Here is a 57,671-nt window from a genome sequence, read left to right on the forward strand (position 1 = left end):
CAATTCCAACAGCAATATAGATCATCATTTCACCTCAACTTCAAGTATACAAAAAATTAGAGCACTATCCAAAAAGAGCAGGAGAAATCAGTTAATTATGATAATTTGATGTCATCTATGTTAGAAAGCTTGTTAATCTATTTATTTATTCTTAGAATAAAATTATAACAATTCTTGAAGGGATGGGAATAAATGTTTAGAAAAAGGACCGTTCTTTATACTCTGTTAGTATCGATATTTTTCATTACGGCCTGTTCTAATAAGAATGATGAAAGTATTGTGGATCAGAATAAAAAACATCCAATGCCAATGGGAGAAGAAACAGCCGGTGCAGATGTTTTACCAAAGTTTTTGGCAAATACATCAGAAACAGTTCAAACCATTTATCAAGCAGCAGCCTCACACAAGGAATTATTAGAGCATATGCCATGCTATTGCGGTTGTGGAGAAATGGGTCATCAAAATAACTATGACTGTTTTATACAAGAAAATAAACAGAATGGAGCAGTTGTTTGGGATGAACATGGGGTAAATTGTGATGTATGCTTAGAAATTGCTGCACAATCTGTTGTAGATTTTAATAAAGGAAAAACGATAAAAGAAATTCGGAAAGAGATTGACGAAAAATACAAAGAAGGTTATGCAAAACCAACACCAACACCTAATATCTAAAAGGGTGCCTCAAATGTTTCTAACATTTATGAGGCACCCTCAAGCATTTCGGAGAAATTTTCCTATATAACTTATTGTTTTCTTGTTACTTCGACATAGGATATATGCTGATCATCAATTTCTTTTACCTTAAAACAATATCCATCAGCTTCAATAACATCATCTTTTTTTACATTATATTTTTGCGTAAGGATCCAGCCGCCGATTGTATCTACTTCTTCTTCATTAAGATTGATACCTAATAGATCATTAACATCGCCAATTCGAACTTTTGCAGCAAAAAGATAGTGGTCTTTTGCGATTTTTCGGACTTCTGATATTTCATCTGTATCGAATTCATCACGGATTTCTCCGACAATTTCTTCTAAGATATCTTCAATGGTGACCAATCCTGCAGTGCCGCCATATTCATCGATTAAAATGGCCATATGTGTTCGCTCTTTTTGTAATCGAACTAATAAATCATGAATAGGAATACTCTCAATTACACGAATGATTGGTTTAACGAATCGATCAATTGGAATATTTTCAGTGATTATTTCTTTATTAATCCAAGCGGTTATCAACTCTTTTATATTAATTACCCCAATAATGTTGTCTTTGTCACCATCCATCACTGGGTAACGAGTATATCTTTCAATATTCACTGTGTCTAATACATCCTGGATAGTAGAATCTGATGAGATACACACAATTTCAGGACGAGGCACCATTATTTCCTTTGCGATTCGTTCATCAAATTCGAAAATATTATTAACATATTTAAACTCGGATTGATTAATTTCGCCTTTTCGATAACTCTCAGAAAGAATTAAACGCAACTCCTCCTCGGAGTGTGCTTGTTCATGCTCTGATGCTGGCTTTAGGCCAAACAATCCAGTAATAAAACGAGCAGAGCCATTTAACGCCCAAATAAACGGAAACATAATTCTATAAAACCAAATAAGCGGTTTTGAAACTAATAGTGTGATGGTTTCAGCTTTCTGTATAGCAAGTGTCTTTGGTGCAAGCTCTCCGACTACTACATGCAAAAAAGTAATAATCAGAAATGTAATAATTACAGAGACTGTATAGGAAACCGAACTCGGCATATTCCACTGATGAAAGATCTTTTCGATTAATTTACCAACAGTAGGTTCACCTAACCAACCAATTCCAAGTGCAGTTACAGTTATACCAAGCTGACATGCAGACAAATATTCATCTAAACTACTAATTACTCTTCTTGCTGAGACAGCATTCTTATTACCATCTTGTATAAGCTGATCAATTTTTGTTGATCGTACCTTTACAACAGCGAACTCTGCCGCAACAAAAAAAGCAGTTAATGCAATTAAAATCATCAAAACTATTAAGTTTACTATGTCCAATTATTTTCTCCACAAACGTGGAGGTTCACCTCCGAAAATTTCAATTTTTATAATGTTTCCATTATAATATACCATTTTTTAAATGAAAAAAGTTTAACTTTAGATGTATAAAAATCGAATTTTGTAGTTTTTTTAATATTACATAATAAAAGATCATTTTAAAATTATTCATTTTTTCTTGTAAAAATTGTCTAATTAAGGTATAAAAGAAAAAATATATAATAATTTCAGATAAGTATGAATTGAAAGAGGGATAAAATGAAAAATATTCAAATTAGGTTAGCTACTGATAAAGAAGGAAGTTGTATTATTGATTTGCTAAAAGAGACAGCCCTATGGATTAAAAATAAAGGAATTGACCAATGGACATATTTATTAGATGGAGGAGAAGACGAGGAGATCATTCAATGTATCGTCAATAAAGAGACTTATGTAGTAATTAACGATGAAGAAATAATGGCTACCTTTACGCTGTATTTGGACCAAAATGATTGGGATAAACATATTTGGGGAGAAGTGCCACCAGATTCAATCTATTTACATAGGCTAGCAGTAAAACCGAAATATATGAAAAATGGAATTAGTAAAGAAATTTTTAATTGGATTAATAATAACATTCAAACAGATAAGAAATATTTAAAGCTAGATTGTGTATGCGGGAACGAAAAATTAAATCAATTTTATCAAAATAGTGGTTTTGAATTTTTGGGTGTGTCAAATGAGCATAGTAAATATCAAAAATTATTATAAATGGCTTTGTTAATTTAACCGGGAGGAATAAAGATGGCGGATTTTAAAAGATACGATGATTTATTTTCATTTAAAAAAGATACTTTCCCATACCTGGAAAAAAATGAAGTGGTAAATAATTTAATTATGGGATTACTTAAAAATGGTGAAAATGTACAACCAACCTTAATGGCAACTCTAATAAAAGAAAAAGAAATTATATTAGTGCTATTACAAACTGATCCTGAAAGAAATATTATTCTATCACATACAAATCAAGTGATAGATAAAGAGCTAGAGACTATTACTCATCATTTAATTGAAGAATTGAAGGAAGCTCCTGGATTAGAAGGGGATCGAAATCTTGTGTTAAAACTAGGTGAAAAACTATCCACTTCATGTGGAATTCAATTTGAAATCCGAATGAAGCAAAAAATCTATAAGCTGGAAAAAGTGAAAAAAGCTCCAATAGGTGTTGGTGCATTAAGAAAAGTTAATTTAACTGATTTGCCAATCATTAGTGAGTGGGTATATCAATTTTGTGTAGATGTAAATGAACCAATAACAGTAGAAGATGCAAGGAAAAAAGCAGAAGAAGTAATTAATAGACAAAGATTATATGCATGGGAAATAGATGGGAAAATGGTTTCTATGGCTAATGCAACAAGGCCCACACAAAATAACATAACCATTAGTTTAGTTTATACGCCTGCAGATGAAAGAAAAAAGGGTTATGCTTCAAATTGTGTTTCTGCTCTAAGTCAATTCATGCTAGATCAAGGTTATAAAACTACTAGTCTATATACAGATTTGGATAACCCTACCTCTAATAAAATTTATATGGAAATAGGTTATGAAGAAGTAGCAGAATCTATTGTTATTCGGAAACATTAAAACTTATATAGAACCTAAAAAGGAAAGTGAACAGTTTAAAGTTCACTTTCCTTTTCCAGCTGTCTAGTAATCCAATGAAATATTAAATGATATACATCTATCTTATTTTTTTCGTTCAGCATTTCATGTCTTCCATCTGTGAAAAATTTCGATTCTATGTTTTCTAATCCGTTCCTTTTATATTGCTGAATGACTTTTTGAACTCCCTTTGAGTAACCGCCTACCGGATCTTCGGTACCACTGAAAATAAATATTGGAAGTTCTTTTGGAATATTTTGAATCAGCCGGTTATCATGAATCATTTCTAAACCTTTTAAAAGATCATAAAAATATCCAGCGCTGCACACAAAGCCGCAAAGTGGATCATTCATATATTTTTCAACTTCATCGGGGTCACTGGAAAGCCAGTCAAATTCTGTTTTTAGGTTAGAAAAATGTTTATTATATGATCCAAATGAAAGTCGATTCAGTAAAGGACTAGGTGTTTTTAACCCGTGTTTTCGAATTTCTCGTTTCGCAATCTGCTTACCTAACTTTCCTGTTAAACCCGGATTCCCACCGGTACCAGATATGATAACACCAGTAATTGATTCACCATACCTTTGAATATATCTTCTCGCTAAAAAAGAGCCCATGCTGTGCCCTAATAAAATAATAGGAACATCTTTATATTCTTTTTGAATGAGCAAGTTAACAGCATAGAGGTCGTCAACGGCTCGCTCAAAGCCTTCCTGTTCAGAAAAAAATCCAAATAATCCAGCTTTTTCCCCTGTACGCCCATGTCCTCTATGGTCGTTTCCATAAACAAAGATATTATGCTGGACTAAAAATTTTGCGAAATCATCATATCTTTCAATATGCTCAGCCATTCCATGTGAAAGTTGAACAATGGCATTAGGCTGTTCGTTCAGGTTTTCCCACTTCTTCACAAATACCTCAACTTGATCATCCATTTTCAAAAAGGTAGATGTTACCTCCATTAAATTACCTCCCTCGACCAATAAAATACCATGTTTAAAAGGTTAATATAATTATTGCATATATTTAGGAAAAAAAGCATCATAAACAATATGCTATTGAAATTTGTAATATTTAGGTGTATTTGTATTATTTTAAGAAAAATAACAGGTTATCCTATTTTAATATTAGTTATGGTAAAATAATAAATAAATTCTATTTCAAAAATTCATATTAGTTAGACTCGAGAAATAAATATATTTTCAAATATTGATGGGAGAGTTTCAAGTGTGTGTATTAAGTATTAGACAACTAGAAAAACGAATTGGAAATACCACTATATTTCCTCAAATCGATTTATCCATTCATAATGGTGAAGCAGTAGCCATTCAATGTAATGTTGAGGTAAGTGCTCACCTTATTCAAATATTAATAGGAGAATCATCCCCTTCGGGCGGTGAAATTTTATTTTTAAAAGAAAAATACGATTCTTATAAAAGTTTATGTAAAAAGGTAGGAATTGTATTACTTAATGAAGGGGTATATGATCGCTTAACACCCTTTGAGTATTTAACTTTTTATAAAAGGCTTTATGAGGCGGATACTGATGTGAATCAGTTGCTAAATAGAATAGGGTTAAACAAGAGGGGAAGAATTGACAAATTATCATTCTCTGAAAAAAAACGACTGCAAATTGGGCGTGCAATAATTCATAATCCAGATCTGTTAATTATTGAGGAACCGATTCAAAACGTGGATATTGAAAGCCATTATATTATCCAAAATTTGATTTCAGATTTTACTGATCAGGGAAAAGCTGTACTCATTACAACGAGTAATCTAGAGAATGCAATAATGATGACGAATGAAGTGTACATACTAAATTCAGATGGAATAAAAAAGCTAGATGTAGTCGATGAAACAGTGAGTCAAAACGAAGAAGAAATGAATCTTCTTAGTGTGGAGGAGGTCTCCGTTTCTCAAGACGAGGAAGACGTTGCAAATGAAGAAATTCCAATGAGTTCTACACCATTTCGGTTTGAAAAAATTCCTGCTAAAGTGAATGACAAAATCATCTTGTTGGATCCTACTGAGATTGATTACATCGAAAGTAATGATGGGGTATCAAATTTACATGTGAAGGGTGAGATATTTCCATGTACTTATCCATTAAACCAGCTTTTTGATCGGCTTTATCCATTTGGCTTTTTCCGTTGTCATCGTTCCTATATTGTAAATCTGCAAAAGGTAAGGGAAGTCATTACTTGGACAAGAAATAGCTATAGTTTAGTTTTGGACGATGCAAAGAAAAGTTCGGTTCCTTTGTCTAAAGGTAAATTAAATGAGCTAAAAGAAATCATCGGAATTTGAAAGAAAATCGATCGGCTTTTTTAGGATGAATTACGCTCCATTCATCGAAAAAAATACTCCATTCACCATGAATTATACTCTTTTCACCTTGATATTACTGCGTTTTCCTTATTGTGCTGCTAAACTAAGGTCAAGCAAGTAAATGAATGGTGAGAGGGAGTAGAAAAATGGAAAATGTCATTGAAGTGAAACAATTAGTGAAGTCATTTGGAAACAAAATGGCACTTAAAAATGTAACATTCAATATAAATAAAGGTGAAACGTTCGGATTTTTAGGACCAAGTGGATCGGGGAAAACGACGACAATTAAAATATTAACTTCACAATTAAATCATACTGCTGGTGAGGTTAGTGTTTTTGGTAATCCTTTAAAAAAACTAAAGGATCCTTCCTATATGAAGAGAATTGGAATTTTGACGGATAATAGCGGATTATATGAACGTCTTACAATATATGATAATTTAGCATTCTTTTGCAAGTTGTATGATGTCAATGAGAAGCAAATTGACGAGGTTCTTGAATCTGTAAATCTATTAAAAGACAAAAACACAGTTGTCCAAAAGCTGTCTAAAGGAATGAAGCAAAGGGTAACATTAGCTCGTGCAATCATACATAAACCTGATTTATTATTTTTAGATGAGCCTACATCTGCTCTTGATCCAGTGAATACAAAGCATATTCATGATGGGTTAAAAAAATTAAATCAACAAGGCACGACGATCTTTTTAACCACACATGATATGCAAGAAGCAGAGGATCTTTGTGATCGTGTAGCCTTTTTACATCAAGGGGAGATTAAATTGCTTGATACACCTCAAAACCTACGATTAAAATATAGCGATTCATCTATTAAGCTTTTATTAAAAGGAGATCGCGAGGTTATCGTTCAAAAAGATGAAGAAGGCGCGGACAAGATTTATCAATATATGAAAAATAATGAAGTAATTTCAATTCATTCAAATGAACCAACACTTGGAGATATATTTGTACAATTAACGGGGAGGGCATTATCATGACATTTTCATTAAAAAGAGTACAGGCAATTTTTATTAAAGATTGGAAGGATTTATTAAAGAATTCGTATATTCTTTTCACAATGGCTCTTCCATTAGCTCTCGCTGCATGGCTCGGCCGTGTCGGTACCGATAATGATCTTTTTCACTCCATGCCGATTAGTTTAGCTTTAGTGATTGCAGGCTGCTTCGTACAAGCTGCAATGGTAGCGGAAGAAAAAGAAAAGAATACGTTAAGGGGTTTATTACTATCGCCTGCAAATACGATGGAAATTTTGGTTGGAAAGAGTGCATTAACATCAGCAGTAACAGTTGTAGTCATTATTGGTTCAATTTTTCTTAGCGAATTCAAAGTTGTATCGATACCGATGTTTTCATTGCTTATTCTATTAAACTTAATTATTTTTGTATCAATCGGAACGATTCTTGGTTTATTATCAAGAACGGTAATGGAAACATCAATTATTGGAATGCCAGTTATTCTGATTTTTGGGATGGGTTCAATGGTAAACTCATTAATCGATAATAAAACCATTCAAACAATTTTAACTTACTTGCCTAGCGAACAATTTAGTAAAGCTTGGCTAGAGTTAAGTAAGGGTGGGGGAATAGGCAGTATTGGTGAACACTTACTTATCTTAATTATTTGGTGTCTTGTTTCATTGGTACTCACTGTTATCATTTATGGGAAACGTCGATTTGATTAATGCTGGAATTTTTGTAAAGGGTACACATTACATAGAAATTCTTTTTGATGAACCTTGGAAAGCAAGAAAGGGGAAGAACCCCCTTTCTTGCTGAAAATGCTTTTTTATTTACCTAGTCATTGGTTTAAATTCAATTTCATAAAACGGAAAGCCTTCTTCCTCTTCTGGAATAGGAGTATATCCAAGCTTAGTATAGAAGCTTGATGAGGTAGGATTTGCATTCCAAGTAAACCAATTAGAGCCGTTTTCTTTAGCCCATGATTTAATTGTTTCGAAGATTGCTGTAGCTACACCTTGATTTCTATACTCCGAAAGTACAAATAAATCATGAAATCTTGTTGTCTTTGTTCCAGCTCTTAAGTGATACCCATAATCCTGTGCCCATCCGTAACCTGCAATCCTATCATCAACTAGAGCAATTGGAAGTAAATAATTTGTGCTTTCAATAACTGAATGAAATCTTATTTCAGCCTGCTCTTTACTGTCAGTTGCCCCTCTTTTTTCAAGGAGGCTCCAAACTTGCTCCCAATCATTAGAAGAAGCTAGCTTTATCATGACATTTTTTGTGTTCATGCTAATTCTCCTTAAATTTAATATAGTAATAGATTACAAAGGTAGCGCCATAAGGATCGTAGGTAATGAATGCCCAAAAAATTCTGCGGTATATTCTTTTGCTACTTTAAAACCTTTAGATTCATAAAAAGCTTTCCCAATTTTATTATCTTTTTCTACTTCGACAAGAAGTCGATCTATTCCATTTAATTGTGTTATTCCATGTTGTAATAACTTTGAACCGACGCCGCCTTTTTGAAATTGCGGGAGAAGGTAAATAGCTGCTAATACTGCAGATTTATTTTCTACATCGATGTTTGAAAAACTAGCGAACCCAGCTACTTTTTCGTTCACTTCTGCAACAAGAAATATTGTATTTTGCAGTCTGTATTCCAATGATTGTTCAGAATACGCATTTTTAAGAAAATCCTCCTGGACGTCAGCATGAATAATTCCTTCGTAAGTTTGATTCCAAGAAATTTTAGCAACTTGTTGAATATCAGGAATATCTTCATGTATAGCCTTTCTAATAGAAATCGTTTCGATCATTTCCATCACCTCTTTAGTAAAAAATTCGACATATGTTTACTATTTCCCTTTATTGAAATTTATGGTGGAAAGCAGGAGGTTAGGGATCGCGTGGAGAAAGAATTAGTAAATAAAGTAACTAACAGGTGATGTGTATGAACAGCGAGCATATAAGAATTACTGAGGAAGCTATTAAATATATGCGAAATCATTTATCAGAAGATCTAACATCAGAACAACTAGCATCTAGTGTTGGATATAGTACTTATCATTTTATAAGGATTTTTAAAGATGTTACAGGAATTTCACCGAGACATTATCTTTCAGCCTTACGAATTGAAGCAGGAAAGGATCATTTAAGCCATTCACCTTCATCTATATTAAAAATATTATTATCGATAGGATTTCAAAGCATAGGGTCTTTTAGTACTCGATTTAAGCAGTTTGTCGGACAATCACCAAGAGATTTCCGGCAAAAGATGAATACTTTACACCAACACTTTATTCAATATCAAACGAAAGAGATTAGTCCTTTTGTAGAAAAAAATCAAACACCCAGTATTTCATTTAATATTAAAACACCTTCCAGTTTTAAAGGAATCATATTTGCAGGCTTGTTTCCACGTCCAATACCTGATCAAAGACCAGTAGTTGGAACTGCCTTTAATCATCAAAAAAAGATGTGTACGTTTTCGAATGTTCCTAAAGGTGATTATTATTTATTGATAGCTGGAATTCCTTGGAATTCAAATCCATTAAAATGTTTTTCTAGCGATCGTTTATTACGTGGGAAGTATGAAAGGGTAATACAAATGAAAGAAAGTACAAACGAGCATGTCACTATTCAATTACGGGAACCGTTACCATACGATCCACCTATTGTTATTAATTTACCATTACTATTATTTGAAAAAAATAGAGCAAACTAAGAGAACTTTTTGTTTCAAGTTTAATTTATAGTATAAATAAATAAGGGAGGAGATAAATATGCTAAATCAAGTTGGAGTACTAAGCATTCAAGTTCATAATATGGAAAAGTCAGTGGATTTTTATACAAATGTACTAGGATTTGAAATTTCAAAGAGGTACGGTGAAAATATTGTTACATTAAAACAGGAGGCATTCACTATTGTTTTAGAAACGGCAGAAGAAGTACATACAAATCCAAAACAATATGTCTTGCCAGGAATAATATCCGAAAATTTAGATGGTGATATTGTAAACCTTAAATCAAAAGGTGTAAAAATGGTGTTTGATGAACCACGACCATGTCCGCCGGGCCGCTATACAATAATAGAGGATCCAACAGGAAATCAACTTGAGTTAATTGAGTTTTCAAAGTAAGTAGGTGTTTCTGGTGATCTATGAAATGACAGTCCAAGTGCGTGTTACTAACAAAGAAGAAGGACAAAAATGGTATGAAACATTATTAAATAAAAAACCCGATTTTATTCCACATGAAGGGTTTGCAGAATGGGAGCTAATTCCAGGATGTTGGCTTCAAGTAGCAGAAGGTGTCCCGACAAAAGGAAGCGGACCCATTCGTTTAGGTGTTACCAATATTGAAGCAGAACGTGATAGATTAATAAAAGAGTTAAAAATTGATTGCTTTGAAATCTATTCAAGAAAAGAAGTTCCGGTTAAATGGGGCACTTTTACAGACCCTTGGGGAAATCGTCTTGGATTGTTTGAATATTTGAGTGAAGACGAAAGAGAAGAACGTATTAAAACAGTCTTAAATAGTTTTGGAAAATAAAGACCTTCCTTTGAAGGTCTTTATTTTCGTTGTAAAAGAAGCTAGTGTATCCACAAATGTAATAAATTCAAATCACATATCTTCGGAATGAATCTCTTTAATCAGTCTAGCTGGATTTCCGCCAACTACCACATTATCTGGAACATCCTTCGTAACAACTGATCCAGAGGCAACTACAACATTATTTCCAATTGTTACTCCTGGATTAATGACAGAGCGACCCCCGATCCACACATTGTTGCCGATAGTGACTGGTTTTCCGTATTCAAGTCCGCTGTTTCTTTCTGTAGGATCGAGAGGGTGGGTAGCGGTATAAATATGTACACCTGGTGCAAGCATGCAATTATCTCCAATATGAACTGGACAAACATCCAAAAAGACGCAATCAAAGTTGGCATAGAAGTTGTTACCAACATGAATATTATAGCCATAATCACATTTAAAGGAAGGTTCAATATAAATAGAGTTTCCAATGGTACCAAATAAATCTTTTAAAATTGCTGTTCGTTTTTCTAATTCAGTTTCAAGTGTAAGATTAAACTCTCGTGTCATTTTTCTTGCAGCGAGTCTATCCTCCACAAGTTCTGAATCTGAAGCAACATATAATTCACCTAAAATCATTTTTTCCTTTTCTGTTCTCAAAATTAACTCCCCTTTCAATTATTGAGGTTTTTCAAAAGCTAGTTTAATAGCGAATCCGACAAGAACCGCTCCAGTAATCCCTTGAATGAATTTTTGTGTCTTAGGTTTTTTCATAAAAACACTAATTCTATTAATTAATAAAATATAAAACACGAACCAAAGAGCAGTTAGGATTGTATAAGTGATTCCCATGGTAAGAAATTGGCTCATCGAATTCGCGTGAGGATTTAAAAATTGTGGTAAAAAGGTTAGAAAAAATACTGCAACTTTAGGATTTAAAAGATTAGTTAGGAAGCCTTGGCGAAAACAGGAATGGTGGCCTTTTGTAGGAAGATCTTTATCAGTTTCACTGTCAATATCTTTTCTTAATGATAGCAAAGTTTTTACACCTAAATAAATTAAATATATGGCACCTATATATTTAATGATGGAAAATAATAATGCAGACTTAACGATTATAGCTGACAATCCTAAAATTACTGCAAGAGTATGGATACATAATGCACAGCAAGTTCCCAATAAAGTCTGGATACCGCCTAATCGACCAAGTGATAAAGTATTCCTGGTGGTAATTGCAGTGTCAGGACCGGGTAAGATAATCAAACATATCGACATAAAAGCAAACACAAAAAAGTTTGACATTTAAATTCCACCTTTCCACATAGAATCTATTCAGAATATTTTAACATGGAATTTATCATAAGGGGACATTGAATCCGTTATTGTTATTAAATGTCACTAATGTAAGGGCTAAGTGGACACTGAGTACGTTATTTACGAAAAAAGGCAGAGAAATCACTGTTTTTTTATAAAATAGCGGAACCATTGTCCGCAAACTTAAGGAATGATCCCATTATGACACAAATAGCGGAACTAGTGTCCTCAAAGCACAGATACTAATTAATATGCTATTTCACTACTTCACCACAGTAACTGAACTATTTATCCTATTTAAACCAGCCTTTTTTCATAAACCAAATCGACATACCTGCACCAATTAAGAACATAATGAAGAGGACAATGAAATAGCCGAATTTCCAATGTAATTCTGGCATTATGTCAAAATTCATGCCGTATATACCAGCAATCATTGTTAATGGCATGAATATCGTAGTAATGACTGTCAGTACCTTCATTACCCGATTGGTTTGATGAGCATTTAAAGATAAATAACTATCACGGATATCCGCTGTGAGTTCTCGATTTGCCTCAATCATACTTGCTAATTTCAACAGATGGTCTTGTATGTCTGTAAAATAGGCGGATCTACTTTGAATACCATGTAAACGATGAGAATTTAACATACGATATAGTAAATCACTCATCGGTGTAATGGTTTGTCGCATAGACAGTAAATCATGTCTTGTATCAAACAAACTTTCTAATAATTCTTCCATCGATTCCGCTTTTGAATTATCCTCTATTTCATTAAGACGATCTTCTAATTTATATATAATAGGAAAATAATTGTCCACAATTTTATCCATTACTTGATATAAGATTAAATAGGAGTCCCATTCCTCAGATAAATCGTTATTTTCAACAAGAGACCAAACATCATTGATTTCTTTTGATTCATGATGGTGAAAAGTAACAATATAATTTTCACCTAAAAAAATATTAATTTCTTCTTTTAATAATTCATTTGGATGAAGGCTATGGATGACAAAAAAAGTATGATCATCATAATAATCCAATTTTGGTCTTTGTAATTTGTATATACAATCCTCAATAGCTAACGGATGAAATTTTAAAGGGTTTCGGAGGTTTAAAATTTCTTCATCGGTTGGATGGTCAAAATCAATCCAATACCAAAGGTAATTCGAAGAGATTAATTCATCAATAGGAACATCTTTTACAAGCTTATTTTCAAGAGTTATTGCCAAAGTATGTATCATTTTTTATCCCTCATAAAATAGTAAACATGGTCCCATAATATAATTCCATGCTTTTAAGTTGTGTATAACCGAATTTTTGTTAAAATTCATTATACTCCTAAATAGTATCATACAAAATAATACAGGTGACAATTTCTTGTCACCAATTTTTAAAAAGGTAAGAAAGTATAACATTTACTATGGACATTAGACATGAAAAGTGTTTGCTGTGTCTAGCTCCAGCGCCTATCGGCTAGCGTATTTCTCCGTCTTCTCCCTACGATAAGTCAACATCGACTCGTCCCTCGCCGTGTTTCCTTTATCTCAGTCGAAGACTACGAAATCCGTACGCTAGAGCTGCGGCGCTTACGCTTTTCTTGTAATATCACTTCTTTACAACTGGCAACCTTACATGGCTAGGATATTCCCTTGAATGGTAAACTGTTTGTTGTGCAACTGCAAAATCAGTATCTGCAGCAGGATCATTTCCAGTATTATGATTCGGAAATATAGCATTTTTTGCACCTGAAGTTATTGCAACTCGAATACGATGTCCTTTTTTAAATAAATGAGCAATTTTAGACATTTTGATTTCGTAACTTTCGATGCGATCCGGTTCAAGTAACTTTGGTTTTTCGTACGAATTTCTATATCTTGCCCGAATGATTCCATCAGATAATCGAATAGAATCTCCAGCTTCGTTCACATCGGTCAGGCGGACGAGCCAATCGGTATCCTTAGCAGAACTTGCCGCATAAATTACAGCAAGTATATCACCAGCAATTTCTAAGTCTTCTTCTAATGGCTGAGAAGTATAGACTAATACATCATTTCGCATTTCAACATCACGGTAGTTTTCTGGAACACTGCACTCATTTTCTGAAACATCAATTAAGTATGGAGCAGGGTTTTTGGGATCGAAAACATAATGATCACTCGTTTCGATAAGAGAAGGTTTATTTTCTAGCACACCATCCCCTAAACTTGTTTGGGCATTCCCATTACTATGCAAATAAAGGTTAGTAAATGATGCATTTTCAGGAGGCCAACAGTCTGCTTTCTTCCACTCATTTGCACCAACAGTATAGAATTCAACTGTGGATTCTTTTTCAACGCCATTTTCAATCCCTTTTAAAAAACGGTCATACCAACGCTGACATAATAAATCAAGATCATAGCGAATTGCATTTAATCCGAATTGGACATTGTGTATTTCTCTCGTAGCATTTGAGTTGTGATACCAAGGCCCGAGGATTAATCGTTGGTTCGCGCGTCTGTGCTGTTGGTTTAATTCCCATGCTTCCGTAGTACCGTTTCCATCATCATCATACCAACCAGAAATATACAATGCCGGCACATTAATCTTCTGACCGAATCGAGTCCAATCAAATGAAGCCCAAAATTCATCATAATCAGGATGCTCCATCCACTCATCCCAAAATGGAATCTCGCTACCCAGGGCTTTTTGGGGGATATCCTTTATCGGACGTACATTTAAAACCTCATCCCAATCATCACGATTCATTGCATCCCGGTTAGTTCGTTGTTTAGCCATCATAAAAATCCATGCCATTAAACCTGAAGAATATATCCCTTTTTGTCGAGGAATATCCCCAAACGGACTTCCAGCTGTAACAATACTAATAATTGCTTTTAAGTGAGGGTTCCCGCTAGCAGCGGCAGCCCATTGCACAAATCCACTGTAGGAAGAACCAATCATCCCAACATTTCCATCAGACCAACCTTGAGTGGCAATCCAATTTAATGTATCATCCCCATCATTGATTTCATGATACATTGGCAGCCACTCACCCTCAGAATCCTCACGCCCTCTCACGTCCTGAGAGATAACAGCAAACCCTCTTTGGACAAAACGGAGCTTATTAAGCCCGTATTTCATTCTTCCATATGGTGTTCGTATTAATACGGCGGGGATACGTTTATTTTGGGGTAAATCCTTAGGCAGCCAAACCTCTGTAGCTAATTTCACACCATCCCGCATCATCACATCAATTTTACCTAAATGATTGACATCATATTCTGCCGGAGAAAGGAGATCATCCTTCCATATGCCGATAGGAGTTAGATGCTCAAAACCTTGTTCGACCATAACCGCACTTTCTACTCCTTCATGATAAAGAAAAGCAACGATACGGTCTTGATCAACAACTAGGTCGATCGGTTGTTTTCCGTTGGACATGACATAAATCCAAGTAGAGTCTGAAACCTTTTGATATCTTTGAAAATGCTCACCTGATTTCAATTGGACGCTTTTCTGTTCTGTCCATTTAAAATTTTTCCCTTCATGAAGAATGTTATTTATTCGATCCAATGAAAAAACACATGAATCGATGTTTTTATTTACATATTGAATTTCTGTTCTATCCCCAATTATTATTTTTGCATGTAAAATACCTGAGCAATAATATAAAAATTCCAATCTTCTTCCTCCTTTTTTATGCAATTAAATATATTTTCTCGATTCCCCTATACTACTCCTTTAAAAAATAAAATATTAATAACATTCCTAATATTAAATGGTGAAATTTACGATATAATAAAAATATCTATAGAATTGGAAAGTGATACCATGAGGGGGAGGTCAATCTGAAATCGATTATTGGAATAACGCCCAATGTTGACTTTGATTGGAAACATACATTGGCTAATGACTATATGCAAGCTGTCATTCAAGCAGGGGGAATACCTGTCATATTACCTATGGGAATGGAAGAAGATATCGAAGAAATTACTAATAGAATTGATGGACTGATTTTGTCTGGAGGCGGTGATATTGATCCAACATTATTTGGTGAAGAACCCCACCCAAAACTAGGATCAATTTCACCTGGAAGAGATAATTATGAAATTAAAATAATACAAAAAATGCTTCAATTAAATAAGCCGATCTTAGCAATTTGTCGAGGTATACAAATACTGAATATAGCTGTCGGCGGTAATATGTTTCAGGATATTTATAGCCAGATAGAATCGCCATTAATCCAGCATTCACAGAATGCTGTTAGGTACCACCCATCACACTACGTGTATGTTGAAAAAAATAGCATGCTATCTGAAATAACAGGATGTACAGATTTTAAAGTAAATTCCTTTCATCATCAAGCTGTAAGGAATGTTGTGGAGCCACTAAAGGTGGTTGCACGTTCATCGGATGGAGTAATTGAAGCGGTTGAGAGTTCTGTACACAGATTTGTACTAGGAGTACAATGGCATCCTGAACCATTGGCTGTGCACGGGGACCATATCTCTCAAAAAATCTTTCAACGTTTCATACAATCTAGTTTATGAGGTGAAAAAATGGAAATTATTGATCTACATTGTGATGCATTAATGAAATTAGCGGATGGGAAGGGCAAAATTAGCTTTGCTGACTCATCAGATCTAGATACGAATAAAACACGCCTTCAAAAAGGTGATGTTAAAGTTCAGTGCTTTGCTATCTTTATCGAACCTGAAATTAAATCTGATCAGAAATTTCAAGCAGCATTAGACCAAATATATTATTTTAAAAATGAAGTACTTGGAAAAAATCATGAAATGAAGCAGATTACGAGCTGGAATGATTTTGATCATTTAAAGGAAAATGAAATAGGTGCGATGTTAACACTGGAGGGTGTTGATGCCATCGGAAATGATTTGCAAAAATTGAGTATTTTACATGAATTAGGCGTTCTTTCTGTAGGATTAACTTGGAATAATGCCAATCTAGCTGCAGATGGAGCTGGCGAACCTCGTGGAGCAGGTTTAACTACATTTGGTAAAGAAATTGTTCAATTTAATAATCGACATCAAATTCTAACCGATGTTTCCCATTTATGTGAAAAGGCATTTTGGGATGTGATGGATATAGCTGACTATCCTATTGCAAGCCATTCTAATGCAAAAGAATTATGTAATCATGTAAGGAATCTAACAAATCAACAAGCAAGAGCTATGTTTGACAAAGGCGGTTTAATTCATGTCGTATTTAACCCACCATTTATTAAGGAAAGTGGCAAAGCTTCCATCTCCGATCTAATTAAACATATTGACCATTTTTGTGCATTAGGCGGTGTGGATCAAATCGGATTTGGCTCTGATTTCGATGGTATTTCAAAGAAAGTGTTGAAACTAGAAGATTCATCTATGTATCAAAATTTGGTGAATGAACTATTAAAATACTATTCAGAGGATCAGGTAAGGGGTTTTGCTTATCAAAATTTCCTACAAGCCCGTCCTAATTATAGAGTGTAAGAGAATATTCTTCTATTTATGGCAATCGGTTATCATCTGATTGCCATATTTTTATTTTTGATATTTATAAAACTCCGAAAAAATAATTTTGATATAGTTTCCAATATATAGTATTGAAAATTTAGACTAATTAATATAATCTAAATATATCAACTTTTTATTTCAGAGGATGATTTTTACAAAGGAGGAATGTTAAATCATCAGTCATATGATTGATGATACGGCATTATTACGAAAAAGAGAGTGTGATGAAAATGGGGAAATACATATTTAAAAGATTCATGGCCATGTTAGTTACTATTTGGGTCATTACGACATTAACCTTTTTTTTAATGCATTCCATTCCTGGCTCCCCTTTCAACCAGGAACGTAATACAAGTGAAAGCGTTCGCAAGAATTTAGAAGCACATTATCATTTGGATAAACCACTATATGAACAATATTTTACTTACTTAAAATCTATTGCACAATTTGATTTTGGACCTTCAATTAAGAAGCCGTCACAAACAGTAAATGATATGCTGGGACGAGGGTTTCCAGTATCTTTTGAGTTAGGAATTACCGCTTTAATTATTGCCATTGCATCCGGGATTACTTTAGGTGTATTAGCAGCCTTAAAACATAATGGTGTAATTGATTACATAGCAATGACCATCGCAGTACTAGGAATATCAATCCCTAACTTTGTAATGGCAACATTATTAATCCAGCAATTCGCAGTTAACTGGCACCTATTACCTGCCGCTACATGGGCAAGCACAAAACATATGATTCTCCCTACCGCTGCTCTTGCTACTGGTCCTATGGCGATCATTGCCCGCTTAACACGATCGAATATGTTAGAAGTATTAACTCAGGATTATATTAAAATGGCAAGGGCTAAAGGGCTATCCCCGGTAAAAATTATAATTAAGCATGCATTGAGGAATGCATTAATGCCAGTCGTCACAATTTTAGGTACCTTAACTGCAGGCATTCTAACAGGAAGCTTTGTTATTGAAAAAATATTTGCCATTCCAGGAATGGGTAAATACTTTGTAGACAGCATCAATTCTCGTGACTATCCAGTTATTATGGGGACCACTGTGTTTTACAGCGTATTTCTTATCATTATGTTATTTGTCGTTGACTTAGCTTATGGGGTGCTAGATCCGCGAATTAAGCTACATAAAAAGGAGTGAACTCACGTGGACGCTTTAAAACAGGAGGAGCATCAATTTAATTCAGACGTACCTAATGAATGGTTCGTTCCATTGAATAAGGAAAAAGGGATAGCAGAAGCTGTTGTGCGTCCAAGTATTTCTTATTGGAAAGATGTTTGGATAAGGCTATTTAAAAACAAGCTTGCCATGCTTGGCTTAATTATATTAGTGATCCTTATTCTTATGGCAATATTTGGGCCTATTCTCTCATCGCAGAGTGACACAAGACTAAACTTTAAGAATCAAAACCTTCCACCTTCATCTTCACATTGGTTTGGGACAGACAATTTAGGTCGCGATATTTTTGCGAGAACTTGGGATGGTGCTAGAATTTCCCTATTTGTAGGTATTATGGCTGCCCTTATTGATTTTTTAATAGGAGTTATTTATGGCGGTATTGCCGGTTACAAAGGTGGTAAAATTGATAACCTCATGATGCGGATAGTGGAAGTGTTGTACGGTCTGCCATACTTACTTGTTGTTATTCTATTAATGGTTGTTATGGGACCCGGATTGAAAACCATCATTGTTGCCTTAACGGTAACAGGATGGGTCGGAATGGCCCGAATTGTCCGTGGGCAGGTATTGCAAATAAAAAATTATGAATATGTTTTAGCATCAAAAACATTTGGAACAAAAACGTCAAGAATTATTCGAAAAAGTCTATTACCAAATACTATGGGAACGATCATCGTCCAAATGACTTTAACTGTACCAAGTGCGATTTTCGCAGAGGCCTTTCTAAGCTTTATTGGCTTAGGGATAGCTCCTCCATTTGCAAGCTGGGGAGTAATGGCTAATGATGGATTGCCGGCGATAACATCTGGATACTGGTGGACATTATTCTTTCCTGCATTTTTTATATCACTAACTATGTTTGCTTTTAATGTTCTAGGTGATGGCTTACAGGATGCCCTTGATCCGAAGTTAAGGAGGTAATATCGATGGAAAACGTCTTAGAAATTCAGAATCTTCACGTTTCTTTCACAACCTATGGAGGGATTGTGAAAGCGGTAAGAGGGGTTCATTTAGAACTAAAAAAAGGTGAGACATTGGCTATTGTTGGTGAATCTGGATGTGGCAAAAGTGTCACATCACAAAGTATTATTCGCCTTATACCAAAAACATCAGGAAAAATAACAGACGGCTCGATTCTTTTTAAGGGGAAGGATTTAACAAAAATCACTGAAAAGGAAATACGATCGATTCGAGGATCGGAAATCTCTATGATTTTTCAAGATCCAATGACCGCTTTGAACCCTACTTTAACAGTAGGTGATCAATTGATCGAAGCGATAAAACAACATAAAGAAGTTACAAAAACAGAAGCGAAAAAAAGAGTCATAAATATACTCAATCTTGTTGGAATATCCAATCCGGAAGAACGATTAAAACAGTATCCACACCAATTTAGCGGTGGGATGAGGCAGAGAATTGTAATTGCAATGGCACTTATTTGTGATCCAGAGATTATTATTGCTGATGAACCAACAACCGCATTAGATGTAACGATTCAGGCTCAAATATTTGAATTATTTAAAGAAATTCAGAAAAAAACCGGTGTTTCTATTATCTTAATAACCCATGACCTTGGGGTTGTAGCTCAAGTAGCAGATAGAATTGCTGTCATGTATGCTGGGAAAATTGTTGAAACAGGGATAAGAAAAGAAATTTTCTATAAGCCAAAGCATCCATATACAAAAGGTTTGTTAAGTTCTGTGCCAAGGCTTGATTTGGAAGAAGAGAATTTAGTACCTATCCCAGGATCACCGCCAGACCTGTTTGCACCACCTGTAGGGTGTCCTTTTACTGCAAGGTGTTCGTTTGCGATGGAGGTGTGTGAAAAGGTATATCCTAATACTTATAGCTTTTCAGCGAATCATCATGTATGTTGCTGGTTGCAAGACGAAAGAGCAAGATCTGTTCAGTTTTCGGCTATGGGTCAAGGCTCATAGATGAAATAAATTTATAAGGAATGAGGGGGAAAATGATGAGAAAATTTTTTGGGATAGTAGTAGCGCTTTTTTTAACGTTTTCTTTAGCTGCTTGTACAACTACAAAAGATGTCGGTAACAAGGACAATCAAGGCAAAAAAGATAATGAGGACAAGAAGCCTGAACAAGTGCTCCATTTAAATAACAGCCAAGAGCCGACGTCGTTTGATCCGCCAATTGGTTTTGACTCAGTTTCTTATAGTGCCTTGAACAATCTCATGGAAGGGTTGACTCGCTTAGGGAAAGATCATAATCCAGAAGCAGCAACAGCCAAGAATTGGGATGTAAGTTCAGATGGAAAAACGTATACATTTCACATTCGCAGTAATGCTAAATGGTCAAATGGAGACCCAGTTACGGCAGGTGACTTTGAATTTGCCTGGAAAAGACTATTAGATCCAGACACAGCATCACCTGCTGCATTCCTAGGCTATTTCATTGAAGGTGGAGAAGCTTTTAATACAGGTAAAGGATCTAAAGACGCTGTCAAAGTGAAGGCAGTAGATGAAAAAACATTCGAAGTTGTTTTAACAAGTCCGCAAGCATATTTCTTAAGTGTAATTGCGAATCCAGTCTTTTTCCCAATTAATCAAAAGGTGGCAGAGGCAAATCCAAAGTGGTTCGCAGAAGCAGATTCTTTTGTTGCTAATGGTCCATTTAAATTAACAAAGTGGGAACATGATAGTAATATGGTAATGGAGAAAAACGAAAATTATTGGGATGCAGCTAATGTCAAGTTAGATAAAGTTACTTGGGCAATGGTGGATGACCCGACAACAGAATATCAAATGTTTCAATCAGGAGAACTTGACACATCAGGTATCCCACCTGAATCTAGTGAGCAAATTTTTAAGGAAGGTAAAGCGATTGTTGAAGATCAAGCTGGAACGTATTTCTATCGCTTTAATGTAACAAAGGAGCCATTCAAAAATGTAAATATTAGAAAAGCTTTTGCGATGGCGATTGATCAACAACAAATCGTTGATTATGTAACAAAAAATAAAGAAAAAGCTGCACATGGTTTCGTTTCATATGGTTTTAGTCAACCAGATGGACAGGATTTCCGTGATGCAGGTGGAGATTTATTTAATTTTGACCCGAAAGAAGCAAAAGCCCTTTTGGAAAAAGGCATGAAGGAAGAAGGATATAAAAAACTTCCGGCAGTTACATTAACATATAGCACAAGCCCAAATCATAAAAAAATCGCAGAAACGATGCAAGGGATGCTAAAGGAAAATTTAGGTGTTGACGTAAAGCTAGCTAATATGGAATGGAATGTTTTCACAGAAGAGCAAACGAAATTAAAATTTCAACTTTCAAGAAGCTCATTCCTAGCGGATTATGCTGATCCAATCAACTTCCTTGAAAATTTCACAACAGGTCTTGCGATGAATCGAACTGGTTGGAGTAATAAAAAGTATGACCAATTAATTAAAGACGCGAAAAATGAAGCAGATGAAAATAAACGCTTTGAAATAATGCACGAAGCTGAAAAACTTTTATTTGATGAAATGCCGCTCTTCCCACTTTATTTCTATAACCAAGTTACACTACAAAAAGATAATGTAAAAGGTATTGTCCGTCATCCTGTTGGTTATTTAGAACTTAAATGGGCGTATGTTGAATAAGGCTCTTTTCTAATACTTTGTTGCTATTTGTAATAAAGTAAAAATCTAGTAGGATTTTTACGAGTGTTTTTCTACTTATTCAAAAAGTATGGGATGAAGAAAAGAGCGCGAAACCAATTTAATTAAGTATTGGAGCTATTTACGAAAATCAACAATCTTTACGAAAACAGCTTTGAGTAAATAGAATGATAGACAAGTGAAAAAACCTTATCAAATGATGCAAGCTTGATAAGGTTTTTTCTCACAAATTGGACGTATTCAAGTAATGGAGGTAATTATGGAAACTTATCAGATAAATGTGGCAGTTGCTACCCTTTGGACATCGAAAGAATCTGCACGTGATATAGATGGTGATGCCATATCAAATCCAGTACATATACACCAGTGGCTAAAATCATTAACCTATGAAACAAGATTAGATTTATGTAATAGCAATTTAGTTCAATCGCAGGTTTTATTTGGGGAAGAGGTAGAAGTTATCGAAATGGATGGGGATTGGGCATCCGTTGTTATCCCAAGTCAACCTAGTAAAAAAGATAAAAGGGGATACCCGGGATGGATCAACTTAAATCAATTAATTAAAAAAGAAGAAAAGTTAAAACTTGAACAAGAAAAGGTAGCAATTATCTGTCAACCAACAGCCATTCTTTTCGAAAGTCCAGATGTAAAGTGGATGCAATTAAGCTATCAAACTAGCCTTCCAGTCATAGAGATTCAAGCTCACTATGTTAAGGTAAAAGTTCCCACAGGCTTTGGATACCTTCTTAAAGAAGATATACATATACAAGAAGCGAATCGCATTCCAAAACGAAATGGAGATTCAATTGTTAAGGAAGCGGAGAAATTTTTAGGCCTTCCATATCTATGGGGAGGTATGAGCAGCTATGGCTACGACTGCTCTGGTTTTAGCCACACGATGTGTAAAGCAAATGGTTACTTAATTGCAAGAGATGCGCATGAGCAAGCACAAGACGGAGTTGATATTTCTTTACAAGATTTAGAGCCTGGAGATTTATTATTTTTTGCTTATGAAGAGGGAAAAGGATTCATTCATCATGTAGCTATTTATTATGGAAACGGTCAGATGATCCATGCGCCAAATACAGGTAAATCAGTAGAAATTGTAAAGATTGAAGGAGTTTATGAAAAGGAACTTTGTATAGCACGTCGTTATTGGGAATAGCTGGAGGAATGAACATGCAAACAGAAAAAGTGCTGGAAATTAAAAATTTAAAAAAGCATTTTGAAGCGGGAAAAGGACAATGGTTGAAAGCCGTTGACGATGTTTCTTTTTTTATTCATGAGGGGGAAACTTTTGGTCTTGTCGGTGAATCTGGGTGTGGTAAATCTACAACTGGTAGAATCATTATGAGACTTTATCAGCCCACTGATGGTGAAGTTTTATATAAGGGGAAAAATATTCATCTGCTAAATAGACATGAACAGTTTGAATTCAACCGCAAAATTCAAATGATTTTTCAAGATCCATATGCTTCCTTAAACCCAAGATCAACTGTTCATGAAATTATTTCGGAACCTATGGAAGTCCATAAAATGTATAAGAGTAGAGAAGAAATCCGTCAAAGAGTTTATCAGTTATTAGAAGATGTTGGTTTAAATCGTGAACATGCGAACCGCTATCCACATGAATTTAGTGGTGGTCAGCGCCAGCGGATTGGAATTGCTCGGTCATTAGCATTAAATCCTGATTTTATTGTTGCAGATGAACCGATTTCGGCATTGGACGTTTCTGTTCAAGCACAGGTTGTAAACCTATTGAAAAAATTACAAAAAGAGAAGAAGCTTACCTTTCTTTTTATAGCACACGATTTATCGATGGTTAAACATATTAGTGATCGAATTGGTGTCATGTATCTTGGACATTTAGTCGAGTTAACGGATAGCAGTAGTTTATACAAAAAACCACTTCACCCATATACACAGGCATTGTTGTCGGCAATTCCAATACCAGATCCAGAAGTAGAAGATAAACGAGAAAGAATTATTTTAAAGGGGGAAATTCCAAGTCCTATCCATCCCCCAAGCGGCTGTGTTTTTCGAACAAGGTGTCCGATGGCAATAGATATTTGTAAATCAGAAAAACCAGTCTGGCAGGAAATTGAAGAAAACCATTTTGTTGCCTGTCATTTATATAAGAAGCTAGGTTAATGTAAATCGTTGAAATACTACCTGTAGGGTATGCGTGAAGCAATTTCTTTACGTAGTAAAAACTAGCTGAACGCATGCAATACAGGTTTTATCACAGTTTAGGAAATTATAAAATATTCGCATTGTGGATAACTTTCTGAATAGAGAGGTTTACGTCTAGCTCCAGCGCCTATCGGCTAGCGGATTTCTCCGTCTTCTCCCTACGATAAGTCAACATCGACTCGTCCCTCGCCGTGTCTCCTTTATCTCAGTCGAAGACTATGAAATCCGTACGCCGATGAGCAAGGCGCTTACGCTTTTGTACCAGTGAACAATATTGTCTAAGAAAATCATTTAAAAATGATGATTATATAGCTAAAAAACCTTAATAACGAGGGGATAAACGTTATGAAAAATCCTGAAACACTTAAACAACAAATTGAAGGAATTATTAGTCATTCACCAGGAAATATTAGTGTTGTCTTAGAAGTGGATCAACAATTGATAATAGATAAAGATAGTAAGAGAGTATATTCCTCTGCAAGTTTAATTAAGGTTCCAATTATTATGGAAGCCTATCGCCAAGCGGAAACAGGGGAAATTTGTTTAAATGAAACAATTGAAATCAAAGAAAATCAAAAGGTAGGAGGTTCTGGTGTTATACAATCTCTTACGAATGGTATCAGCTTAACAATTAAAGACGTTTTGACATTGATGATCATTGTATCTGATAATTCTGCGACAAATATGATGATTCAACTCCTTGGCCAGGATTCAATTAATCAATTTTGTCAAAGTCTTGGCTGCTATAATACAAGATTAGAAAGAAAATTAATGGACTATGAAGCAAGAGACAAAGGTTATGACAATATAACTTCCGCTTCTGATATGATGAAGTTTTTACAAGAGATCGAGCAAAGCAATTTTCTAACTGAAAAAAGTAATCAGGAAATATTAAGCATACTTGCAGCACAACAATTTCAGAATAAATTACCTTTATTAATGGACCTTGATAAAGTATTTGTCGCAAATAAAACAGGTGAGATTCCCGGTGTAGAGCATGATGCAGCCATCATACATTATGAGGATAGGAAGGCAAATGTATCAGTATTGATAGATCAATTAGAACATAATAATCAAGGTAGAGAAGTGATGGGGAAAATCGGTAAGGCGGTATATGACCATTTAGTTTGTGAGTAAAAACAATTTTTTCAACTTTAAAGAGAAAATAATTCAACAAAAATCCCTCTAACAAAATAGAGGGATTTTTGTCGTTGGAGTCCTAATAGGTTATTTCATTATTTTTTTTATCAACTTCAATCCATTTTTGCCATTTGGATAGCGTAGTGGGATATCAAATAATGTAGTTTGTTTTAATACGCTTTTTTCGTGTGAGAATTCATCGAAGCTTTTTTTACCGTGATACGCACCTGTCCCACTTGGTCCAACACCGCCAAATGGCAGATAAGGGTTGGCTATTTGATAAACGGTATCATTAACACAGCAGCTGCCAAATGAAATTTCTTCGATTATCTTACTACTTACCTTGTTATTTTCAGTAAACAAATAAAGAGCTAGTGGTTTAGGTCTACTAGAAACTTCTTTAATTAGCTGGTCCAGCTCCTTATAAGTGATGATGGGCAGAATTGGCCCAAAGATTTCTTCTTCCATCGTGGAATCGTTCCAAGTAATTTCATCCACTAAAGTCAGTTCGATCTTTTGAGTTGAAATATCACAAGCACCACCTAATCGAACAACCCCTTTTGTTGAATCCATCATTTTATTTAGTCGCTTAAAATGCTTTTCATTAATAATTTTTGTATAGTTTGAATTGGTAATGACATTTTTACCGTAAAGGTCGATCATAGCCAGTTTTATTTCTTTAATTAAAGATTCCTTAATTGATTCATGTACAAGTAAATAATCAGGTGCTACACATGTTTGACCGGCATTTAATAGCTTTCCCCAAACAATTCGTTTCGCAGCTAAAGGAATCTTTGCATCTTGGTGTACGATACATGGGCTTTTCCCGCCTAACTCAAGTGTAACTGGTGTTAAATGTTTTGCAGCTGCCTCCATCACTATTTTTCCAACTTGAATACTGCCAGTAAAGAAAATGTAATCGACATCTTCATTGAGTAACATTTTACTAGTTTCCGCATCTCCTTCGATCACGGCAATATATTCTGATGGGAAATATTCACTAATTAATTCATGTAATAATTTCGAAGTGGCAGGTGTTAATTCTGATGGCTTTAATATTGCGCAATTCCCCGCTGCAATCGCTCCAATCAATGGGGCAAGTGCAAGGTTAATTGGATAATTCCATGGTGAAATGATTAACGCTACTCCATATGGTTCTTTGTAAACATAGCTTTTAGAACCAAAATGGGTGAGGGCTGTTTTCACTCGTTTCGGTTTACACCATCTCCGGATGTTTTTTAATGTGAAAGAGATTTCTGATAAAACAAAGCCAATCTCAGTTGTATAAGCTTCAAATTCAGACTTGTTTAAGTCCTTCTTTAAGGCTTCCATTAATGATTGCTCATTGTCTGTAATAATTGATTTTAGAATTTCTAAGTTGTGAATTCGAAAATCAACGCTTTTCGTACGGCCAGTAGCAAAAAATTGTTTTTGCTTTTTGATTAAGTTGCTTATGTGTTCCATCTAATCACCCTAATAGAAGTTTAAGTATCTATTAACAATAATACTCCCTTTTTTCCTTTTTACCTTCATGAAAGAAAATATTTCAATAAATAGACAGTAGCCTATTTTCGGGATGGACAGTTACCACATTTTAAAAACTGAATAAATATAACTATGGATAATCATTGACATGAGTAAGGAGGGGGAATATGAGATATCTTGCAATTGGTGACGGATTATGTGCCGGTATTGGTGCACCGTTTTTATCTCCTAGCTTTGTGTATCGACATGCTCGGAAGTCTGAAGAAGTGCTAAAGGAAAGAGTGCTTGTATCAACTGTGGCAAGATCAAATTATCGTTCAAAAGATATATTAGATCTGTTTGAAAATTCCAATGTCATTAGCAGGATAAAAGAGAGTCAATTAATTGTTTTATCAGCAGGGCATCAAGACTTTATCGATGCAATGGAAAAATATAAAGCAGAAGAAAAAGAAGATGAATTTAATGAATCATTGAGAATGAGTAAAGGCAATACAGATGACATTATTCAAAAAATTCGCGATGTGAAAGCTGAAGAAAATAATAAATATATTTTAACCATTCTTGGCTTACACAACCCATACCAAAATAATGAAAAAGCGGAGAAGTGGATCAAGCAGTATAACAAGCATATCGAATGTAGGTGTGGACCACCTTATTTAAATTCACTCAATCTTCACGATCACTTTAAGGGGAACGAGGGAACTTGGTGTACTAGAGATCGACTTTATCCGAATCATTTAGGACATGAGGAAATAGCCAAACAGCTTCATGAAATTGAATACAGCCCTATTTTAAGTGGTTAAAAAGTGTAAGGCATAATGAAATCTATTATACGATAATCTTATAAGGAGGTGAGAAACTTATGTTCTATGGTGGCTATCCAGCATATGGTGGGGGTTATGGATACGGCTATGGCGGCTGGGGTGGTGGCCGAGTGTTTGCGTTACTCGTTGTGTTGTTCATCCTTCTTATCATTGTTGGTGCGGCATTTGTATATTAAAAATAATGAAGAATCCTAGTCAAAAAGAGCGGACTAGGATTTTTTTAATGCTTATTGTTGATAAAATTACCTGTATGGTATGTGTGAAGTGCCTTCTTTACGAAGTAAAACTAGCTGAACACATACCATACAGGGTTTTATTAGAAACAACATTGTTTAACAAAGCAAATTTTAAAACTAAAATATTTCAAACGTTTGCCCTCCTCAATTGTCCCACTCCAATGATGAGAAATAACCATAAACTGTTGTGTAAACATAATTGGAGGTGAGGATACATGTCAGTTTATTACGATATGTGTAGAAGAGGTATTGGAAAAGCAGTAGCCATACGAACTCATGATGGGAGAATTCATAGAGGAATAATCAGACGTGTAGATAGAAGAATGGTCTATTTACGTCAAATGCCACCAAGAAACTTCGGAGGCTACGGATATGCATTGGGTGCTTTTGGCTTAGGTATTGGTTTAGGAGCGATTGCCGGGATGACCTTTTTATAATATTTCAATTGAATTCAAACGAATGCCCTCCTCAATTGTCCCACTCCAATAATGAAATAAAACCATAAACTGTTGGTGTAAGGATAATTGGAGGTGAACTTTGCATGCCAGTTGCATATTACGATATGTGTCGCAGAGGCGTAGGAAAAGGAGTGGAAATACGTACACATGATGGAAAAGTGCATAGAGGTATTATCCATCGAGTAGACAATAGAATGGTCTATCTTCAACCATTGCCACGAAGAAACTATGGAGGCTATGGATATCCATATTATGGTGGCTATGGCTGGGGTTGGGGAGGCTTTGGCCTGGGAATTGGATTAGGTTTCATTGCGGGCTTAGCATTTCTTCCATTCTTTTTCTGGTAACATATTTGAAAATAGACTCCCAAAAAAACAGGGAGTCTTTCTTTCATGTCTAGTTTAAGTACTTTCTTTACTAACTAAAATTTTTTTACACAAAAAAGAAGTATGACATTTATAGTGGAAGAATGATGGTGAAAACTGTCCAATCATCATTAGATTGACATGTTAATGTTCCACCATGTTTTTCAATGGTATTTTTTGAAACATATAATCCTAGGCCTGTTCCTGCTTCTTTTGTTGATACAAAAGGCTCAAATATATTATCTAAGAGACCTTCAGGAATTCTCGGTCCGTTATTGGCTATGTCTAAAATGACTGAGTCAGAAGTTGTATCTAATTCTATTTGCATAACTGGATGTTCAATATCTTTAAGTACATCTACCGCATTAAAAATAATATTAATTAATACCTGTCTTATTGCATCCTTAAATCCAAGTATGGATAGTTCGTGCAAATAATTTTTTTGGATGTCTACATTTACTTCTAATATTCGGGGATACAAAAATGATAATACCTCTTCTATTAAATCATTTAATGAAAAGGTGGTCATTTCTAATTCTACAATTTCTTTTTTTGAAAGCATTAAAAATTGAGAGATGCTAAATTTTAATTGTTCGAGTTCATTAGCAATAATGTCCATATACGGCAATTGTGGGTTCTCTGAACGCAGCAATTGAACAAATCCATGTATCGAAGTTAAAGGGTTACGAAATTCATGAACAAAACTTGAAGTCATTTGTCCAAGCAGTGTTAATCGCTCATGATGGGTAGAGGTTATGTATTCGTTTTTTTCTTCGATAATCTGATCTTTTATATTAGAATAATGTGTCACTGAATAGTATAAAAATTTATCAAAAACATAGTAAATTTTATCGATGAAAGGTTGTAGATCATCAATTTTCGAATAGGAATGGAGTAATTCTTTGCAAATAATAGTTTTACCGATATTTACATTATAAACAAATTCACCCATATTCAAATTCCCAAAATTTCTTGCTCCAATTACTTGTTGAGCATAGGGTTCTAAAAGAATATCAAGCTCTTCGATAGGGCTGGATAAAGACTTTTGTATAAGATCATATAGGGTTTCGCCATTAAGGAAAATGAAATCATTAAACGAATCTTCTTCAGATATTAAAGTTTGTTTTTCCCAGATAGAAAAAAACTCCTCTTTATATTCCTCCAAACATGATAAGATATCATTTCTAAGCGGTATCATTACCTCACCTCAATTCTTATATAATGACGTCTACTGGAAAATTTTCTTTATTTAAAATATATCAAAATATTTCAAAAATACCAAGACAATTTATTTTCATTTATCAGCTTTTCGGAATTATAATATGTAAAAAAATAAAATGAATGAGAAATAGCCTTTTTTCATAAAACTTTTTGCTTTCCTATATTACAAAATTATTACAGTAATTATCTATTTTAATTGATTTTTATGAAGTAAAATAATATGCTTTACGTTAGATAGGTAGAAACAAAAGAAGTGAAAATTATCTGATTTTTAAATACATGAAAGCAGGGAATTTTATGAAGCAGCAGTTACAGCGATTTCGCGAGGCTGTGAAGCGATTTTGGAAAAAAACACATATGAATCAAATTCTAATTTTAGTAGGGTCAGTTGCTCTATTGGGATTTTTAGCCTTTTTTGGATATTTTGCAGCAACAGCGAATGTTGAGTCCTTGAAAAAAGGCTTAGCACAATCAACAGTAATTTATGATAAAGACGGAGATGTAGCGAGCAAAATATCCGCCAACCGTACAGAAGGTGTTTCTATTAAAAAAATGCCGGACAATTTAAAGAATGCGATTGTTGCTATTGAAGACCACCGATTTTACGATCATGGCGGATTTGACGTGAAAGGGATGACGAGTGCATTTTTTAAAAATATAGTTGCTGGCCGTATTACAGCTGGCGGTAGTACTATTACACAACAACTTACAAAAAATGCGTTATTATCACCTGAAAGAACATATAAAAGAAAAGTGGAAGAATTATTTTTAGCAATTGAAATTGAAAAGAAATATAAAAAAGATGAAATTCTTGAAATGTACTTAAACCAAGTTTTCTTTGGACATGGAGCTTGGGGAGTGCAAAAGGCATCACAGACCTATTTTGGGAAAGATGTAGAAGAAATTGATCTTAGTGAAGCTGCAACTTTAGCAGGGCTTGTAAATGCTCCATCTGCACTTGATCCATATAATCATATGGAAAGGGCAATCAATCGTAGAAATGTAGTTCTAGGGGCTATGAAAAAATACGATATGATTACGGATAAACAGTTTGAAGAGGCTAAAAAAGAAAAGTTAGTCCTTAGTAAGAAAGAGGGAGACACATTAAAAGGGAAGTATCCTTACTATGTTGATGCTGCTCTTGATGAAGCGATACATAAATATGGATTAACTCAAGATGAAATTATGACTCGAGGATACCGTATTTATACGGAGATGGATCAAAATATTCAAGCTGCTTTAGAAAGTGTATACAGCAATAACTATAATTTTCCACAAGGAAAAGGTGACCGAATCGTTCAAAGCGGCTCTGTGTTACTTGATCCAAAAACAGGCGGAGTACGAGGATTAGTTGGTGGAAGAGGTGACAAGGTATTTCGCGGCTTTAATCGTGCAACACAATTACAACGTTCTCCGGGATCGGTTATTAAACCGCTAGTAGTATATACACCAGCATTGGAAGAAGGATATAAACCTGATTCCATGTTAAAAGATGAAAAAATGACTTTTGGAAATGGCTATTCACCTAATAATTATAATGGTCAATACAAAGGTGAAGTACCAATGTATAAAGCAGTAGAGGATTCTATTAATGTTCCGGCAGTCTGGCTATTAAATGAAATTGGTATTGACAAAGGAATGGATGCATTGAACAGATTCGGCATCCCCTTAACAGATAATGATAGGAACTTAAGTATAGCTCTTGGCGGTCTTTCTAAAGGGGTCTCACCGCTTCAAATGGCAGAAGCATATTCAGCTTTTGCGAATGATGGGAAAAGAGAAGATGGGCATATAATAACAAAGATCGTTGGTCCAACTGGTAAAATCATTGCTGAACGAAAGCCTGCAGAAACGAAAGTAACAGATAAGAAAACAGTAGATGAAATGACATCTATGCTTTTAAATGTTATCGAATCCGGAACCGGGAAAGGTGTAAACGTCCCTGGGTACAATATTGCCGGTAAAACAGGATCAACTCAAGTACCGTTTAATAATGAGGGTACAGCAGATCAATGGTTTGTAGGCTACACTCCAAATCTCGTTGGTTCTGTTTGGATAGGTTATGACCACACAGACGCACAGCATTACTTGTCCGGACTAAGTTCCCAAGGAGTGGTTCCGATCTTTCAAACGATCATGCAAAATACATTAAAATATACTGAACCAACCGATTTTGGAACCCAATCAATAAATACCCAAATTCAAAAGCAAGAAGAAAGAGACCACCCGTTTAAAACAAAAATAAAAGATTTTAATGAAAACCTGAAAAAGGCAACAGAAAAACTAAAAGAACAAGTTGAAAAAGGAAAAGGAAAATGGAAGCAGCTTGAGGAAAAGTTAAAGGAAAAATTTAAGGGTCACTAAAAAGTAAACAGTGCTGTATAACTTTTATTTCTAACCCCAAACCTCGGTTTGGGGCTTTTTTATGTTTTTACTTATATAATCCTTTAGGTTAGTCTAAAATCAGCCTCGAGACTGAAATAAAAACCAACATGAGACACTGCTCTCTATCAAAAAACAACTTTATAATATAGAAAAATCAAACAAATCGAGGGAAAAAAATGAAAAAATTCAAGGAAATATTTAAAAATCCTGTTTTTGTTAAGTTGTTTTTTGCGAATTTTACATCACAAATGGGCAGTGTAATCGGTATTACAGCATTTACCTTTTATTTACTAGATCGGTTTTCTGAGCAGCCAGCATATGCGTCGATAGCTGAGATGATGTATTCATTACCAACTTTAGCTGTATTCTTTCTTGTAGGTGTACTAGCTGATCGGATGGATAGACAAAAGATAGCCTATCATTGTGATACGATTAGTGCATGTTTATCGATAGTTTTATTAAGTGCAATTTATGTTGGCTGGATGCCATTAATTTTTGCTGTGTTATTTCTTAGAAGTGCAATATCAAAATTCTTTTTCCCTGCAGAAAGTGGAATATTGCAAGGTGTGTTGTCAAAAGATGATTATGCTACTTCAGCAGGTTTAAATCAAATGGTTTCAAGTTTGTTTATGTTATTTGGTGGTGCGTTAGGTATTCTTGCATACAAGTTAACAGGTGTTTACGGAGCCATTATCATCGACGCTATATCATTTATTGTAAGTGGACTTTTGATGAGAGCTTGTAAAATTCCTGAAGAAGTTCGTCTACCAAATGGAAAGCACAAATGGAAGGACCTGAATTTAGCTTTTGTTTTCAAAGATTTTAAAACTGGAGCATCCTATATCCTTAAAAGTAAGCTGCTATGCTCGTTAATTATTGGCTTCTTTGTTTTTGGCATAGTAAATGGCGGCTTTTCAGTTATGCCGATATTTATTTTAAAATATAAACTTACTCCACAAACATATGAGGAATATTCCGTCGTTTTAGGTGTTGTTTTCGGTAGTGGTGTATTAATTGGCAGTATCATTTCTTCAATTATTGTCCAAAAAATTAAGTTTCATCAAGCGATCATTGTCGGATTGCTAGTTACTGGATCTTTTGTCGTACTTTCAGGATATGCAAATAGTATATTCATATTTTTCTGCTTAACCTTTATGTCTGCACTTACATTACCATTGGTTAACATCTCAATTGGCGGGTGGATGCCAAGTATTGTTGATAAAAAATATATGGGGCGTGTACAAGGTTGGATCAGCCCCTTAATGATGCTTTCTCAGACATTAACCTTAGCTTTTATAAGTGCTTTCTTCCCAAAATGGTTAACAATAGAAGCACTGTTCTGTATCGTAGGTGGAGGATTAATAATCGTGGCCTTATACTACATAATGGTCCTACCTAAGCTTGCGAAGCAGGAATCGAAAATGCTAGGAAAAACAACAGTTGCACAATAGGTGGTTCCTTTTTAGGAATCACTTTTTTTATATGTTAATAAAATCACTTGTATGGTATGCGTATAGATATTTCTTTTACTAATAAAACTAGCTGTTTAACAAAACCAATATTTAATAATATGTAAATAATGGAGCAAGAGGGGAATAATATGATAAGCATCAATTGTGAATTATAAATGTAGTTATGAGAAAATAAGAATGAAAGAAATTGCATTGGAGTGATTTACATGGAATTTCGAATCGAAAAGGATACTTTAGGAGAAATAAGAGTACCAGCTGATAAATATTGGGGTGCCCAAACTCAGCGGAGTAAAGAAAATTTTAAAATTGGTACAGAAAAAATGCCAATTGAGATCATTAAAGCATTCGCACAATTAAAAAGGGCAGCAGCAGTTGCTAACCATGAACTTGGTAAGCTATCCTCCACTAAGAAGGACGCAATCATTAGTGCTTGTAATGAGGTGTTAGAAGGAAAATATGATGACCATTTTCCACTTGTTGTTTGGCAAACGGGTAGTGGAACCCAATCAAATATGAATGTCAATGAGGTTTTAGCAAGGAGAGCGAATGAACTTTTAAATGGACATGAAAAGATACATCCAAATGATGATATTAATATGTCACAAAGCTCCAATGATACCTTTCCAACTGCCATGCATGTGGCTGCGTTTACTGATGTTCAGGAAAAATTAATTCCGGCTTTACAAAAATTGAAAAACACATTTTTACAAAAAGAAAAAGAATTTATGGATATTATTAAAATAGGACGTACACATCTTCAGGATGCAACTCCGTTAACATTGGGTCAGGAAATTAGCGGCTGGCGTGCAATGCTAGAAAAAAGTGAAAAAATGCTCCAAGAAAGTGCTGATCACCTTTTAAACCTGGCAATTGGAGGTACGGCAGTTGGAACTGGAATTAATGCGGATCCAACGTTTGGGGATAAAGTGGCTAATCAGTTGCAAAGTCAAACAGGATTTCCTTTCCGCTCATCTGATAATAAATTTCATGCACTGACCAGCCATGATGAGATTGTTTATGTACATGGTGCATTAAAAGCATTAGCTGCTGATTTAATGAAGATTGCTAATGATGTAAGATGGCTGGCTAGCGGTCCAAGAAGCGGAATAGGGGAGATCAGTATCCCTGCAAATGAACCAGGCAGCTCTATTATGCCAGGGAAAGTTAACCCAACTCAAAGTGAAGCTCTAACAATGGTTGCGGCCCAAGTATTTGGGAATGATGCTACTATCGGATTTGCCGCAAGCCAGGGGAATTTCGAATTAAATGTCTTTAAACCAGTTATCATTTACAATTTCCTTCAAACTGTCCGTTTATTGGCGAACAGTATGGTATCATTTAACGATAATTGTGCTATCGGAATCGAACCTGACAAAAAAATTATTGAGGAAAATGTAAATCGTTCGTTAATGCTTGTAACTGCACTAAATCCGCACATCGGATATGAAAAAGCTGCAGAGATAGCTAAGCTTGCTTTTAAAGAGGGAACAACTTTAAAGGAAGCTGCTATAAAAACAGGATATGTCACAGAAGAACAATACAAAGATTGGATCAACCCGAAAAAAATGGTGAATCTTTAATATGACAAAGCCCATATCAATAATATTTTGATAGGGCTTTTTCTTTTTGTAAAATGAAGAGAGACACATATAGTGTCTCTCTTCTATCCATTATATTTGGTTGATTGTTAATTACTTTTAATGTTGTGCGAAGCCGCCACCAAGCTGTTGTTCAGCCATATGAACTAGACGTTTTGTAATTTCTCCACCAACAGATCCGTTTGCGCGAGAAGTTGTGTCTGCTCCTAAGTTTACACCAAATTCTTGAGCAATTTCATATTTCATTTGATCGATTGCTTGTTGAGCTCCAGGAGCTACTAATTGATTTGAAGTGTTATTTGCCATGATTCTGTCGTCTCCTCGTTGATTTTTTATGGTTGGGTTAGCTGGGATTGCACCAGCGCACAGTTAAAACTGTGAACCATCTAACTGGAGTAACCCATTGGTGAAATTAGTTGATGCTCTGTACTAAGTATTATGTTTTCTTTTTTATAGAATATGTAATAAATATTGAAGGGAATTTTTTCCTCTGCTAAATGAAGTAGACTTGAATATATTTAGTTATTTTTCGCAAACTCATAGTAGCGTGTGAAAAAGAATTGATGGTGATAATATGGAGTGGTGTACTTTATGCAATGGGATAAATGATGAGGTCTTATTATGTCCTGCATGTGATGGAATCATGCAGGATCAAGGAAGAATTTATGATTTTTATGAAAACTATAGTCCATATATGGATATTGACTTAGTTAAGCTTGAAGATGGTGATCCCAACAGTTCGAAAAAAAATGAGTGCGTACATTTATTTAAATGTTCTAGTTGTGGTGTGGATATTCAAAAAAAAATCCCTATATAAAAAAGCAATCGGATCATCCGATTGCTTTAAAATATTAACCAATTCTTTCTTCAGACTCAGGATTAAAGAAATGACCTTTATTCATATCAAAGGCAAGCTCAAGCTTGTCACCTGGTTTTACCTCAGAACGTGAATCCACTCGTGATACGAAATCTTGTCCTTCAAGTTGAGAATAAAGCATTGTTTCTGCACCAGTTAATTCAGAAACGTCGATTGTAGTAGTAAATTTTGTACCTGGAGAGGAGTTAATAAATAATGGTTCATCATGGATATCCTCTGGACGAATACCAAAAATTATATTTTTTCCTACCAAGCTTTGTTCACGAATTGTTTTCATTTTTCCATCAGGAATTGCGAATTTTAAATTTTCGTTGATAACAAAGTGTCCATCCTCAATTTTTCCTTTAAAGAAGTTCATCGCTGGTGATCCAATAAAACCTGCGACAAACACATTTTTAGGATGATCATAGACTTCTTTAGGCGTTCCGACTTGCTGAATAACGCCATCCTTCATGACGACGATTCGTGTAGCCATTGTCATTGCTTCTGTTTGGTCGTGAGTAACATAAATCGTAGTCGGTTGTAAACGTTGATGCAGCTTTGCGATCTCAGCACGCATTTGAACACGTAGTTTAGCATCTAGATTAGAAAGCGGCTCATCCATTAAGAATACTTTCGGATCCCGGACAATAGCACGTCCTAGTGCAACACGCTGTCTTTGTCCACCTGACAAGGCTTTCGGTTTACGTTTTAAATATTCTTCTAGTCCTAAAATTTTAGCAGCTTCCCTCACGCGTTTATCAATCTCTTGTTTAGGAACCTTTCTTAATTTAAGACCAAAGGCCATATTATCGTAAACAGTCATATGTGGATATAGTGCATAGTTTTGAAAAACCATTGCAATATCCCGATCTTTTGGTGGAACATCATTTACTCTTTTTCCATCTATATAAAAGTCCCCTTTGGAGATTTCCTCCAATCCTGCAATCATCCGTAATGTAGTTGATTTACCGCATCCAGATGGACCAACAAATACGATGAATTCCTTGTCCTGAATATGTAGATTGAAATCTGTTACAGCCGTTACTTTGTTGTCATAAATTTTATAAACATTTTCTAAAACTATCTCTGCCATATAAAATGCCTCCTTCATGATCTCTTATTTAATATAATAAAGAAAGCCCTTTCAAACGCCAATGGACAGCTTGCACAAAAAAATATACATAATTATTGTGCAATATGACCCCACAGGGATTTTTTAGAAGGTAATAAAGTATAAAATTTACTAAGTTATTAGGCATGAAAAGTGTCTGCTATGTCTAGCTCCAGCGCCTATCTGCTAGCGAATTTCTCCGTCTCCTCCCTACGATAAGTCAACATCAGCTCGTAAACTACCTCGCTGTGTTTCCTTTATCTCAGTCGAAGACTACGAAATCCGTACGCCGATGATCAAGGCGCTTCCGCTTTTCGTAGTGTCTAGCTCCAGCGCCTATCGGCTAGCGGATTTCTCCGTCTTCTCCCTACGATAAGTCAACATCGACTCGTCCCTCGTCGTGTCTCCTTTATCTCAGTCGAAGACTACAAAATCCGTACGCCAGACCTGCGGCGCTTGCGCTTTTCTTATAAATTATATTCAAAATCTAAACAAGCAAGATAAACAATAACAGAAACAGGAAAGGATTTTAAATCATATCCTGTTTTTTCAACAAACTTATCAATGCGATATTGAAGACTATTTCGATGTAGGAAAAGTTGTTTTGCCGTTAAACTTGCATTTGAATGATTCTCTAAATAAAGCTTTATCGTTCTTCTAAGCTCAACATCTTCTTTAAAAACATCATAAATAGAGGAGAAAAATGGATATCGAGTACCCGATGGAATATTTTTCAAAAGATATAAAGGAAAAACATTGGAAAGTGAAAAAATTCGATCCTTTGCCATTTCCTTTAGAGCAAATCGGAAAAGCGTTTGTTCTAGTTGAAATAAAGAATTTAGTTCATTTTCTAAAGTATTAAACATACCGATATAAAAATGAATTTTACAATAAAAGTCACTTTCTAATGCATGAATGGATGTATTTAGCTCATCTATTGATAGAATATAATCCTGTCTTTTCTCAACAATAATCCCTTCACTTGCCGATAAAAAAACAAGAACAACTTCATTTGGAAACAGGGCTTTTATCGCTTCTTGCCAATCTTCGTGTTCAAACTCCTCTTTAATTTGTGATAAAGTAAACTGTATCAAGCGATAATCTACATTTATTTGATTAGAAGGGAATGTAGAATTCTCTTCAAAAAGGTAGTCATACCATTTTTGAGATTGAATGGATGTATTAAGTAATTGTTTGTCCTGATAAATAGGAAATAAAGCTTTTAATAATTCTATTTCAGGATTACTTAAATCAGATGTAGGGATGCCAATGTATTTTTCTTCATCATCTAAATAAAACCATATCATTTGGGAAAGTTTTGTTGGGATTGATTTTATTTCTGCATTTGGATAGCGATTTTTTAGTTTTTTTAGCATAAATTTTAGTCCTTTTTCAGTTTATTTCATTTTATAAAAATTCCCGAATTCTTACAAGAATACAAAAACAACACCCCAATATTAAAGAGGTGTTGTTTAGGAAATTAGTCAATTTCTTTCGGTGGATCTTCAGCGAAGAAATCCACAGCTTCCTCAATGTTCGTTGAATCTGCCCGCATATGAACAGATCCACCTGACATTCCTTCGTTCACCATTCTATCTACATCTAGATAGGCATTGTCTCTTCCCTCGTAATGGGTATCAGGTAGAAACTCAGCATCCTTTTTTTCAGCCATATCGATCTACTCCTTTATATGACAAAGTAAACATGAGAGGTTGTTCAAAAAGTCTGGGAAAAATAGCTGTCGAATTTCTGCGTCAGCTTGCTCCTCCGCTCCTCACGTATTAAAAGCATACGCTCCGGTGCTCGGAGGCTACGCTTCCTTGAAATTCTCGTCTCTTTTTGTCCTCCTTTTTGAACACACATAATAAGCAGAAATAATAATTATCTTCTGCATTACTTTAGCTTTTGCATTTAGAGGAATATTACATGCATTAAAATATTGGTAAATACTAGTTGTTATTAAAAATAGATTGTTCATAAAAGATATTCACTAATGTTTGTATTCGTGACTTTTCAATCTCATTTTCATCAAATGTCATCGGTTTTGCATTCACCTCAAATATCCACAACTTCCCACTATGATCACGCCCTAAATCAATAGTAAATTCTGCAAAAGTCCCATACTCATTTGACAAAGTTTCCCCGCATTCTTTTAAAATCCATTGAAATACCTTTTCAAGTGATTGTTGGCGAATTTCATTATATGGCAGGATATATCCCCCTTTTGTTACATGTGTTGTAATCCTGTCTGAATCCGCTACTCTAATACCGATTCCAGTAATAATATATTCATTATGTGTAAAATGACTGAGGATACGATAATCATATTTTTTGTCATCGATTTTTGCACTATCAATATCTTTTTGAGCAATATAAGGATATTTAAGGATTGATTTTTCAATATAATTCCATAAGTCATAGAACGAATAAAATTCCTTTTTTTGCTTTGCTTTTTGACAAAAATAAGGTCCATTACCTTCTTTTTTTATATAAAAAATCCCATTCCCTTGGGAACGAATCGTTGGTTTTAAGTATATGTTTTTATACTGGGATAAAAATTCTTCTAACTCTTGCTGCTCTTTAATCATTCTTGTTGGCGGTAATAATGGACGCAGTAAAGAGTTTTTTGAAAACAACCGGAACATTGAAAATTTATCGATAAATGCTGGGTTAAAGAAGAAAATACCATTATTTGAGGCTGAAATTTTGTGTTGAAAAAATTGGTCATTTTTTTCTTCAATTCTAGATGAAATCCTATTATATATTATATTGGGATAAGGAAAGTTAGACTTGATCCATACATCATCTTCCTCAATATAGAAAGCCCCATTAATGAAATCATTTTTACAATCTTCTAACGTATAAACATATGAAAGTCCTCCAGAAATTTGAAGCTCTTTTTGAATGCTGATAAATAATTCTTTACTGCCTACGATATCCCCGTCCTTTGTCCTGCTTGTCAAAATCCCTACTAGTGGACCTACTCTACAATCTGTTTTTTTTACCACAATCCTGCCTATTTGATTTTTACTGTTTTCTGGAGAATAGGGGAGTAGTTCATCTGTCGCTCCCCAAAATATAGGTGATTGAGATATTTCATTATGGACGAAAGTCATTCTTTTTTTATCAAAAATGATATTCATATGAATAAATCCCCATACTTTTTCATATGTTTTTCGGTTAAGAAAATCGAATAGGAAAGAGTCAGCTTCCGAGTCAGAATATCAGACTCCTTTAATCCAGGATGTGAGAAGATAGAACGCCCTGGCTTAGAGTTTGCTTCAAAAAGCCATACATTTCCCTTCGTGTCTATCCCAAAATCAAATCCTATCTCGCCAATAATTCCATCTAGTTGCTTTTCAATTGATTCCGATAAGTCTAGTGCGGCATTTTCAAGCTTCGTTTTGTATTTGTTGCGTTCATCACTATCGATAAAAATTTCTTCGATTGTTTTTACTTCTCCACCTGTTTTTATATGTGTAGTCGGACTACCGATTCCTGCTACTTTCGCAGCAATGGCACTAATTTTCCATAAACCATGTTCATCCTTATTAGCATGGACACGAAAATCGATTGGACGGCGTTCATCTCGTAAAAGATTAATGCCCTGCTGCACAAGCATCCGGTTTAAATCTTTTTTTGCAAAGATATTATTAATTAGTGATTCTAATGAAGAAAATTTTAATAAATGATTTTTTGTATCATGGTATCGACAATAATAAGTATTACTCTTTCGATCATAAATGATTTGGTGGACACCGAGGCCAAGACTGCCATTCATAGGTTTAATATAAACATGACCATATTTAGAAAGCATTCTTTCAATTTTATGGAAAGAGGTGAATGGAGCTGTTTCTGGTAAAAAAAGGATCGCTTTCTTATCAGTAAATAATCGTTCATACACATCTAATTTATTAAAAAAACCGGGATTGTACCATGGAATAAAGAATTCCTTTTCCATCCTTTCCTTGACACGTTTTGATTTCATTAATTTTTCACTTCGTCGATTAGGGAGCCGATCATAGATGACATTAGGAAAGGGGACCTCCATCTGTGTCCATCCATCTTCAGTATAAAAAAAACCATTGACTAGCTGGAGATCCCAGTCAATATGCTGCTCACCGAAAAGAAATGGAACAACGCCTACAGAAGAATGCGTAGATAGTAACTTAGAAAATAATGATGACCTTTCTCCAATTGGTTTAATAGGAAATTGTGAAAAACCAGATGTGAATATACCCACTAATGGTCCTAAAATAATTCGATCATTAGATTCAAACAGCGTTATCGTTGATACAAAGCGAGGCAGATTTAATTGTTCTGCAAGTCCAGTGCTTAGAGAAATGATATTTCTCCCATTGGGCTGTTTATTACATTTAGCCTCTACTATTTTAGAACCGAAGGCAATTCGTTTTGGAGATTTTTCTTCAGTAAAATTCACAGGATAATAACATATGAATTCTTTCTGCTCAAAAAATTCAATTTTATAGCGTTTGGGCATGTGAAGCACCTCGCATTCTCATTAGCTTATTAATTCGATACTGCATCTTTACTTTGAGCTGCTAGATAAGAACAATAAACAAGAGGAGCGGAATATAGCGTATCGAGTTGCTGGGGTTCAGTTAGATTGATTATTTTTCTTCCTGGCTTAGAGTTCATGTCTAGAATCCAAAGCGATTGATCACTAGCAATAATAATATCAATTCCAAGTTCGAATAAAGGATGAAACTTTTCTTCGAGTATTTCTGGAAGAATTCTTAAAATGTCATCTAATTCTTGATTGATATAGTCGTGATTAAAATATGGTGTACTTTCCCTCCATTTTGAATATGAAATCACATTTGCTCCTGCACTAATATTTGTTAGTAAACCATGTTTCTTCCCACAACGAATGGCTCTGCCTTTTTCCTTCCATATCCCTTGCTTATCCTTTTGTAAAAATATTCGGAGATCAAATGGTTCTTTTTTTGAATTAAGGTTATTTAATCTTGGTTGGATTAAGAAAATTTGTCTAGTTAGTAAATTTTCCAGCCAATGAGAAACACTTTTTGTATCGTCAAATATCTTCTCAATGATTGTGCCTTGTTTTGTTGTTCGAATTTTAATTTTTTTATCCATTTTCTTTAATGAGTAAACGGCAAATCCATGTGCACCATTAATTGGTTTTAAGATAATTTCATTATGTTTGTGCAGCTCAGCTAAAATCTTTTCTGCATTGGCAGCCTTATTAGTAGAGGGTAAATATGGTGAAATTGCAGGCTCTTTTATTAACGTTTCATAAAGTCTCCATTTATTTGGTAATCCATATCCTAAAAAATGAATGTTCTTTTTGGATTTTAACCATGAAACAACTGATTGAGCTTCCGCGGATTTACGATCTTCGCCATAGAAACACCGATCATAAAGATATTCTGGAATTGCAAAACGCTCACTTTTCCAACTATTGTTCGAATTTTCATATCGATATCCTTCTATCATTTGTGTAGACGGCTCTACCGATAGTGGAGAAAATAAATATAAAATTATGTTATATTCTTTTGTACGTTTTGCCATTTCATCAAAATAGGAATGACTTTCCAATGGCATCATTGTTAAAATTCCTAGTCTAATCATCAATCATACTCCTTTCAATCCATAATGCTTTACAATAATGATATATTGCTTTTGCTGATGGCCGAATCATAGGTGAATCTTCTACTTTTTGTTTTGAGGGCTTGGAATTCACTTCAATTAACCAAGGCCTTCCATTGTAATCCACACCTATATCTATACCAAGTTCACCTATTAATCCGTCCGTTCCATCACTTATGGCACTTGCAATTTCAAGTGCCAGCTCCTTCATTAAAAGGAGGGTTTGTGCCGCTTTTTCTTTTTCAAATAGTATTGTTAAGATTTTTTCAGGGCGAATAATGGTACCACCTTGCGCGATGTTGGAGACAAAATGTTTATCACCAGACATTCTGGCAACGGCGGAGGTTATATTCCATTGGTCTATAGATTTTTTAATACAAAGAAAGCGGAAGTCTATCCTTTTGCCATCGATTTGTATGAGTGGAATGGTTTCCTGAACAATAAATTTCTTTGTTCCAATCCATTCTTTTATTTGCTCTAAAGCTTTTTTTAAAGTTGAAAATGAATAGTTCGTTTCTTTAGAAAAGGAAATTTGCTCGATATCAAAATGATTATCATTAATAAAAAAATGGATAATTTGTCTTCCTTGACTCCCTGTATCAGGTTTTAAATATAAATCTTTATATTTTAATATCCATTGATCAACATTTACTTCTTTAAATAGAGAGGTCTTTGGTAAGAAGACATTAAGATAGTTTTTTTTAAAAATGGTTTCATGCACTTGCCATTTTGTAAGATAACTTGCATTAAAAAGTAGAAAACCATCTTTTTCCCATTTTTTTTTCAATAGCTGAAATTTTGGATTATCCTCAATACGTCGTGAATGAATGCGATTATAAATGATATTTGCTTTAGGAGTTAAATTCTCTATCCAGTTTCCTTGATCATAATAGAAACCTGCATTGGGAAATCGTGATAAATTTGTAACATAAAACAAACCTCCATATTGCCTGCTGTATTCATGTAATTCTTCACAAAATGTCTGTATCGAGGAAAAGAGGGGGGATTCCCCTTTGTTCATTTTTATTTCAGTGATAACGGCAACAATTGGGCCAAGAATCAAACAATGATGCTGAGCAATTGCTTGAAGCTTTATTGGAAGAAATGGCAGTTTTGCAGCTAAAAAGCATGATTGATTAAAAAAAATGGTCTCTTTGTCGCTAGAATGCTGAGATCTATTTAAACGTACTAAAATTTCTTCTCCTCCCAGTTTTATTTCAATGGTTTCCTTAAATGGTATATTTAAATTTTTCAGTAATCCATCTGAGATTTCTACTGTAGGGAAATCATCAGATAATGTTAATGACGGCTGTATAAGTACCTCATAAACCATAGGCAGTCCCCGTTTATGCTTTTCTTTTATGTCTAGCTCCAGCAGCCAGCCCCACGAGGCTAATCAAGACGCTTTCGCTTTTCTTATTCTAGGCTCTTAAATATCGTATGATTTATAGGCATAATTGGTTCTTATATGCTTTAAATTGGAGTAAATTTGAAATGGAAGTATGATCATTTACGTAGAAGTAAATTTGTGTCATATTCGCATTGATTCCCATACTCTGATATAGTGAAATAGAAAGTCGATGGTTACAAGTGATTACACGAGCTAGATTTGTAAAAATATTGTTTTAGTGAATTTTGAGGAGGTTATTTTGTTGCAAACTAATCTTTATGATTATGCATATGAATTAGAGAAGGCCCTTAGAAATAGTGATGAATACAGAAACTTAAAAGCAAGCTATGATATGGTTTTAAACGACCCAACAGCAAAGAAAATGTTCGATGAATTTCGCAAAATACAAATGAACTTACAAGAAAAACAAATGACAGGACAAAATATATCAGAAGCGGAGGTCCAAAATGCTCAGAGTGTTGCTGCACTTGTTCAGCAAAACCCAAAAATCGTTAAATTAATGGAAGCTGAACAACAAGTAAGCATGTCCATTAATGAATTAAACAAAATCATTATGAAACCGCTTGATGAGCTTTACGGATCAATGAATAGGTAATCATATTAAAAAGAATCAGTGAAAAGGAATTGGCTTTAAGCTAATTCTTTTTTTTATTTTTAAAAGTTATCTTGATTAAGCTTTTGTTCTATCCTGGCAGTATAATTCATAAAACTATAGAAAGGAACAAACTTGTTAGATTCATCTTGGATTGACATCTGTGAAGGGGGAACATCTATGATATACAGAATGTTAGCTTTAAATATTGATGGAACCTTGTTGCAAGACAATGGTCGTTTAAATAAAGCAACGAAAGAAGCGATTGAATTTGCTGTTTCAAAAGGAATTAAGGTTACCCTTGTAACTTCAAGAAATTTTTCGTCTGCGAGAAGAGTAGCAAAGGAATTACGCTTAAATACGTGTTTAGTTACACATCAGGGATCATTTGTAGCAAGTGAAATGGATAAACCAATATTAGTCAGAAGAATCAATGAAGATGTAACGCACGATATTGTAAGGTTTCTAGAGGCATTTAATTGTCAAATAAGGTTGGTGCATGAACGGTATACGATTGCCAATAAGAAGAAGCTTCCAGAAAATTTAATAGGAAAGTTTGTCATCCAAACCTCCAATCGATTTTCTTATTCTGAAACATATGTCGATTCTCTTCTTGATAAACTAATTGAAACCCCAGTATCACCACCAAAAATCGAAGTTGATTTTGATAATAATATAGATCTAACAGATGCTAAGAAGGCTTTACATCAAATGTTTCATGAGATCAATTGTATCGAAAATGATAACCATATATTAGAGATTGTTCCTCAAGGATCTTCAAAATTAAAAGGTGTATTATATTTATGTGACCGCCTAAACATCCAACGTGAGGAAGTTGTGATGATAGGTTCAGGTAAGGATGATCTTGCACTGATAGAATGGGCTGGTCTTGGAGTTGCCATGGGAAATGCATCGACGAAACTTAAGCGATCAGCAGACTGGATTACTCGTTCAAACAACGAGAATGGTGTGTCCTATATGGTTAAAGAACATTTCCGCAAACAACAACCCATCGAATTTCTAAAGAAAATGAATTTAATTAAATAGAAATTCGGGTACCAGATATTTAGGTGGTCTGGTGCCTTTTTGTCTTATCCTAGAAAGTTCTAAATCATGCACCAGGGAATAACTGAAAATAAAATCAAAAGGCTTTGTTAAACAATATTGTTGTTTCTAATAAAATCTGTAGGGTATACGTTCAGCTAGTTTTACTACGTAAAGAAATCGCTTCACGCAAACCCTACAGAAAATTTTATCAACAGCAATCATTAACAAAGCCAATCAAAAAATATTTATTTTGCTATTGTGAATGAATAATCATTCATTTATTCTTAAAATAAACATTATGATTAAATGGAGGGATAAAGATGGAAGTATCAACCTATCAATCAATTGAAACAGAATTAAAAGGAAATATTGCTTATATTCGATTCAATCGTCCTAAATCATTAAACGCATTGAATACTGAAATGATCAAAGAATTAGTAGCTTGTTTAAACGAAATCAAGATGAATACGGGAATTCAAATTGTTGTGTTACAAGGAAACGAGACAGGATTTTCTTCTGGTGGGGACATAAAGGAAATGCTTCAATTAGCAGGACAGGAGCAATTCTTTGTCATTATGGATCAAATAAATGAATTAATTACTACATTATATACGATGCCAAAGTTAACAATTGCAGCTATTAATGGTGCTGCAGCAGGTTTAGGTTTAAGCATTGCCTTAGCAACGGACCATATTATTTCTGATATAAATAGTAAATTTGCCATGAATTTTATTGGGATTGGCTTAGTTCCAGATGGAGGGGGGCATTTTCTTCTTGAACTTCGAATTGGTGAAAACAAAGCTAAAAAACTAATTTGGGATGGAAAAGTACTCACTGCCAAAGAGGCATATGAACTAGAATTAATCGATGAAGTTGCCGATCAAGTACAAGTGGCTCTTGTAAACAAAATTAATTTATGGAAGTCAAAGCCTTTAGCAGCAATGATTGAAACGAAACAAATCTATGTTGAGTTAAAACGTCAAAGCTTATTAAAAGCATTCGAATTAGAAAAGAATGCCCAATGGAAAATGAGACAAACAATAGACCATAAAGAAGGAATTAAAGCCTTTGTAGAAAAACGAAAACCAAACTTTATAGGTAGGTAGTATAAATTATTTTAAGCTATGAAATGAAAAACGAAGCTTCCACTTATATGTAAGTGACAGAGCTTCGTTTTTTTAGTTATTTTGCGACGTATAAAAAACTAATCTTTCTTATCGATGAAATAGTATCAATTTACCATCTGGTGAAGTGCAGCGATGCGTTTTTTCGGAGGCATTATTTTCTTTCAATAATGCTTCACCTTTTGCTTTTGCTTCGTTGTCACTGTTTGCCTCAAATGCTTCATCTAAAATTTTCTCCCCATTTGGTTCAAAAGCAGTTAATTTGTAAATCCCCATAAAAGTATTCTCCCATCATATATAGAATATATTAATGAACGTGTTGAACCCCTCTTTTAGACGCGATTTTTTTATTCGCTGCATATCCGGATGCTAGTATAAAAATTGTTAAAATAGCTGAAATTAAATAAGTGATAGGACCGTGAGAAATATTTAATAGTTGTAAAAGCTTTTCTTCCTTCATTAGCATTTCTCCTGCCGTCCATGCTAATATTCCAGAACCAATGTAAGCAATCCACACATATTTATTCATTGCTTTAACAATTAATTTTGATCCAAAAATCATGATTGGGATACTAATAATAACACCCATTGCAATTAATCCAATATGATTATTTGCGGCACCAGCCAGCGCAACAACATTATCTAAACTCATCACAGCATCTGCTAAAATAATCGTACCAATCGCTTTCATGACACCGCTTTGCGATTTGACATGGATGTCCTCTTCTTCGCCTACAAGCACTTTAAAGGCAATCCATAGAAGAAGAAGACCACCGATAATCTCAACATAAGGAATTTTTAAAAGCTGTACAATGATTACCGCAAACAAAATCCGTAAAATGACAGCCCCGCCAGTTCCCCAAAAAATCGCTTTATTTTGTTGATCTTTCGGTAGATTTCTAGTTGCCATTGCTATGACAACGGCATTATCCCCTGATAAAACGATATCAATCATTATAATCTTAAGCAATACTAGAAAAGAACCAGTTGACAAGGCTAATCCAATCGGAAACAAACTTTCCATTTAAACCCCTTCTCCACATACTAATAGTAATCGATTCTCTAATATATTAACACAAATTTAAAAGGCATTGATAGAAAACACTTGATTAATAGAACACAAATAATTTATTTTGTAGGAACTTTTTTCCTACATCAATCGTATAAGTAGTAGTAATGTGAAAAATAATTCACATAAGAATGGAGGTACGAAAAATTGGCATTAACATTAGAACATGTCACAAAAAAGTTTGGATCGTTTGTTGCTGTTAATGATTTATCACTTACGATTCCAGAAAAAGAGATGTTTGGTTTTTTAGGTGCAAACGGTGCTGGGAAAACGACGACATTTCGAATGATTTTAGGATTGATGGATCCAAATGAAGGGAAAATTACGTGGAATGGGAAAAAAATAGATTATTCTATTAGCTCTCAAATTGGATATCTACCAGAAGAAAGGGGATTATATCCAAAACAAAAGGTGAAGGATCAATTAATTTATTTAGCTAGGTTAAGAGGAATGGATAAGCAGGAAGCCTATAATGAATTAAAAAGATGGCTTGAACGCTTCAATGTTCCAGAATACATAGATAAAAAAGTAGAAGAATTGTCGAAAGGAAATCAACAAAAAATCCAATTTATTGCATCAGTTTTACATAAACCAAAATTATTAATCTTAGATGAGCCATTTAGTGGTCTTGACCCAGTAAATGTAGAAACTCTTAAGTCAGCAGTTAATGAATTAAGAGAAAGTGGGTCAACTATTGTTTTTTCCAGCCACCGAATGGAGCATGTAGAAGAGCTTTGTGAAAATTTATGTATTATGCATCATGGTCAACCTGTCGTACATGGTCGATTGAGAGAAATAAAAAAATCATTCGGAAAGAAAAATATTACCATTCATGCTGATTTTGACCTAAGCTTTATCCAGGATCAGTCAGGAGTATTAAAATTCAAGAAAACAGCTCAAGGAGCTTACTTACAGATTAAAGACGAAGACACGGCTAGGCAGGTTCTTAATGAAATTAATGGAAAAGGATTTATTCGCAAGTTTGAACTGGAAGAGCCATCTTTAAATGACATTTTCATTGAAAAGGTAGGTGCTTCCTATGAATAAATTTGGGATTATGCTGGGGCATGCCTATGTCTCTAAGTTGAAATCTAAATCATTTATTATTACCACTGTTATTATGCTTATCGCTGTATTAATTTTGGGTAATATGAACCGTATCATCGATTTATTTTCAGGTGGAGAGAAAACAGAAAAAATTGCCGTTCTTGATCAGACAAATACAGTATTCAAACCATTTCAGGAACAATTAAAAGCGATTAACAAAGATATTAAGTTAGTCAAAGTAGATAAAAGCGAAAATGATTTACAAAAAGCAGTTTCTAATAAAAAGTACGAGGGGTATTTACTAATCTCATGGGATCAATCAAAATTACCTGAGGCTACTTATAAAGCTCCAACACTCACAAATTCTGAATTATCAGGTCAGCTATCACAAGCACTACAATCAGTAAAATCAAGCTTGGCTGCTGCTCAGCTTAATTTGTCTTCCGATAAATTAGCGCTTCTTAATAGTCCGATAGCGTTTAAAGAAGTGAGTCTTGAAAACAATGCAAAATCGGCTGAAGAACTAGCCAAGGCAAGGGGACTTGTATACATTCTATTATTCGCGATCTATTTTTCAGTTATTTTTTATGCAACCACGGTTGGCATGGAGGTAGCTACAGAGAAGGCATCACGTGTGATGGAAATCCTTATTTCCAGTGCATCTCCAACACAGCAAATGTTTGCAAAAATTATTGGGGGGGCATTGCTTGGGCTTACCCAAATGGCATTTTTGCTTGTAGTAGCATATTTTACGATAAAGCAGAATCTAGGGAATATGAAAGGCGGTTTCTTTGAATTCTTTGGATTTTCCGATATTAAAGTTTCAACAATTACTTATGCAATTGTGTTTTTCCTTTTAGGATATTTATTATACGCAACCTTTGCAGCATTTCTTGGCTCTCTTGTCAGCCGGACTGAAGATGCTCAACAAATGATGATGCCTATGACATTTCTCGTTATGATCGGTTTCTTTATAGCTATGTCAGGGTTAAATAATCCTTCCGCAGGATTTGTAACGGTGACATCTTATATTCCATTCTTTACACCAATGCTCATGTTTTTGAGAGTTGGAATGCTAGATCTACCGATGTGGGTAGGTATATCAGGAGTAGCAGTCCTGATTGTTTCAATTATTATTATGGCGGTTATCGGTGCCAGAATTTTTCGCGGTGGTGTCCTTTTATACGGAAAATCAAATTCTCTTAAAAACATCAAAAAGGCTTTTCAATTATCAAAAAATCAATAAATTAACTGAAAAAACATCTCCAAGGAATGAATAGGGGATGTTTTTTCAGTTTTTTTTATAAGTTTTTTATGAATCCCTTTTATAATCTATAAAAATGTTTATAATGAGTATAAGAACATATATTCGTTTAGACAGGTGATTTTATGAGCAGCATTCAATTTATCCATACAGCAGATCTGCATCTAGATAGTCCTTTCGTTGGTCTGCAATATTTACCAAAGAATATATTTAAAAGAATTCAAGAAAGTACGTTTGCTTCATTAATAAAGATAGTCGATGCAGCAATTTCAATGAATGTGGACTTTGTCTTAATTTGTGGTGATCTTTATGATGGAGAGGATCGAAGTATAAAAGCCCAAGCACGTCTTCGGAAGCAGATGGAAAGATTAAATAGTACAGGAATTCATGTTTTTATGCTATATGGTAATCATGATCATTTAAATGGAAAGTGGACAACCATAGAAATGCCGCCAAATGTTCATGTATTTTCTTCTAAGGTGGAAATGAAGAAATTTATGACAAAAAACGATATGAACGTACATATATATGGTTTTAGTTATCCGGAGCGACATGTAACCGAGAAGAAAATTAACGATTACCAAAAGATAAATGAAGCAGATTTTCATATTGGTATGCTCCATGGCCACTGTGAGGGAGGAATCTCTGTCCATCAACCATATGCTCCATTTACAATAACAGATTTGCTTGAAAAAGGGTTGGATTACTGGGCGTTAGGTCATATACATAAGCAGCAAATATTACATAAGGAACAAAATCCATTTATTGTGTATCCAGGTAATATTCAAGGACGTAATAAGAAGGAAGAAGGGACGAAGGGGTGCTTCGCAGTAACCTTATCCGATCAAGAAACAACACTTCAACATATTGAAACGGCAGATATTATTTGGGAGCATGTCATACTTAATGCTAAATCTATTAAAACCTTCTCTGACCTCTATGTTTTATGTAAAAAGGAAATCGAAAATCAACGACGAAATTCACAGGGAGTTCTTCTTCGGATGCAGATAGAAAATGTTGATGAACTAGAGAAAGGTGTCCTAGGAAAAATAGAAAATGGGGAATTGCTGGAGGCACTTCAAGATGGTGAAGACTATGAAGAAACATTTGTATGGATCTATCAGATCGAATGTGAAACTTCGGAATATCCAGACGGTATTGAAGAAGCCTTTAAAAAGGAGCTGGCTGAATCGATTACAGAATTAAGTAGTTCAGCGGCATTCGAACAAGCAATTGACGAATTATACGGACATATTTTTAGCGGTCGTTATTTAGACAAGATATCTGTTCAAGAACAAAATGATTTATTACGAAAGGCTGAGAATATAGTCTCTCGACTTATTCAATCCAATTTATAAAGGGGGTGTTCTCATTGAAAATAAAAGAAGTTTATATATATGGTTATGGAAAACTTTCAAGTCTCCAGCTGCCTTTTTCAACTTCTTTGCAAGTCATATATGGTGAAAATGAAGCTGGTAAATCTACCCTTATGTCATTTATTCATGGTATTTTATTTGGTTTTCCCACTAAACAGCAATCAGAGCTCAGATATGAGCCGAAAATGGGTTCAAAATATGGTGGGAATATGATTCTGGAGATAGAAGATCATGGAGATGTGTGGATTGAAAGAGTAGCTGGAAAAGCAGTTGGAAATGTAACTGTTAAGCTGCCTGATGGAACGATTGGTGGAGAAGAATTACTAAAAAATCTATTAAAAAATATGAATAAAACAATGTATAAAAACATCTTTTCTTTTAATGTCCACGGTTTACAAGGAGTAAGTCGCTTAAAAGGGGATGACATAGGCCGTTATCTTTTAGCTGCGGGAACGATTGGTACAGAAACAATAGTCAAATCCGAGGAGCAGCTCCAAAAAGAAATGGATCAGTTATTTAAACCAAATGGCAGAAAACCAGAAATAAATGAAATGCTGCAGAAATTAAAAGAGCATGAAAAAGATTTTAAGAAAAGCATGCAGCATAATCAAATGTATGAGAGTTTGCAGTTGGAATATCAAAAACTATTACAAGAAATAAATGAAATACAAAACAAAATTTCAGATTCATATACAGAAGTTCGCAAGCTAGAACAGCTTAAACAGGACTGGTCTTTAATTCAGGAAAGGAATCAAATTTTACAACGCATAGAGGAAATAGGTATACCACAATTTCCGATTGATGGAATAAATAGAATGGAAAAGATAGAAGATCAGCTTCGGATTGCCGCCAATCAATTACAGATTCTTGATATAAGAAAAAATCAGTATGAAAAAGAACGCAGCCAAGTAGAACCAAACAAAATAATGAAAATGTATGAAACTAACATTCAATTACTTATTGAAAAATGGCCGAAAATATTCCAATGGCAGGAAGAAATCGTTAGAGGGAATGAGGAGCTGACAAAATGGAATGATCAAATATCCATTTTAAAAAGACAAATTCATTTCGGAGATAGCGATATAATAGAGCTTTCTTCATTAGATCTTAGTATAGATATGAAAGAGCGGATTCGATCAAGCATAAAAAACTATTTTTATTTAACATCACAGGCAGCAGAATTAAATAAGCAAATTGAAATAGAAAAAAGAAAACAAATTGAACTTGAAAAACAATGTGAAACCATTGAGTCCCACCTTTTAAATGAGGATGAATTTAGACGGCTATCTGAAAATCAGCAAAATTATACCCGCTTACATAATCAATATCACCAGCTGCAAGAGCAGATGAAATTAATAAAGCCAGAAAAAAGTTCCGAGCGAAAAGAAAACATCCTTACCTACCTTGTTCTATATGCTTTATTTATTGGATTCCTTGCTTGGAGTTTTATAACTAAGCATTATTTTTTCTTAGGTAGTGCCTTCGTTGGCATGGTTGTCTTGAGCTATTCGATTTGGACAAATAAGAAAAAAGGAAAAAATAACAAAGAAAACCAAGAAGACCACATACTAAAAAATGCTGAAAAGATTTTAGAAGAAATAAAACAATATAAAGATATGGGGCCAATATATGAAGAACAGCAAATGCTTCGCCAAAAATGGAAAGAGCTCGTGCTGCAAATAGAAAATCAACATGTTCGAAGTGAGGAAAAAATAAAGGAGCATAAAGTATGGGAAGTAGAGTGGGAAAGTGTTGAACGTAAATTAGTTGATATAAAGCAACAGCTTAGACTTCACGAAGGTTTTTCCGTTGAACAGCTGCCTGATGCTTTTGATATTCTTTGTGAACTCTCAAAGCTAGTGCATAATAGAAATAGTACGGAAAAACAAATAAATTCACTTTTACAAAATGTATCCCAATGGGAAAAAGAATTAACTAAACAATCGAATATACTCCAATTAGGGAGTCTGACAAATGAAGAAGGAATTATTCGCTTGAAAAATATGCTAAAAAAAGAACAGGAAAATAGGCTCCTATATCGTGAAATAGATAGTAAATTAGAAGAACTAGAAAACGATCATTTAAAATGGCATAAAGAGTATACATCACTTGAGACTTCATTAAAATCCCTTTTGAATGAAGCAGGAGTTGAAAATCAAGAAGCATTTCGAAAAAAGGGAAAAGTCCACGATGAATACAATTCATTATCTAGAAATCTTACCATTATTGAAAAAAAGGTAAAATATGAAAATATAAAGGCAATGGAGTCCTTTCCATCTTTAAAAGAACTGGAACAGGAATTATTAACTTGCCAACAGAAATTACAATCAACCGAAAATTTACTCGAAACGTATCAAAAAAGAAAATTAGAGGTACAGCATGAAATTAGTATTTTAGAGGATGGAGGAAGTTATACCGAAAAATTACATGAGTATTACCGTTTAAAATCAGTATTTAATGATAAAGCAAAGGAATGGGCAGAATTAGCCATAGCCAATCAAATGATTAAAAGAACGATGAATCGGATGAAAAATGAACGCTTTCCAAAAGTTTTAGAAAAAGCTCAAGAATTTATGCGTATCTTAACTAATGGTGAATATGTTCGTTTGATCTTTCAATCAGCTGGCCAATTTATTGTTGAAAGAAACGATAATATTACATTCGAACCTGATGAACTCAGTCAAGCGACAGCTGAGCAAGTATATGTATCATTAAGATTGGCATTAGTTCAAATTTTACAAGATGAATTTCCATTTCCGATGATTATTGATGATGGATTTGTTAACTTTGATAAGCATCGAACAAAAAGAATGATTCATATTCTTTCAGAAATAAGTAAAACGACACAAATTATTTTTTTCACTTGTCATCAACATATTTTGGAACTATTTCCTAAGGATCAAATTCTCGCATTAAATGAAGAGAATAAGTATTCTTTGGCAAAATAAAACTTTCGAATTATATGATATACTCAGTTTAAGAGAAAATAGAAATTGCCACAATCCAAAATTTAAACTGCTTGTCTTCTTATTAAGGCAGTTAAGAGAAATTGGGGGGATTATAATGACAAAAGGTCTTTTACAATTTGACGTTGGGGAACAAATTGAGCTTTTTCTTTTAATAAAAAATAGTACAAAAGGCATTGCAAGTAATGGAAAGCCGTTTTTATCCATAATTTTGCAAGATAAAACAGGAGATATTGAAGCAAAGCTTTGGGACGTATCTGATACGGATGCACAAACCTATAAAGCAGAAACGATTGTAAAGGTAAATGGAGATATACAGAACTACCGTGGACGGCTGCAGTTAAGAATTAGACAAATCCGCCCTGCAACTGATCAGGATGGTGTTCAAATTTCCAACTTTCTAGAGACAGCTCCTGTAAGTCAAGATGAAATGATGAGTAAGATTACTCAATATATATTTGAAATGAAAAACCCTCATATACAGAGAATTACTAGATATTTATTGAAAAAGTTTAATAGTGATTTTCTTGTATATCCTGCTGCAACAAAGAATCATCATGAATTTGTATCTGGTCTAGCCTATCATGTAGTTTCTATGCTTGATTTAGCAAAAGCGATAACAAGCCTTTATCCATCCTTAGATCGTGATTTATTGTATGCGGGGATCCTTCTTCACGATTTAGGAAAAGTAACTGAATTATCCGGTCCTATTTCGACAACGTATACAGTTGAGGGTAATTTATTAGGACATATCACCATAATGGTAAATGAAATTGCTAAAGCAGCAGAAGAGCTGGGAATTGAAGGAGAAGAAGTGATGATATTACAGCACCTTGTCTTGAGTCATCATGGAAAACCTGAATGGGGAAGTGCAAAACCTCCAATGATTAAAGAAGCAGAAATTCTTCACTACATCGATAATTTAGATGCCAAAATGAATATGATGGATAGAGCACTGCGCAATGTAAAACCTGGTGAATTTAGTGAGCGAGTCTTTGCTCTTGATAATCGTTCGTTTTACAAACCTAGTTTTCATAAATAGGAAATTAGAAATCGCATGCGCCTTGACCTCGTGGGGCCGGCTGTTTGCGCTAGACAAAAAAAATTCGCGTGAAATTGGTGGTTCACGCGATTTTTTATTTTGCTAATGAACTCCAAAAATTAATAGTAGCCGCCTCCACCGACAAATGCAGCTCCTACAATAATTAAAAGAATAAACAATACCACGATTAGTGCAAAACCTGAACCGTAACCTCCATCCATTACATTTCACCTCCATAAGCTGATAAATATATATATGAACTATTCGAAAACCTGGATTGGACTTTTCATAAATTTTTTTTTGGAACCGCCAGCTTTGTCTCCCTAAATATAGATATTTTCACTATATCTTCAGCACGCAAGTAGTCATATTTTATGATAAAAGCTCTGTTTAAGTATTTAGTTCTAATACACATAGGTTCAGTTTGCGCAGGGTTGTAGAGGTGAGGGACGTATATGAAAATAAATGAAAATGTAAATGATGAGATTCAACGATTGATTCAGCAGATAATAGAAAAACAATCAAATGATGGAACATGGAAATATTGTTTCGAAAGTGGTCCAATGACTGATTCATACTTATTAATGCTTCTGCGAATTATTGAGTATAAAGACGAAGAGTTGATAAAAAAACTATATAATCGATTAATTAATACCCAACAATCAAATGGAGCTTGGAAACTTTTTGATGATGATGGAGGAAATCTTTCGGCAACAGTCGAAGCTTATACGGCATTATTATATTCTGGTTTTGTTTGTCCTACAGATCTTTGCATGAAAAAAGCAGAAAGTTTTATCCTTGATCAAGGAGGATTAGAAAATACTCATCCTTCTACAAAATTCATGCTAGCTTTACACAATCACTATCCGTGGCCTAGGATATTTCCTCTCCCGCTTTTCCTGCTGAATATACCTTCTTTTTTTCCAATTAATTTCTTTAAGTTCAGCTCTTATGTTAGGGCCCATTTAGCTCCTATTTTGATACTGGGATATAAGAAATTTACTATAAAAAATAAATGGACTCCTGATATATCTCATCTGTATTTGAATTCAAAAAAAAGGCAAAGAGGAAAAAAGGGTTTATTTTCCGCATTCCGTTCAATTATTCCTAACTTTCTTTCAAAAAACGCACTTAATAAGGCTGAAACTTATATGTTGAAGAGCATAGAGGAAGATGGAACTTTATATAGTTATGCAAGCGCTACTTTTTATTTGGTGTATGCATTGTTAGCCTTGGGCTATCGAATAAATTCTCCGCTTATTTTACATGCAATTGAGGGCTTGAAATCAATGATATATGACGATGGTAAGGATTGTCATCTTCAGAATTCACCATCTACAATTTGGGATACTGCCTTGGTTAGTTATGCTTTACAAGAGTCCGGAACTTCGATTGAAGATCCTGTTATTCAATCTTCAGCAAAATATTTACAATCACTTCAGCAAGTTAAGAAAAGAGAAGGGAATTCCCATGTTCCTGGAGGTTGGGGATTCTCAGAAAGTAACACGAGTAACCCTGATATCGATGACACACAAGCAGCACTACGAGCTATTTCACGGCTTTCATTACAAAATACTGAATATCGAAAAGC

General features: G+C 34.5%; 57 protein-coding genes (2 of these 57 cut by a window edge). 35 read left to right on the plus strand and 22 right to left on the minus strand.

What is annotated here, in order from left to right:
* On the minus strand, positions 1-25 hold the start of the coding sequence (crcB, locus tag ACQKP0_RS10925; protein ID WP_427406088.1) for a fluoride efflux transporter CrcB. 398 nt of this gene lie to the left of the window's left edge; the window shows 25 of its 423 coding nt (coding positions 1-25); the start codon lies at positions 23-25; its stop codon lies off the left edge, out of view.
* 167 nt (positions 26-192) lie between these two features.
* Between crcB and ACQKP0_RS10930 the strand changes: the two genes are divergently transcribed.
* Positions 193-672 (plus strand): PCYCGC motif-containing (lipo)protein, encoded by a 480-nt coding sequence (locus ACQKP0_RS10930; RefSeq protein WP_427405875.1) that lies wholly within the window; start codon positions 193-195, stop codon positions 670-672.
* Positions 673-743: 71 nt separating this feature from the next.
* Here the strand turns inward: ACQKP0_RS10930 and ACQKP0_RS10935 are convergent, their stop codons facing one another.
* Positions 744-2,042: a hemolysin family protein gene (locus tag ACQKP0_RS10935; RefSeq protein ID WP_427405876.1), complete on the minus strand. Its 1,299-nt coding sequence runs from the start codon at positions 2,040-2,042 to the stop codon at positions 744-746.
* Between the two features lie 258 nt (positions 2,043-2,300).
* Here ACQKP0_RS10935 and ACQKP0_RS10940 point away from each other — a divergent pair, with 258 nt between their 5' ends.
* Positions 2,301-2,792, plus strand: a complete 492-nt coding sequence (locus tag ACQKP0_RS10940; RefSeq protein WP_427405877.1) for a GNAT family N-acetyltransferase — start codon at positions 2,301-2,303, stop codon at positions 2,790-2,792.
* A 33-nt stretch (positions 2,793-2,825) separates the two neighbouring features.
* Positions 2,826-3,665: a GNAT family N-acetyltransferase gene (locus ACQKP0_RS10945; protein ID WP_427405878.1), complete on the plus strand. Its 840-nt coding sequence runs from the start codon at positions 2,826-2,828 to the stop codon at positions 3,663-3,665.
* 35 nt (positions 3,666-3,700) lie between these two features.
* Here ACQKP0_RS10945 and ACQKP0_RS10950 read toward each other — a convergent pair whose 3' ends face one another.
* Complete coding sequence (locus tag ACQKP0_RS10950; RefSeq protein WP_427405879.1) at positions 3,701-4,645, minus strand: lysophospholipase; 945 nt, start codon at positions 4,643-4,645, stop codon at positions 3,701-3,703.
* A gap of 265 nt (positions 4,646-4,910) precedes the next feature.
* Here ACQKP0_RS10950 and ACQKP0_RS10955 point away from each other — a divergent pair, with 265 nt between their 5' ends.
* The 3 genes from ACQKP0_RS10955 to ACQKP0_RS10965 all read left to right on the plus strand — a co-directional run bounded on the left by ACQKP0_RS10955 (position 4,911) and on the right by ACQKP0_RS10965 (position 7,713).
* Positions 4,911-5,993, plus strand: coding sequence for a LytTR family transcriptional regulator DNA-binding domain-containing protein (locus tag ACQKP0_RS10955; protein ID WP_427405880.1), 1,083 nt, complete (start codon positions 4,911-4,913; stop codon positions 5,991-5,993).
* Between the two features lie 167 nt (positions 5,994-6,160).
* Positions 6,161-7,009, plus strand: coding sequence for an ABC transporter ATP-binding protein (locus ACQKP0_RS10960; protein WP_427405881.1), 849 nt, complete (start codon positions 6,161-6,163; stop codon positions 7,007-7,009).
* Positions 7,006-7,713 (plus strand): ABC transporter permease, encoded by a 708-nt coding sequence (locus ACQKP0_RS10965; protein WP_427405882.1) that lies wholly within the window; start codon positions 7,006-7,008, stop codon positions 7,711-7,713. Before ACQKP0_RS10960 ends, ACQKP0_RS10965 begins: the two co-directional genes overlap by 4 nt.
* Before the next feature lie 108 nt (positions 7,714-7,821).
* Here the strand turns inward: ACQKP0_RS10965 and ACQKP0_RS10970 are convergent, their stop codons facing one another.
* A complete protein-coding gene (locus tag ACQKP0_RS10970) occupies positions 7,822-8,286 on the minus strand; it encodes a GNAT family N-acetyltransferase (protein WP_427405883.1) in 465 nt (154 codons plus the stop codon).
* Positions 8,287-8,319: 33 nt separating this feature from the next.
* Complete coding sequence (locus ACQKP0_RS10975) at positions 8,320-8,814, minus strand: N-acetyltransferase family protein (protein ID WP_427405884.1); 495 nt, start codon at positions 8,812-8,814, stop codon at positions 8,320-8,322.
* Between the two features lie 134 nt (positions 8,815-8,948).
* On the opposite strand from ACQKP0_RS10975, the gene ACQKP0_RS10980 reads away from it, so the two are divergent.
* Genes ACQKP0_RS10980 through ACQKP0_RS10990 form a run of 3 tightly spaced genes read left to right on the plus strand, consistent with a single transcriptional unit; the run spans position 8,949 to position 10,549 of the window.
* Entirely contained in the window at positions 8,949-9,722 is a 774-nt protein-coding gene (locus ACQKP0_RS10980) for a helix-turn-helix domain-containing protein (protein WP_427405885.1), read from the plus strand.
* Positions 9,723-9,780: 58 nt separating this feature from the next.
* Positions 9,781-10,137, plus strand: a complete 357-nt coding sequence (locus tag ACQKP0_RS10985) for a VOC family protein (RefSeq protein WP_427405886.1) — start codon at positions 9,781-9,783, stop codon at positions 10,135-10,137.
* 13 nt (positions 10,138-10,150) lie between these two features.
* Positions 10,151-10,549 carry a VOC family protein gene (locus tag ACQKP0_RS10990; protein WP_427405887.1) on the plus strand — a complete coding sequence of 133 codons (399 nt, stop codon included), beginning with the start codon at positions 10,151-10,153 and terminating at the stop codon, positions 10,547-10,549.
* A 72-nt stretch (positions 10,550-10,621) separates the two neighbouring features.
* Here ACQKP0_RS10990 and maa read toward each other — a convergent pair whose 3' ends face one another.
* The 4 genes from maa to ACQKP0_RS11010 form a co-directional block, all read right to left on the minus strand.
* A complete protein-coding gene (maa, locus tag ACQKP0_RS10995) occupies positions 10,622-11,191 on the minus strand; it encodes a maltose O-acetyltransferase (protein ID WP_427405888.1) in 570 nt (189 codons plus the stop codon).
* Positions 11,192-11,209: 18 nt separating this feature from the next.
* Entirely contained in the window at positions 11,210-11,833 is a 624-nt protein-coding gene (locus ACQKP0_RS11000) for a LysE family translocator (protein ID WP_427405889.1), read from the minus strand.
* Positions 11,834-12,138: 305 nt separating this feature from the next.
* Positions 12,139-13,089: a magnesium/cobalt transporter CorA gene (corA, locus tag ACQKP0_RS11005; RefSeq protein ID WP_427405890.1), complete on the minus strand. Its 951-nt coding sequence runs from the start codon at positions 13,087-13,089 to the stop codon at positions 12,139-12,141.
* A gap of 364 nt (positions 13,090-13,453) precedes the next feature.
* Positions 13,454-15,508, minus strand: a complete 2,055-nt coding sequence (locus tag ACQKP0_RS11010; protein WP_427405891.1) for a CocE/NonD family hydrolase — start codon at positions 15,506-15,508, stop codon at positions 13,454-13,456.
* A 221-nt stretch (positions 15,509-15,729) separates the two neighbouring features.
* Between ACQKP0_RS11010 and ACQKP0_RS11015 the strand changes: the two genes are divergently transcribed.
* The 9 genes from ACQKP0_RS11015 (at position 15,730) to ACQKP0_RS11055 (ending at position 25,494) form a co-directional block, all read left to right on the plus strand.
* On the plus strand, positions 15,730-16,377 hold the full coding sequence (locus ACQKP0_RS11015) for a gamma-glutamyl-gamma-aminobutyrate hydrolase family protein (protein ID WP_427405892.1): 648 nt from the start codon (positions 15,730-15,732) through the stop codon (positions 16,375-16,377).
* Between the two features lie 9 nt (positions 16,378-16,386).
* Positions 16,387-17,322, plus strand: coding sequence for a dipeptidase (locus ACQKP0_RS11020; RefSeq protein WP_427405893.1), 936 nt, complete (start codon positions 16,387-16,389; stop codon positions 17,320-17,322).
* A 254-nt stretch (positions 17,323-17,576) separates the two neighbouring features.
* Positions 17,577-18,503, plus strand: a complete 927-nt coding sequence (locus ACQKP0_RS11025; RefSeq protein ID WP_427405894.1) for an ABC transporter permease — start codon at positions 17,577-17,579, stop codon at positions 18,501-18,503.
* Positions 18,504-18,509: 6 nt separating this feature from the next.
* Positions 18,510-19,463, plus strand: a complete 954-nt coding sequence (locus ACQKP0_RS11030) for an ABC transporter permease (protein WP_427405895.1) — start codon at positions 18,510-18,512, stop codon at positions 19,461-19,463.
* A gap of 5 nt (positions 19,464-19,468) precedes the next feature.
* Positions 19,469-20,479 (plus strand): ABC transporter ATP-binding protein, encoded by a 1,011-nt coding sequence (locus ACQKP0_RS11035; protein ID WP_427405896.1) that lies wholly within the window; start codon positions 19,469-19,471, stop codon positions 20,477-20,479.
* 35 nt (positions 20,480-20,514) lie between these two features.
* Entirely contained in the window at positions 20,515-22,146 is a 1,632-nt protein-coding gene (locus tag ACQKP0_RS11040; protein WP_427405897.1) for a peptide ABC transporter substrate-binding protein, read from the plus strand.
* A gap of 277 nt (positions 22,147-22,423) precedes the next feature.
* Positions 22,424-23,329, plus strand: coding sequence for an NlpC/P60 family protein (locus ACQKP0_RS11045; protein WP_427405898.1), 906 nt, complete (start codon positions 22,424-22,426; stop codon positions 23,327-23,329).
* Between the two features lie 14 nt (positions 23,330-23,343).
* On the plus strand, positions 23,344-24,315 hold the full coding sequence (locus ACQKP0_RS11050; protein ID WP_427405899.1) for an ABC transporter ATP-binding protein: 972 nt from the start codon (positions 23,344-23,346) through the stop codon (positions 24,313-24,315).
* Between the two features lie 387 nt (positions 24,316-24,702).
* On the plus strand, positions 24,703-25,494 hold the full coding sequence (locus tag ACQKP0_RS11055; RefSeq protein WP_427405900.1) for a serine hydrolase: 792 nt from the start codon (positions 24,703-24,705) through the stop codon (positions 25,492-25,494).
* A gap of 90 nt (positions 25,495-25,584) precedes the next feature.
* Here ACQKP0_RS11055 and ACQKP0_RS11060 read toward each other — a convergent pair whose 3' ends face one another.
* Positions 25,585-26,961, minus strand: a complete 1,377-nt coding sequence (locus ACQKP0_RS11060) for an aldehyde dehydrogenase (RefSeq protein WP_427405901.1) — start codon at positions 26,959-26,961, stop codon at positions 25,585-25,587.
* 188 nt (positions 26,962-27,149) lie between these two features.
* On the opposite strand from ACQKP0_RS11060, the gene ACQKP0_RS11065 reads away from it, so the two are divergent.
* From ACQKP0_RS11065 to ACQKP0_RS11080, 4 genes are all read left to right on the plus strand, one after another.
* Positions 27,150-27,785, plus strand: a complete 636-nt coding sequence (locus ACQKP0_RS11065) for a GDSL-type esterase/lipase family protein (protein WP_427405902.1) — start codon at positions 27,150-27,152, stop codon at positions 27,783-27,785.
* A gap of 59 nt (positions 27,786-27,844) precedes the next feature.
* Positions 27,845-27,982 (plus strand): YjcZ family sporulation protein, encoded by a 138-nt coding sequence (locus ACQKP0_RS11070; protein WP_427405903.1) that lies wholly within the window; start codon positions 27,845-27,847, stop codon positions 27,980-27,982.
* Between the two features lie 275 nt (positions 27,983-28,257).
* Positions 28,258-28,479: a hypothetical protein gene (locus tag ACQKP0_RS11075; protein ID WP_427405904.1), complete on the plus strand. Its 222-nt coding sequence runs from the start codon at positions 28,258-28,260 to the stop codon at positions 28,477-28,479.
* A 104-nt stretch (positions 28,480-28,583) separates the two neighbouring features.
* Entirely contained in the window at positions 28,584-28,847 is a 264-nt protein-coding gene (locus tag ACQKP0_RS11080; protein ID WP_427405905.1) for a hypothetical protein, read from the plus strand.
* Between the two features lie 109 nt (positions 28,848-28,956).
* On the opposite strand, the gene ACQKP0_RS11085 is transcribed toward ACQKP0_RS11080, so the two are convergent.
* Positions 28,957-30,063 (minus strand): histidine kinase N-terminal domain-containing protein, encoded by a 1,107-nt coding sequence (locus ACQKP0_RS11085; RefSeq protein ID WP_427405906.1) that lies wholly within the window; start codon positions 30,061-30,063, stop codon positions 28,957-28,959.
* A gap of 320 nt (positions 30,064-30,383) precedes the next feature.
* Between ACQKP0_RS11085 and ACQKP0_RS11090 the strand changes: the two genes are divergently transcribed.
* The 3 genes from ACQKP0_RS11090 to fumC all read left to right on the plus strand — a co-directional run bounded on the left by ACQKP0_RS11090 (position 30,384) and on the right by fumC (position 35,523).
* Positions 30,384-32,450, plus strand: a complete 2,067-nt coding sequence (locus ACQKP0_RS11090; protein WP_427405907.1) for a transglycosylase domain-containing protein — start codon at positions 30,384-30,386, stop codon at positions 32,448-32,450.
* A 197-nt stretch (positions 32,451-32,647) separates the two neighbouring features.
* On the plus strand, positions 32,648-33,922 hold the full coding sequence (locus tag ACQKP0_RS11095; RefSeq protein ID WP_427405908.1) for an MFS transporter: 1,275 nt from the start codon (positions 32,648-32,650) through the stop codon (positions 33,920-33,922).
* A gap of 227 nt (positions 33,923-34,149) precedes the next feature.
* Positions 34,150-35,523: a class II fumarate hydratase gene (gene fumC / locus ACQKP0_RS11100; RefSeq protein ID WP_427405909.1), complete on the plus strand. Its 1,374-nt coding sequence runs from the start codon at positions 34,150-34,152 to the stop codon at positions 35,521-35,523.
* Positions 35,524-35,640: 117 nt separating this feature from the next.
* Here fumC and ACQKP0_RS11105 read toward each other — a convergent pair whose 3' ends face one another.
* Complete coding sequence (locus ACQKP0_RS11105) at positions 35,641-35,847, minus strand: small, acid-soluble spore protein, alpha/beta type (protein WP_427405910.1); 207 nt, start codon at positions 35,845-35,847, stop codon at positions 35,641-35,643.
* A gap of 268 nt (positions 35,848-36,115) precedes the next feature.
* Between ACQKP0_RS11105 and ACQKP0_RS11110 the strand changes: the two genes are divergently transcribed.
* Positions 36,116-36,358 carry a hypothetical protein gene (locus ACQKP0_RS11110; protein WP_427405911.1) on the plus strand — a complete coding sequence of 81 codons (243 nt, stop codon included), beginning with the start codon at positions 36,116-36,118 and terminating at the stop codon, positions 36,356-36,358.
* Positions 36,359-36,392: 34 nt separating this feature from the next.
* Here ACQKP0_RS11110 and ACQKP0_RS11115 read toward each other — a convergent pair whose 3' ends face one another.
* The 7 genes from ACQKP0_RS11115 to ACQKP0_RS11145 form a co-directional block, all read right to left on the minus strand.
* Complete coding sequence (locus tag ACQKP0_RS11115) at positions 36,393-37,493, minus strand: ABC transporter ATP-binding protein (protein WP_427405912.1); 1,101 nt, start codon at positions 37,491-37,493, stop codon at positions 36,393-36,395.
* Between the two features lie 485 nt (positions 37,494-37,978).
* Entirely contained in the window at positions 37,979-38,887 is a 909-nt protein-coding gene (locus tag ACQKP0_RS11120) for a PucR family transcriptional regulator (protein WP_427405913.1), read from the minus strand.
* Positions 38,888-38,991: 104 nt separating this feature from the next.
* Positions 38,992-39,183 (minus strand): hypothetical protein, encoded by a 192-nt coding sequence (locus ACQKP0_RS11125; RefSeq protein ID WP_427405914.1) that lies wholly within the window; start codon positions 39,181-39,183, stop codon positions 38,992-38,994.
* Positions 39,184-39,460: 277 nt separating this feature from the next.
* Complete coding sequence (locus tag ACQKP0_RS11130; protein ID WP_427405915.1) at positions 39,461-40,654, minus strand: YheC/YheD family protein; 1,194 nt, start codon at positions 40,652-40,654, stop codon at positions 39,461-39,463.
* A complete protein-coding gene (locus ACQKP0_RS11135) occupies positions 40,651-42,012 on the minus strand; it encodes a YheC/YheD family protein (RefSeq protein WP_427405916.1) in 1,362 nt (453 codons plus the stop codon). The genes ACQKP0_RS11130 and ACQKP0_RS11135 overlap by 4 nt, the downstream gene beginning before the upstream one ends.
* 29 nt (positions 42,013-42,041) lie before the next feature.
* Complete coding sequence (locus ACQKP0_RS11140) at positions 42,042-43,124, minus strand: YheC/YheD family protein (protein ID WP_427405917.1); 1,083 nt, start codon at positions 43,122-43,124, stop codon at positions 42,042-42,044.
* Positions 43,117-44,475: a YheC/YheD family protein gene (locus ACQKP0_RS11145; protein ID WP_427405918.1), complete on the minus strand. Its 1,359-nt coding sequence runs from the start codon at positions 44,473-44,475 to the stop codon at positions 43,117-43,119. Before ACQKP0_RS11145 ends, ACQKP0_RS11140 begins: the two co-directional genes overlap by 8 nt.
* 319 nt (positions 44,476-44,794) lie before the next feature.
* Between ACQKP0_RS11145 and ACQKP0_RS11150 the strand changes: the two genes are divergently transcribed.
* From ACQKP0_RS11150 to ACQKP0_RS11160, 3 genes are all read left to right on the plus strand, one after another.
* Positions 44,795-45,148, plus strand: coding sequence for a YlbF family regulator (locus ACQKP0_RS11150; RefSeq protein ID WP_427405919.1), 354 nt, complete (start codon positions 44,795-44,797; stop codon positions 45,146-45,148).
* Between the two features lie 177 nt (positions 45,149-45,325).
* On the plus strand, positions 45,326-46,192 hold the full coding sequence (locus ACQKP0_RS11155) for a Cof-type HAD-IIB family hydrolase (protein WP_427405920.1): 867 nt from the start codon (positions 45,326-45,328) through the stop codon (positions 46,190-46,192).
* Positions 46,193-46,512: 320 nt separating this feature from the next.
* A complete protein-coding gene (locus ACQKP0_RS11160) occupies positions 46,513-47,298 on the plus strand; it encodes an enoyl-CoA hydratase (protein WP_427405921.1) in 786 nt (261 codons plus the stop codon).
* Positions 47,299-47,406: 108 nt separating this feature from the next.
* Here ACQKP0_RS11160 and ACQKP0_RS11165 read toward each other — a convergent pair whose 3' ends face one another.
* Both ACQKP0_RS11165 and ACQKP0_RS11170 read right to left on the minus strand, forming a co-directional pair.
* Positions 47,407-47,592, minus strand: a complete 186-nt coding sequence (locus tag ACQKP0_RS11165; protein ID WP_427405922.1) for a YhzD family protein — start codon at positions 47,590-47,592, stop codon at positions 47,407-47,409.
* 31 nt (positions 47,593-47,623) lie between these two features.
* Entirely contained in the window at positions 47,624-48,340 is a 717-nt protein-coding gene (locus ACQKP0_RS11170; protein ID WP_427405923.1) for a TerC family protein, read from the minus strand.
* Between the two features lie 192 nt (positions 48,341-48,532).
* Between ACQKP0_RS11170 and ACQKP0_RS11175 the strand changes: the two genes are divergently transcribed.
* The 5 genes from ACQKP0_RS11175 to yhaM all read left to right on the plus strand — a co-directional run bounded on the left by ACQKP0_RS11175 (position 48,533) and on the right by yhaM (position 56,080).
* Positions 48,533-49,432, plus strand: coding sequence for an ABC transporter ATP-binding protein (locus ACQKP0_RS11175; protein ID WP_427405924.1), 900 nt, complete (start codon positions 48,533-48,535; stop codon positions 49,430-49,432).
* Positions 49,425-50,678, plus strand: coding sequence for an ABC transporter permease (locus ACQKP0_RS11180; protein ID WP_427405925.1), 1,254 nt, complete (start codon positions 49,425-49,427; stop codon positions 50,676-50,678). The genes ACQKP0_RS11175 and ACQKP0_RS11180 overlap by 8 nt, the downstream gene beginning before the upstream one ends.
* Positions 50,679-50,821: 143 nt before the next feature.
* Positions 50,822-52,054, plus strand: coding sequence for a metallophosphoesterase family protein (locus ACQKP0_RS11185; RefSeq protein WP_427405926.1), 1,233 nt, complete (start codon positions 50,822-50,824; stop codon positions 52,052-52,054).
* Between the two features lie 14 nt (positions 52,055-52,068).
* Entirely contained in the window at positions 52,069-55,020 is a 2,952-nt protein-coding gene (locus tag ACQKP0_RS11190; RefSeq protein ID WP_427405927.1) for an AAA family ATPase, read from the plus strand.
* A gap of 115 nt (positions 55,021-55,135) precedes the next feature.
* On the plus strand, positions 55,136-56,080 hold the full coding sequence (gene yhaM, locus ACQKP0_RS11195) for a 3'-5' exoribonuclease YhaM (protein ID WP_427405928.1): 945 nt from the start codon (positions 55,136-55,138) through the stop codon (positions 56,078-56,080).
* 119 nt (positions 56,081-56,199) lie between these two features.
* Here the strand turns inward: yhaM and ACQKP0_RS11200 are convergent, their stop codons facing one another.
* A complete protein-coding gene (locus tag ACQKP0_RS11200; protein WP_427405929.1) occupies positions 56,200-56,301 on the minus strand; it encodes a YjcZ family sporulation protein in 102 nt (33 codons plus the stop codon).
* Positions 56,302-56,535: 234 nt separating this feature from the next.
* Between ACQKP0_RS11200 and ACQKP0_RS11205 the strand changes: the two genes are divergently transcribed.
* Positions 56,536-57,671: the 5' portion of a terpene cyclase/mutase family protein gene (locus tag ACQKP0_RS11205; protein WP_427405930.1), read on the plus strand. The gene runs 703 nt beyond the window's last position; the window shows 1,136 of its 1,839 coding nt (coding positions 1-1,136); it begins with the start codon at positions 56,536-56,538; its stop codon lies beyond the right edge, outside the window.

It is taken from the genome of Heyndrickxia sp. NPDC080065 (assembly GCF_050281185.1).
Classification (GTDB): Bacteria; Bacillota; Bacilli; order Bacillales; family Bacillaceae_C; genus Heyndrickxia.

Excerpts from the sequence above, each read along its gene's own strand:
- ACQKP0_RS10930 (WP_427405875.1), top strand. The coding sequence starts at position 193 with ATGTTTAGAAAAAGGACCGTTCTTTATACTCTGTTAGTATCGATATTT.
- ACQKP0_RS10940 (WP_427405877.1), top strand. The coding sequence starts at position 2,301 with ATGAAAAATATTCAAATTAGGTTAGCTACTGATAAAGAAGGAAGTTGT.
- ACQKP0_RS10945 (WP_427405878.1), top strand. The coding sequence starts at position 2,826 with ATGGCGGATTTTAAAAGATACGATGATTTATTTTCATTTAAAAAAGAT.
- ACQKP0_RS10950 (WP_427405879.1), bottom strand. The coding sequence starts at position 4,645 with ATGGAGGTAACATCTACCTTTTTGAAAATGGATGATCAAGTTGAGGTA.
- ACQKP0_RS10960 (WP_427405881.1), top strand. The coding sequence starts at position 6,161 with ATGGAAAATGTCATTGAAGTGAAACAATTAGTGAAGTCATTTGGAAAC.
- ACQKP0_RS10965 (WP_427405882.1), top strand. The coding sequence starts at position 7,006 with ATGACATTTTCATTAAAAAGAGTACAGGCAATTTTTATTAAAGATTGG.
- ACQKP0_RS10970 (WP_427405883.1), bottom strand. The coding sequence starts at position 8,286 with ATGAACACAAAAAATGTCATGATAAAGCTAGCTTCTTCTAATGATTGG.
- ACQKP0_RS10975 (WP_427405884.1), bottom strand. The coding sequence starts at position 8,814 with ATGATCGAAACGATTTCTATTAGAAAGGCTATACATGAAGATATTCCT.
- ACQKP0_RS10980 (WP_427405885.1), top strand. The coding sequence starts at position 8,949 with ATGAACAGCGAGCATATAAGAATTACTGAGGAAGCTATTAAATATATG.
- ACQKP0_RS10985 (WP_427405886.1), top strand. The coding sequence starts at position 9,781 with ATGCTAAATCAAGTTGGAGTACTAAGCATTCAAGTTCATAATATGGAA.
- ACQKP0_RS11000 (WP_427405889.1), bottom strand. The coding sequence starts at position 11,833 with ATGTCAAACTTTTTTGTGTTTGCTTTTATGTCGATATGTTTGATTATC.
- corA (WP_427405890.1), bottom strand. The coding sequence starts at position 13,089 with ATGATACATACTTTGGCAATAACTCTTGAAAATAAGCTTGTAAAAGAT.
- ACQKP0_RS11020 (WP_427405893.1), top strand. The coding sequence starts at position 16,387 with ATGGAAATTATTGATCTACATTGTGATGCATTAATGAAATTAGCGGAT.
- ACQKP0_RS11025 (WP_427405894.1), top strand. The coding sequence starts at position 17,577 with ATGGGGAAATACATATTTAAAAGATTCATGGCCATGTTAGTTACTATT.
- ACQKP0_RS11035 (WP_427405896.1), top strand. The coding sequence starts at position 19,469 with ATGGAAAACGTCTTAGAAATTCAGAATCTTCACGTTTCTTTCACAACC.
- ACQKP0_RS11040 (WP_427405897.1), top strand. The coding sequence starts at position 20,515 with ATGAGAAAATTTTTTGGGATAGTAGTAGCGCTTTTTTTAACGTTTTCT.
- ACQKP0_RS11045 (WP_427405898.1), top strand. The coding sequence starts at position 22,424 with ATGGAAACTTATCAGATAAATGTGGCAGTTGCTACCCTTTGGACATCG.
- ACQKP0_RS11050 (WP_427405899.1), top strand. The coding sequence starts at position 23,344 with ATGCAAACAGAAAAAGTGCTGGAAATTAAAAATTTAAAAAAGCATTTT.
- ACQKP0_RS11055 (WP_427405900.1), top strand. The coding sequence starts at position 24,703 with ATGAAAAATCCTGAAACACTTAAACAACAAATTGAAGGAATTATTAGT.
- ACQKP0_RS11060 (WP_427405901.1), bottom strand. The coding sequence starts at position 26,961 with ATGGAACACATAAGCAACTTAATCAAAAAGCAAAAACAATTTTTTGCT.
- ACQKP0_RS11065 (WP_427405902.1), top strand. The coding sequence starts at position 27,150 with ATGAGATATCTTGCAATTGGTGACGGATTATGTGCCGGTATTGGTGCA.
- ACQKP0_RS11070 (WP_427405903.1), top strand. The coding sequence starts at position 27,845 with ATGTTCTATGGTGGCTATCCAGCATATGGTGGGGGTTATGGATACGGC.
- ACQKP0_RS11075 (WP_427405904.1), top strand. The coding sequence starts at position 28,258 with ATGTCAGTTTATTACGATATGTGTAGAAGAGGTATTGGAAAAGCAGTA.
- ACQKP0_RS11080 (WP_427405905.1), top strand. The coding sequence starts at position 28,584 with ATGCCAGTTGCATATTACGATATGTGTCGCAGAGGCGTAGGAAAAGGA.
- ACQKP0_RS11085 (WP_427405906.1), bottom strand. The coding sequence starts at position 30,063 with ATGATACCGCTTAGAAATGATATCTTATCATGTTTGGAGGAATATAAA.
- ACQKP0_RS11090 (WP_427405907.1), top strand. The coding sequence starts at position 30,384 with ATGAAGCAGCAGTTACAGCGATTTCGCGAGGCTGTGAAGCGATTTTGG.
- ACQKP0_RS11095 (WP_427405908.1), top strand. The coding sequence starts at position 32,648 with ATGAAAAAATTCAAGGAAATATTTAAAAATCCTGTTTTTGTTAAGTTG.
- fumC (WP_427405909.1), top strand. The coding sequence starts at position 34,150 with ATGGAATTTCGAATCGAAAAGGATACTTTAGGAGAAATAAGAGTACCA.
- ACQKP0_RS11105 (WP_427405910.1), bottom strand. The coding sequence starts at position 35,847 with ATGGCAAATAACACTTCAAATCAATTAGTAGCTCCTGGAGCTCAACAA.
- ACQKP0_RS11110 (WP_427405911.1), top strand. The coding sequence starts at position 36,116 with ATGGAGTGGTGTACTTTATGCAATGGGATAAATGATGAGGTCTTATTA.
- ACQKP0_RS11115 (WP_427405912.1), bottom strand. The coding sequence starts at position 37,493 with ATGGCAGAGATAGTTTTAGAAAATGTTTATAAAATTTATGACAACAAA.
- ACQKP0_RS11120 (WP_427405913.1), bottom strand. The coding sequence starts at position 38,887 with ATGCTAAAAAAACTAAAAAATCGCTATCCAAATGCAGAAATAAAATCA.
- ACQKP0_RS11125 (WP_427405914.1), bottom strand. The coding sequence starts at position 39,183 with ATGGCTGAAAAAAAGGATGCTGAGTTTCTACCTGATACCCATTACGAG.
- ACQKP0_RS11130 (WP_427405915.1), bottom strand. The coding sequence starts at position 40,654 with ATGAATATCATTTTTGATAAAAAAAGAATGACTTTCGTCCATAATGAA.
- ACQKP0_RS11135 (WP_427405916.1), bottom strand. The coding sequence starts at position 42,012 with ATGCCCAAACGCTATAAAATTGAATTTTTTGAGCAGAAAGAATTCATA.
- ACQKP0_RS11140 (WP_427405917.1), bottom strand. The coding sequence starts at position 43,124 with ATGATTAGACTAGGAATTTTAACAATGATGCCATTGGAAAGTCATTCC.
- ACQKP0_RS11145 (WP_427405918.1), bottom strand. The coding sequence starts at position 44,475 with ATGGTTTATGAGGTACTTATACAGCCGTCATTAACATTATCTGATGAT.
- ACQKP0_RS11155 (WP_427405920.1), top strand. The coding sequence starts at position 45,326 with ATGATATACAGAATGTTAGCTTTAAATATTGATGGAACCTTGTTGCAA.
- ACQKP0_RS11160 (WP_427405921.1), top strand. The coding sequence starts at position 46,513 with ATGGAAGTATCAACCTATCAATCAATTGAAACAGAATTAAAAGGAAAT.
- ACQKP0_RS11165 (WP_427405922.1), bottom strand. The coding sequence starts at position 47,592 with ATGGGGATTTACAAATTAACTGCTTTTGAACCAAATGGGGAGAAAATT.
- ACQKP0_RS11170 (WP_427405923.1), bottom strand. The coding sequence starts at position 48,340 with ATGGAAAGTTTGTTTCCGATTGGATTAGCCTTGTCAACTGGTTCTTTT.
- ACQKP0_RS11180 (WP_427405925.1), top strand. The coding sequence starts at position 49,425 with ATGAATAAATTTGGGATTATGCTGGGGCATGCCTATGTCTCTAAGTTG.
- ACQKP0_RS11185 (WP_427405926.1), top strand. The coding sequence starts at position 50,822 with ATGAGCAGCATTCAATTTATCCATACAGCAGATCTGCATCTAGATAGT.
- yhaM (WP_427405928.1), top strand. The coding sequence starts at position 55,136 with ATGACAAAAGGTCTTTTACAATTTGACGTTGGGGAACAAATTGAGCTT.
- ACQKP0_RS11200 (WP_427405929.1), bottom strand. The coding sequence starts at position 56,301 with ATGGATGGAGGTTACGGTTCAGGTTTTGCACTAATCGTGGTATTGTTT.